Origin of the sequence: Nocardia sp. NPDC006630 (assembly GCF_040611495.1) — a bacterium.
In the GTDB taxonomy this organism is placed as follows: domain Bacteria; phylum Actinomycetota; class Actinomycetes; order Mycobacteriales; family Mycobacteriaceae; genus Nocardia.
In genome coordinates this window covers 1-45,336 of the sequence record NZ_JBEXOK010000022.1, presented here as the reverse complement: position 1 = coordinate 45,336, position 45,336 = coordinate 1, and the positions used below count along the sequence as shown (strand labels likewise).

45 protein-coding genes, 1 rRNA gene and 1 pseudogene are annotated in these 45,336 nt (G+C 67.0%); 18 read left to right on the top strand and 29 right to left on the bottom strand.

Annotation, left to right across the window (positions count from 1 at the left end; all coding sequences use genetic code 11):
* Positions 1-264 (bottom strand): hypothetical protein (locus ABZX86_RS39485; protein WP_355131462.1); only part of this gene is annotated, 264 nt, incomplete at its 3' end.
* 140 nt (positions 265-404) lie between these two features.
* Positions 405-992: a nuclear transport factor 2 family protein gene (locus tag ABZX86_RS39480; RefSeq protein WP_355131460.1), complete on the bottom strand. Its 588-nt coding sequence runs from the start codon at positions 990-992 to the stop codon at positions 405-407.
* Positions 993-1,024: 32 nt separating this feature from the next.
* Here ABZX86_RS39480 and ABZX86_RS39475 point away from each other — a divergent pair, with 32 nt between their 5' ends.
* Positions 1,025-1,834, top strand: a complete 810-nt coding sequence (locus ABZX86_RS39475) for a LysR substrate-binding domain-containing protein (RefSeq protein ID WP_355131458.1) — start codon at positions 1,025-1,027, stop codon at positions 1,832-1,834.
* Here the strand turns inward: ABZX86_RS39475 and ABZX86_RS39470 are convergent.
* The 3 genes from ABZX86_RS39470 to ABZX86_RS39460 are packed head-to-tail and all read right to left on the bottom strand — an operon-like array spanning position 1,831 to position 3,957.
* The gene (locus ABZX86_RS39470; protein ID WP_355131456.1) at positions 1,831-2,439 is read right to left on the bottom strand and encodes an NAD(P)H-binding protein; all 609 of its coding nucleotides are present in this window, start codon (positions 2,437-2,439) and stop codon (positions 1,831-1,833) included. The genes ABZX86_RS39475 and ABZX86_RS39470 overlap by 4 nt on opposite strands.
* 10 nt (positions 2,440-2,449) lie before the next feature.
* Positions 2,450-3,469, bottom strand: a complete 1,020-nt coding sequence (locus ABZX86_RS39465) for an NAD(P)-dependent alcohol dehydrogenase (protein ID WP_355131454.1) — start codon at positions 3,467-3,469, stop codon at positions 2,450-2,452.
* Positions 3,470-3,516: 47 nt separating this feature from the next.
* Positions 3,517-3,957 (bottom strand): hypothetical protein, encoded by a 441-nt coding sequence (locus ABZX86_RS39460; RefSeq protein WP_355131452.1) that lies wholly within the window; start codon positions 3,955-3,957, stop codon positions 3,517-3,519.
* 122 nt (positions 3,958-4,079) lie between these two features.
* On the opposite strand from ABZX86_RS39460, the gene ABZX86_RS39455 reads away from it, so the two are divergent.
* The 3 genes from ABZX86_RS39455 (at position 4,080) to ABZX86_RS39445 (ending at position 7,087) form a co-directional block, all read left to right on the top strand.
* Entirely contained in the window at positions 4,080-4,880 is an 801-nt protein-coding gene (locus ABZX86_RS39455) for a helix-turn-helix transcriptional regulator (RefSeq protein WP_355131450.1), read from the top strand.
* A 126-nt stretch (positions 4,881-5,006) separates the two neighbouring features.
* Entirely contained in the window at positions 5,007-5,669 is a 663-nt protein-coding gene (locus tag ABZX86_RS39450; RefSeq protein WP_355131448.1) for a PadR family transcriptional regulator, read from the top strand.
* Between the two features lie 200 nt (positions 5,670-5,869).
* A complete protein-coding gene (locus ABZX86_RS39445; RefSeq protein ID WP_355131446.1) occupies positions 5,870-7,087 on the top strand; it encodes an FAD-dependent monooxygenase in 1,218 nt (405 codons plus the stop codon).
* A gap of 61 nt (positions 7,088-7,148) precedes the next feature.
* On the opposite strand, the gene ABZX86_RS39440 is transcribed toward ABZX86_RS39445, so the two are convergent.
* Both ABZX86_RS39440 and ABZX86_RS39435 read right to left on the bottom strand, forming a co-directional pair.
* Complete coding sequence (locus ABZX86_RS39440) at positions 7,149-9,179, bottom strand: MDR family MFS transporter (protein ID WP_355131444.1); 2,031 nt, start codon at positions 9,177-9,179, stop codon at positions 7,149-7,151.
* A gap of 59 nt (positions 9,180-9,238) precedes the next feature.
* Complete coding sequence (locus ABZX86_RS39435) at positions 9,239-9,928, bottom strand: TetR family transcriptional regulator (RefSeq protein WP_355131442.1); 690 nt, start codon at positions 9,926-9,928, stop codon at positions 9,239-9,241.
* Positions 9,929-10,016: 88 nt separating this feature from the next.
* On the opposite strand from ABZX86_RS39435, the gene ABZX86_RS39430 reads away from it, so the two are divergent.
* The 4 genes from ABZX86_RS39430 (at position 10,017) to ABZX86_RS39415 (ending at position 12,980) form a co-directional block, all read left to right on the top strand.
* A complete protein-coding gene (locus tag ABZX86_RS39430; RefSeq protein ID WP_355131440.1) occupies positions 10,017-11,003 on the top strand; it encodes a sigma-70 family RNA polymerase sigma factor in 987 nt (328 codons plus the stop codon).
* A 143-nt stretch (positions 11,004-11,146) separates the two neighbouring features.
* Positions 11,147-12,022 carry an oxidoreductase gene (locus ABZX86_RS39425; RefSeq protein ID WP_355131438.1) on the top strand — a complete coding sequence of 292 codons (876 nt, stop codon included), beginning with the start codon at positions 11,147-11,149 and terminating at the stop codon, positions 12,020-12,022.
* Positions 12,023-12,081: 59 nt separating this feature from the next.
* Complete coding sequence (locus tag ABZX86_RS39420; RefSeq protein WP_355131436.1) at positions 12,082-12,576, top strand: transcriptional regulator; 495 nt, start codon at positions 12,082-12,084, stop codon at positions 12,574-12,576.
* Positions 12,573-12,980: a DUF3817 domain-containing protein gene (locus tag ABZX86_RS39415; RefSeq protein WP_297623555.1), complete on the top strand. Its 408-nt coding sequence runs from the start codon at positions 12,573-12,575 to the stop codon at positions 12,978-12,980. Before ABZX86_RS39420 ends, ABZX86_RS39415 begins: the two co-directional genes overlap by 4 nt.
* A 72-nt stretch (positions 12,981-13,052) precedes the next feature.
* On the opposite strand, the gene ABZX86_RS39410 is transcribed toward ABZX86_RS39415, so the two are convergent.
* From ABZX86_RS39410 to clpS, 10 genes are all read right to left on the bottom strand, one after another.
* Complete coding sequence (locus ABZX86_RS39410; RefSeq protein WP_355131434.1) at positions 13,053-13,661, bottom strand: non-canonical purine NTP pyrophosphatase; 609 nt, start codon at positions 13,659-13,661, stop codon at positions 13,053-13,055.
* Positions 13,661-14,434 carry a ribonuclease PH gene (gene rph, locus ABZX86_RS39405; RefSeq protein ID WP_355131432.1) on the bottom strand — a complete coding sequence of 258 codons (774 nt, stop codon included), beginning with the start codon at positions 14,432-14,434 and terminating at the stop codon, positions 13,661-13,663. Before rph ends, ABZX86_RS39410 begins: the two co-directional genes overlap by 1 nt.
* 18 nt (positions 14,435-14,452) lie before the next feature.
* Complete coding sequence (locus ABZX86_RS39400) at positions 14,453-15,217, bottom strand: cyclic nucleotide-degrading phosphodiesterase (RefSeq protein WP_355131471.1); 765 nt, start codon at positions 15,215-15,217, stop codon at positions 14,453-14,455.
* A 68-nt stretch (positions 15,218-15,285) separates the two neighbouring features.
* Positions 15,286-15,936 (bottom strand): rhomboid family intramembrane serine protease, encoded by a 651-nt coding sequence (locus ABZX86_RS39395; protein WP_355131469.1) that lies wholly within the window; start codon positions 15,934-15,936, stop codon positions 15,286-15,288.
* A gap of 300 nt (positions 15,937-16,236) precedes the next feature.
* A complete protein-coding gene (locus ABZX86_RS39390) occupies positions 16,237-17,199 on the bottom strand; it encodes a cysteine synthase (RefSeq protein ID WP_355131430.1) in 963 nt (320 codons plus the stop codon).
* 2 nt (positions 17,200-17,201) lie between these two features.
* Positions 17,202-17,480, bottom strand: coding sequence for a MoaD/ThiS family protein (locus ABZX86_RS39385; RefSeq protein ID WP_355131428.1), 279 nt, complete (start codon positions 17,478-17,480; stop codon positions 17,202-17,204).
* A gap of 33 nt (positions 17,481-17,513) precedes the next feature.
* Complete coding sequence (locus tag ABZX86_RS39380) at positions 17,514-17,924, bottom strand: M67 family metallopeptidase (RefSeq protein WP_355131467.1); 411 nt, start codon at positions 17,922-17,924, stop codon at positions 17,514-17,516.
* Between the two features lie 216 nt (positions 17,925-18,140).
* On the bottom strand, positions 18,141-19,202 hold the full coding sequence (locus ABZX86_RS39375; protein WP_355131426.1) for a P1 family peptidase: 1,062 nt from the start codon (positions 19,200-19,202) through the stop codon (positions 18,141-18,143).
* A 40-nt stretch (positions 19,203-19,242) separates the two neighbouring features.
* Positions 19,243-19,812, bottom strand: a complete 570-nt coding sequence (locus ABZX86_RS39370) for a DUF2017 domain-containing protein (RefSeq protein WP_355131424.1) — start codon at positions 19,810-19,812, stop codon at positions 19,243-19,245.
* Between the two features lie 22 nt (positions 19,813-19,834).
* Complete coding sequence (clpS, locus tag ABZX86_RS39365; protein ID WP_297623599.1) at positions 19,835-20,110, bottom strand: ATP-dependent Clp protease adapter ClpS; 276 nt, start codon at positions 20,108-20,110, stop codon at positions 19,835-19,837.
* A gap of 259 nt (positions 20,111-20,369) precedes the next feature.
* Between clpS and ABZX86_RS39360 the strand changes: the two genes are divergently transcribed.
* The 3 genes from ABZX86_RS39360 (at position 20,370) to ABZX86_RS39350 (ending at position 24,603) form a co-directional block, all read left to right on the top strand.
* Complete coding sequence (locus ABZX86_RS39360; protein ID WP_355131422.1) at positions 20,370-21,683, top strand: nicotinate phosphoribosyltransferase; 1,314 nt, start codon at positions 20,370-20,372, stop codon at positions 21,681-21,683.
* A gap of 85 nt (positions 21,684-21,768) precedes the next feature.
* A complete protein-coding gene (locus ABZX86_RS39355; RefSeq protein WP_355131420.1) occupies positions 21,769-22,338 on the top strand; it encodes a nicotinamidase in 570 nt (189 codons plus the stop codon).
* Positions 22,339-22,539: 201 nt separating this feature from the next.
* Complete coding sequence (locus ABZX86_RS39350; RefSeq protein WP_355131418.1) at positions 22,540-24,603, top strand: ATP-dependent DNA helicase; 2,064 nt, start codon at positions 22,540-22,542, stop codon at positions 24,601-24,603.
* A 163-nt stretch (positions 24,604-24,766) separates the two neighbouring features.
* On the opposite strand, the gene ABZX86_RS39345 is transcribed toward ABZX86_RS39350, so the two are convergent.
* The gene (locus tag ABZX86_RS39345; protein ID WP_355131416.1) at positions 24,767-25,306 is read right to left on the bottom strand and encodes a DoxX family protein; all 540 of its coding nucleotides are present in this window, start codon (positions 25,304-25,306) and stop codon (positions 24,767-24,769) included.
* Positions 25,307-25,439: 133 nt separating this feature from the next.
* A complete protein-coding gene (locus ABZX86_RS39340; protein ID WP_355131414.1) occupies positions 25,440-26,798 on the bottom strand; it encodes an NCS2 family permease in 1,359 nt (452 codons plus the stop codon).
* Positions 26,799-27,069: 271 nt separating this feature from the next.
* Between ABZX86_RS39340 and ABZX86_RS39335 the strand changes: the two genes are divergently transcribed.
* Positions 27,070-29,124 carry an AMP-binding protein gene (locus tag ABZX86_RS39335; protein WP_355131412.1) on the top strand — a complete coding sequence of 685 codons (2,055 nt, stop codon included), beginning with the start codon at positions 27,070-27,072 and terminating at the stop codon, positions 29,122-29,124.
* Here ABZX86_RS39335 and glgP read toward each other — a convergent pair.
* The gene (glgP, locus tag ABZX86_RS39330) at positions 29,121-31,688 is read right to left on the bottom strand and encodes an alpha-glucan family phosphorylase (RefSeq protein ID WP_355131410.1); all 2,568 of its coding nucleotides are present in this window, start codon (positions 31,686-31,688) and stop codon (positions 29,121-29,123) included. The genes ABZX86_RS39335 and glgP overlap by 4 nt on opposite strands.
* A 452-nt stretch (positions 31,689-32,140) precedes the next feature.
* Here glgP and ABZX86_RS39325 point away from each other — a divergent pair, with 452 nt between their 5' ends.
* From ABZX86_RS39325 to glgB, 3 genes and pseudogenes are all read left to right on the top strand, one after another.
* Positions 32,141-32,791: a hotdog domain-containing protein gene (locus ABZX86_RS39325; protein WP_355131408.1), complete on the top strand. Its 651-nt coding sequence runs from the start codon at positions 32,141-32,143 to the stop codon at positions 32,789-32,791.
* A 46-nt stretch (positions 32,792-32,837) separates the two neighbouring features.
* Positions 32,838-34,838, top strand: coding sequence for an alpha-1,4-glucan--maltose-1-phosphate maltosyltransferase (locus ABZX86_RS39320; RefSeq protein ID WP_355131406.1), 2,001 nt, complete (start codon positions 32,838-32,840; stop codon positions 34,836-34,838).
* Positions 34,838-36,973 (top strand): annotated as a pseudogene (gene glgB / locus ABZX86_RS39315) (1,4-alpha-glucan branching protein GlgB); the annotation flags it as partial. The gene ABZX86_RS39320 and the pseudogene glgB, both read left to right, overlap by 1 nt.
* Before the next feature lie 24 nt (positions 36,974-36,997).
* Here glgB and ABZX86_RS39310 read toward each other — a convergent pair.
* A complete protein-coding gene (locus ABZX86_RS39310; RefSeq protein WP_355131404.1) occupies positions 36,998-37,618 on the bottom strand; it encodes a TIGR03086 family metal-binding protein in 621 nt (206 codons plus the stop codon).
* Positions 37,619-37,791: 173 nt separating this feature from the next.
* Between ABZX86_RS39310 and ABZX86_RS39305 the strand changes: the two genes are divergently transcribed.
* Positions 37,792-38,016: a hypothetical protein gene (locus tag ABZX86_RS39305; protein WP_355131402.1), complete on the top strand. Its 225-nt coding sequence runs from the start codon at positions 37,792-37,794 to the stop codon at positions 38,014-38,016.
* Positions 38,017-38,127: 111 nt separating this feature from the next.
* Here the strand turns inward: ABZX86_RS39305 and ABZX86_RS39300 are convergent, their stop codons facing one another.
* The 3 genes from ABZX86_RS39300 to ABZX86_RS39290 form a co-directional block, all read right to left on the bottom strand.
* Entirely contained in the window at positions 38,128-38,976 is an 849-nt protein-coding gene (locus ABZX86_RS39300; protein WP_355131464.1) for a tetratricopeptide repeat protein, read from the bottom strand.
* A gap of 55 nt (positions 38,977-39,031) precedes the next feature.
* Positions 39,032-39,391 (bottom strand): DUF3817 domain-containing protein, encoded by a 360-nt coding sequence (locus ABZX86_RS39295; RefSeq protein WP_327144026.1) that lies wholly within the window; start codon positions 39,389-39,391, stop codon positions 39,032-39,034.
* Positions 39,392-39,458: 67 nt separating this feature from the next.
* Positions 39,459-40,640, bottom strand: coding sequence for an acetyl-CoA C-acetyltransferase (locus tag ABZX86_RS39290; protein ID WP_355131400.1), 1,182 nt, complete (start codon positions 40,638-40,640; stop codon positions 39,459-39,461).
* Positions 40,641-40,753: 113 nt separating this feature from the next.
* Here ABZX86_RS39290 and mce point away from each other — a divergent pair, with 113 nt between their 5' ends.
* Entirely contained in the window at positions 40,754-41,224 is a 471-nt protein-coding gene (mce, locus tag ABZX86_RS39285) for a methylmalonyl-CoA epimerase (RefSeq protein ID WP_355131398.1), read from the top strand.
* Positions 41,225-41,310: 86 nt separating this feature from the next.
* A complete protein-coding gene (locus ABZX86_RS39280; RefSeq protein WP_355131396.1) occupies positions 41,311-42,282 on the top strand; it encodes a hypothetical protein in 972 nt (323 codons plus the stop codon).
* A 137-nt stretch (positions 42,283-42,419) separates the two neighbouring features.
* On the opposite strand, the gene ABZX86_RS39275 is transcribed toward ABZX86_RS39280, so the two are convergent.
* The 5 genes from ABZX86_RS39275 to rrf all read right to left on the bottom strand — a co-directional run.
* Complete coding sequence (locus tag ABZX86_RS39275) at positions 42,420-42,728, bottom strand: ATP/GTP-binding protein (protein ID WP_355131394.1); 309 nt, start codon at positions 42,726-42,728, stop codon at positions 42,420-42,422.
* 9 nt (positions 42,729-42,737) lie between these two features.
* Positions 42,738-43,418, bottom strand: a complete 681-nt coding sequence (gene nucS / locus ABZX86_RS39270; protein ID WP_327144021.1) for an endonuclease NucS — start codon at positions 43,416-43,418, stop codon at positions 42,738-42,740.
* A gap of 26 nt (positions 43,419-43,444) precedes the next feature.
* Entirely contained in the window at positions 43,445-44,173 is a 729-nt protein-coding gene (locus tag ABZX86_RS39265; RefSeq protein WP_355131392.1) for a rhomboid-like protein, read from the bottom strand.
* Between the two features lie 122 nt (positions 44,174-44,295).
* Positions 44,296-45,030, bottom strand: a complete 735-nt coding sequence (locus ABZX86_RS39260) for a rhomboid-like protein (protein ID WP_355131390.1) — start codon at positions 45,028-45,030, stop codon at positions 44,296-44,298.
* A gap of 220 nt (positions 45,031-45,250) precedes the next feature.
* Positions 45,251-45,336: ribosomal RNA gene (gene rrf, locus ABZX86_RS39255) — 5S ribosomal RNA — on the bottom strand; the annotation flags it as partial.

The window sequence follows — 45,336 nt, the reverse complement described above, 5'->3', positions numbered from 1 at the left end:
GGCCGGGGCAGCCGGGGGCGGCGGCCCCGCGCTCGCCGGGTGCTGTTTCGAGCTGGAGCCGGGGGTGGCCGGGGTGTCGGCGCCGTCGCCGCTACCGCCGAGCCCGGCGCGCAGACTGCCGCCGACCAGGAGGAATACCATGCCGAGCGACAGCACCAGCATCAATACCAGTGTGCGCGCGGACATCTCGCCGGTCTCCACCACTCCGGGTGTGCCGTCGTTGTCTGTCGCTGCGGGTCTCTCACGCACGGCGCCGAGCGCCACGGAAGCTCCTTCGATTACCGAGCAGGTGACCTGCTGATCCGAAAAGCTCGTCTTCCAGGACGCTACACAGATTTGCCAGGAACATTCATCGGCTACATGACACCGTAATATTGCAGCTCAGTATCTATTTCTTTCGATAGCTAAAAGATCTCTGTCGGATCGCCGGTGAACCACGCATTCTCGATGCGCACCCGGCTCATGAGCCACCGGCCGCCCTCGCGCACCAGTTCGACGTCGTATCGATTCTTCAGCAGGGCGAAGGTGCCGTGATCGGCGGTGAGCAGGTGCTGCGCCTCCACGAGTGCGGTGAGTCGCGCGGTATCGCCCTGGATCGCGATGCGGGTATTGGTCACCTGATGCGTGGTGTCGACGCGCCCGGCGAAGCCGCCGAGGATGGTGTCGACAATGAAGTCGCGGCCGGTCATGAGCGGGGCGACACCACCCCACTTCACGGCGGCCGGCTGGAAATCGAGTTCGGCGTCGGCGGTGAAGGACGAGGCGAACAGCTCTTTGTCCCGCAGGTCCTGTCCCAGCGCGAAGCGGTACAGGGCATCGCTGATCTCGGCGCGATCGCGCAGCTCCCGCACCATCGCGGCGGTATCGGCGGCCGGGGCGGACAGGGCGTGGGGCTCGGTGACGAACACGGTGACTCCTGAAGTTGTGCGGACCACTTCACCCTCCGCCCGCGCACCGGCCGCATCAATGTCGATATATGCAACGATCGTCAAGCACCACTTAACGATCCAGGCGGAGGCGGCACATGCTGGAGCGGTACGAAATCGAGGTCTTCCTCACCCTTGTGGAGGAATTGCACTTCGGCCGGACGGCCGAACGGCTGCGCATCTCGACCGCCCGGGTCAGCCAGACCGTCGCGAAACTCGAACGGCGGCTGGGTGTTCCACTCTTCGATCGCAGCAGCAGGCGGGTGACGGCCACACCGGCGGGCCGCGAGCTGTATGCGGAACTGCGCCCGGCGTGGGATCGCATCGGTGCGGCGGTACAGCACACCATCGATACCGGGCGAGGTCGCGGCGGGACGCTGGAGGTCGCTTTCGTGGACGCCGCCACGAGCCAATTGCTCAGCCGCGCAAAGGAATTGTTCCAGGAACAGCTACCCGACTGCGCCGTCCGGATTCGCGAAGCCCAACCCGCGCAGGTGCTTCCGTGGCTGCGGGCGGGCGATATCGATATCGCACTGGATATGGTCACGTCGGCCGAACCGGACATCACCGCCGGACCGGTACTGGTCTCGGAAGCTCAGATAGTCGCGGTGCCCGCGAATCATTCTTTGGCGCAACGCCGTTCGGTCACATTCGCAGACCTGGAACACACCACGGTACTGCGGGGCCCGGCCACCGCCACCGAACAACTCACGCTCGTCGGCGCGGGTCAGGGCGTACTGCCGATCGGCGCGCATGCCCGGCGCTATCACCCGCGCCCCGATGTGGCGTATCTGCCGCTGCGCGACGCCCCGCCGGTGCGGTGGGCACTGCACTGGCGGACCGCCGACAACAGCGTTCGCATTCGCGAATTCGTCCGTGCCGCAGCAGTTGCGGCGGAACCGGGCTAGGTGATCGGCAGGAACTCCGGACCCTCGGCATCGGTGAGTTCGTACAGTCCGGGAGCCAGATCGAGGGCGCGGGCGGTGCGGGCGGCGGCCTCGTCGAGGTGGATGCGGGGCGGCTCGGGCGGAGCGTCCGGGTAGTACGTGCCCGGGCCGTAGAACTGGCCGTAGCGCAGCACCACACCGCCGGCCCCACGCACCGACTTCTCCAGGAATTCCTTGGAGACCTGACCTTCGCCGGTCATCTCCCAGGCCACGCTCTGGGCGATGATCCGGGAGACCCCCGCCGCCTCCGCGGCGGCCAGCAGATTCGCGGTGCCCTCCCGGCGAATGCGGGCATTGGCCGCGCGGCCCTCGGCCAGTCGGGCCGGATCGTCGGGCAGATCGGTGAGCTGGTGCATGACCAACTCGGGGCCATATTCGGTGACGGCGGTGGTCAGGGCCGCCGCATCGAAGACATCGCATACCACCGGTTCCGCGCCGGCGGCGGCCAGCCGCTGCGCCTTCTCCGGAGAGCGGGTCATACCCGCCACATCGTGTCCCGCCGCAATGAGCAGCGGGACCAGCCGAGAGCCGAGGACGCCGCTGGCGCCCGCCAGAAATATCCGCATATTTCCGACATTAAGCGATCGTGATAACCACCTTGCCGAAAGGGTCGCCCTCGTTGAAGTACCGGTAGGCCTCGACCGCCTGCTCGAACGGGAAGACCCGGTCGATGACCGGCCGCATGCGGTGCTCGGCAATGGCGCGGTTCATGCCCTCGAAATCGGCGCGGCTGCCGACCGCGATGCGGCGCAGGGTCAGGTACTTACCGCCCAGCGGATCCCCCTGCTGCTGCCCCGCCGGGGCCGGGTACGCGCCGATGAGCGTGACATTCGCGTTGTAGCCCGCTGCCGCAAGGGATTTGGGCAGCGTGAGCTTGCCGACCGCCTCGACCACATGCTCCACACCGTCACCGCCGGTGAGGTCGTTCACCGCATGCTCCCAGTCCGGAGTCACCCTGCGGTCGATGACCTCGTCGGCGCCGAGCTTGCGCAACCGCTCCGCCTTGTCCGGCGAGGAGGTGATCGAAATGACCCGCGCGCCCAGCATTTTGGCGTGCTGCACCGCGAACAGACCCACGGGGCCGGTGCCGACCGTCAGCACGGTCTCCCCCGGTCCGGCCGGAACCGGCTTGCTCAGCGCCGCCCAGGCGACCAGTCCCGCGCAGGTGAGGGCCGCGGCCTCCTCATCGGTCAGGTGCTCGGGCACCTGCATGACCGAATCCTCCTCCAGCACCACATAGTTGGCGAGCCAGCCATTGTGGTTGGCGCCGTACTGCTGAGAGGTCAGCGCCTGGGTTTGCCGGCCGCCGTTCCAGGCGACGAAGTAGGTGCCCATGACCCGATCGCCGAGCGCGGCGCGAGTCACGCCGTCGCCCAGGGCGATCACCTCACCGACGCCGTCCACCAGCGGCACCGTATCGGGTGTGAAGGGCACCGGGTAGGTGCCGTCCATCAGCATGGTGTCGCGGCGATTGAGCGAGGTGGCCCGCACCCGCACCACGACCTGATGCGGTCCGGCCTCCGGGATCGACTGTGCGCGAGTGGTGAGTCCGTCGAGCCCGTGCAGTGGATCGAGGTGGTAGGCAATGGCATTCATGATGTTCTCCTGAAAACAGCCGTGGCGGTCGTAGCGAAGTTGTCTGTTTATGCGGGGCCGATGTACTGGTGGTCGGCGTGAATCCGGCCGTCCTCGTCCAGGGCGAGCACGTCGTAGCCCGCGCCGCCCACCGAGCCGTCGGCGGCGACCATGTCCCAGCCGATGCCGACCACACCCTCCGCCAGCCGCTGCGCCACCCCACGGCTGCGGAAGACGAATGTGCCGGAGCCGACGAACATTTCGTAGGCCCGGGTGATCCGCGCATCCAGTTCGCGGTGGCCGCGCACCGACATGTACGGGACCGGGAAGTTCAGGGCGGCAGCGGTTTCGCGAATGACCTGCGGCGGATCGACCAGCACGTGGGTGCCCTCGGTGGTCCACAGCTCCGCGATGCGCTTGACCCGGGCCTGCTGATCGGCTTCGTTCCAGACGGCGATGTACTGCTCGGTGAGGGTGGCCAGGCTGTTGTTGTCGACTCGATTGCTCATGCCACAGAGTCTGTTCGGCGGCGGCGAGCGGCGCGATTCCCTGCAGGGAATGATCATGCGGCCGCGCTTGTCATTCCCTGCAGGGAATCGCCCGCCGGCACCGGGGCGCACACAGTGGAGGAATGACGATCATGGCGGTGGCGACGACGGCGACCCCGTTCGCACAGCAGTTGCGGCACTGGCGCACCCGGCGGCGGATCAGCCAGCTGGATCTCGCGATCAGCGCGGAGACCAGTCAGCGCTATCTGAGCTTCCTGGAGCAGGGGCGCTCCCATCCGGGACGGACCATGGTGGTCCGGTTGGCGGAGTCGCTGGGACTGTCACTGCGCGAGCGCAACGGTCTGCTGCTGGCCGCCGGATACGCGCCTGCCTTCCCCGAATCCGCTTTGGACGCACCGGAACTCGGTGCGGTGCGGCATGCGCTGGACACCATCCTGCACGGGCATCTCCCCTATCCGGCCGTGGTGACCCGCCCGTTCGGCATTCTGGTGGCGGCCAATGCGGCCTTCGAGGTGCTCGCCGAGGGGGCGGCGCCGGAGCTGCTGCAGGCGCCCCTCAATGTGCTGCGCCTGGCCCTGCATCCCGACGGTCTGGCCCGGCGGGTGGTGAATCTGCCCGAATGGGGTCGTCATGTCACCGACAGCCTGCGCAATCGCGCGGCCCGCAGTCCGGATCCGGATCTCAGCGCGCTCATCTCCGAACTGGAGAGCTATCTGCCGCCGGTCGATCCGGGCCCGAATCACCTGGGCTTCGCGGTACCGCTGCGATTGCGCAGCGAGGCCGGTGAGCTGGGGCTGATCACCACCATCACCTCGTTCGCCACGGCCACCGACATCACCCTGGCCGAGCTGCATCTGGAGGCTTTCCTCCCGGCCGATCAGCCCACCTCCGACTATCTGCGGTCCCGCTTCGCGACCACCTGACGCCCTCTTCCCACACGCACCCCTCGCCGTATCCGCGGCAAGGGGTGCGTTTTCTTTGCGGCAAGTACTTGTAGACGAATACTCGTGGACGTATATTCGTAGACGAGTACAGAGGAGGTGGGCAGAATGGCTCGCAAGCGCAAGGTCGGGAATCTGATGGCACTGGCGGTGCTGTCGGTGCTCGCCATCCAGCCGATGCATCGCTATGAGATCGCCGGAAAGTTGCGGGAGTTCGGCAAGGACCACGATATGGGCGTCAAGTGGGGCTCGCTGTACACCGTGGTGGACAACCTCACCAAGCACGGTTTTCTCGAGATCACCGGCAGTGAACGCGACGGCGCCCGCCCCGAACGCACCATCTACCGGATCACCGATGCCGGTCGTGCCGAATTGGCCGACTGGACAAGGGAACTCATCTCCGATCCGGAACCCGAGCAGCGGCCGTTCATGGCCGGGCTGTCCGTGGTCTCGGTGCTCCCGCCCGATGATGTGATCGAACTGCTCACCGCGAGAATCGCCAAGCTGGAGGCTCGCTCCACCGCCGGCCGCACGCAGCTGGCCACTCTGAAAGGTGCAGTGCCGCACCTTTTCCTGGTCGAAGAAGACTATGAGCTGACCATGCTGGAGGCCGAGACCACCTGGGCGCGAGCCCTGCGCGATTCGCTCGTCGACGGCAGCTTCCCCGAGGTCGAACTGTGGCGGTCCTACCATCGCGACGGGCTCACACCCGCGGAAGCGGTCGAACAGGTGAAGGGGGGAATGCCCGGCGCGCAGCCGCCACCGGACTGAATACCGGACGACACAAGAACCGGGCCCCGGCGAAGGTGCTGCAACACCACCGCCGAGACCCGGGAATACCTTCCCGATCCGCGCCCGTGCAGGCGAACTCGTACCGAGTTTGGCAACTACAGGATAACTGGGTTCTCCGCACGCGCTCCGATTCGGGGTTATCTCACCCTGCTCTTTCGAAGTCTCAAGGGAGACAACCCATGTCTGAAACAAGCTCGGCTGTCCGTACCGCCCTCGTCATCGGCGGCGGCATCTCCGGACCCGTCACCGCGACCGCACTGCACAAGGCGGGCATCGAGGCCCGCGTCTTCGAGGCCTACCCCGGTCCCGCCTACGGCGTCGGTTCCAACCTCGCACTGGCCCCCAATGGGATGGCCGCCCTGGACATCATCGGCGCCGGGGATGCGATCCGCGCCGTCGCCGCACCGATCACCGCGCAATCGATGGCCGTCAACAACAAGCATCTGCGGCTGCCCGGCCTGTCCGGGGTGGAGCCGCTGCAACTGGTCGACCGGCCCGATCTGCACATCGCACTGCACGACGTCGCGGTCGCCGCGGGCGTGCAGTTCGAGTACAGCAAGCGCCTGATCGATGTCGAGGAGCATGCCGACGGCATTACCGCGCACTTCGCCGACGGCACCAGCGCCACGGGCGATGTGCTGATCGGCGCGGACGGCATCCGCTCCACCGTGCGCACGCTCATCGACCCGAATGCGCCGGACGCACAGTACCTTCGAATGCTGGGCTTCGGTGCGTACCTCGAGGGGGGCTCGCTCGACCTCGCGCCGGGGAATATGATCTTCGCCTTCGGCAAGCGGGCCTACTACCTCTACTGGACCATGCCCGACGGCCGCATCGCATGGGGCGCGAATCTGCCGCACGAGCAGTACCTTTCGCTGAGCGAGGCCCGCACCGTGTCCAATGAGGAATGGCTGCGCATCCTGCGCGAGGTGTACGCCGATGACATCCCCGGCGCCGAACTGGCCCGCAATACCAAGCCGGAGGATCTGGTCGTGGTCGGTGCGCTGCAGATCATGCCGCCGGTGCCGCACTGGTACCGCGGGCGCATGGTGCTCACCGGTGATGCCGTGCACGCACCGAGCAACACCTCCGGGCAGGGTGGTTCCATGGCCATCGAGAGCGCCATCGAGCTGGCGCGCTGCCTGCGCGATATCGATGATCCGACAGCGGCTTTCGCCACCTACGAGGCGCTGCGGCGGCCGCGGGTGGAGGGCGTCGCCAATCGGGTGAAGCGAATGAACCACACCAAGGCGGCGGGTCCGGTCACCCGCGCCGTCATGGGTGTGGTCATGCCGATGGCGCTCAAGCGCATGAACCCGGAGAAGACGATGGGCCATGAGCAGCGCTTCCGGATCGATTGGGAGGCGCCGGTGCAGCCGGTCCGCGTCCACGCCTGAGGATCTGAAACACAGTGCCCCGCTGCGGTTGTCCGCAGCGGGGCACTGGTCGTCCGGTGACTCAGCGAGTCGCGGTCTCCGGGCGGTCTGCCTCGTCGAGCAGTTTTGTGGCGATATTGTCGATGGCCTGATCCATCAGGGCGCGGTCCTTCGGATCGCTGAGATCCCAGTCGTCCAACTGACTTTCGATCCAGCGCTTCCAGGCGATCTGCACCCGGTCGATCTCCTGCACGCCGCGATCGGTGAGGGTCAGCACGTCACCGTCAACCTGCAGCAGGCCGTCCTGCTGCGCCTTGGCGTAGGTCGGTTCGATGATTTCCTCCGGCACCCAATGGGTTCGGGCAATCACACCGACGGTCGCCGAACCACGCAGGCGCTGGTACATGCGCACCTGACCGAGTGCCCACGCCTCGTCGCGGGTCAGCGAACTGCCCGCTGCCGCAAGGATTCCCGAATCCGGCACCGCATTGTCGCGCAGCTTGCGCAGCACCGGGGCGATGGCCCGCTCCAGCTGCACCACGCGATCTCCCGAATCCGGGACCGAGAAGCCCTCGCCCACATCGGAGGCGACGCCGCGGGAACTGTCGCGCAGCGGCACCTCCTTCAGGAACCACGCGATCGCGAAGCCGAGCAGTGCGACCGGCACCACCCAGCGGAAGACGTAGTCGATGGAGGTGGCGTACGCGTCGATGATCGGCACGGCCTGCGGCCGCGGCAGATCGCGCAGCGCCTGCGGATTCTGGGCGACCTCCGGCGGCACCTTCGCCTCCATCAGCGCGGCAGCGAGATTCGGGCCGATCTTGTTCGCGTACAGCGTGCCGAAGATGGTGGTGCCGAACGCACTGCCGATGGTGCGGAAGAAGGTCACCCCGGAGGTGGCGGTGCCCAGATCCGAGTAGGGCACGCTGTTCTGCACCGCGATGGTCAGCACCTGCATGGCCAGGCCGATGCCCAGACCCAGCACCAGCATGTACAGCGACTGCAACCAGAAACTCGTGCTCGCGTTCATGGTGGACATGAGGAACAGGCCGAGTGCCATGATCGCCGTGCCCGCGATGGGAAAGAGCTTGTAGCGCCCGGTCCGGCCGACAATGGTGCCGGAGATGATCGAGGTGGTGAACAGGCCGACCACCAGCGGCAGCGTCTGCAGTCCGGAGGCGGTCGCCGACACGCCCTTCACGTACTGCAGGAAGGCGGGCAGGTACGTCATCGCGCCGAGCATGGCGAAGCCGACGATGAAGCTCAGGATCGAGCAGACGGTGAAGACATTGCTGCGGAACAGCCGCATCGGCAGCATGGGCTCTTCGGCCCGCAGTTCCACCGCGACGAAGGCCGCGAGCGCGATCGCCGAGGCCGCGAACAGGCCGAGGATGGTGGCCGAGCCCCAGGCGTATTCCTGTCCGCCCCACTCCAATCCGAGGATCAGGCAGGTGACGCCGATCGAGATGAGGGCGATGCCGAGGTAGTCGACGATCGGCTTCACCGCATTGCGCACGACCGGAATCGTCCGTGCCGCAACAACAATCATGATGATGGCGATGGGCACGTTCACGTAGAAGCACCAGCGCCAGCTCAGGTGGTCGGTGAACAGGCCGCCCAGCGTCGGGCCGATCACCGTGGTCACACCGAAGACCGCGCCGAGCGCACCCTGGTACTGGCCGCGCTCGCGCAGCGGAATCACATCGGCGATCAGGGCCATCGAGGTGACCATGAGCCCGCCCGCGCCCAGGCCCTGCACCGCCCGGGCCGCGATCAGCAGGTCCATGCCGTGCGCCATGCCGGCGATGACCGAGCCGAGAATGAAGATGAAGCCGCTGAGCTGGAAGACCAGTTTGCGGCCGAAGAGGTCACCGAATTTTCCGGCCAGCGCGGTGGCGATCGCCTCGGCCACCAGATAAGCGGTGACCACCCACGCCATATGCCCCGCGCCGCCGAGGTCGGCGACGATGGTCGGCAGCGCCGTGGCGACGATGGTGGAATCGAGTGCCGCCATGAGCATCCCGAGCACCACGGTCGCGAAGATGATGTTGATTCGGGCCCGGCTCAAAGGCTGGGGCACGGAGGGGGCAACGGCCGCGCTGGCACCGGTCATCGGCTCAGTATGTGGCGCTCACCAGCGAGTACACAGCAACGACACGGCAAACAGGGCGATCAGTTTGCTCGGACCGCATAACCGCCGAGGGACGGCTCGAGCGTGTCGAAAGCGCCGCCGATGTAGTCGGTCAGGGCGGCCGCGATGACATCGTTGGCTTCGCCGTCCACGGTGCGGCGGACGGTCTCCTCGAAGAGGGCGCGGTGTACGCCGCCGAGCAGGGCCGCGGCGATATTCGGGGTGAAATCGCCTGCCGCGGCCCCGGTTTCCTCGGCCAGCGCCAGAGCGAGCAGCCGCTCGCGTTCCTCGTGGAATTCGCGCAGGCGCGCGACCAGGGCCGGGCTGCCGGTGATGAGCCGCGCGAAATCCGGCCCGGAGAACCCGATCAGCGCGGCCTGCGCGGCCACGGCGGCGAGATAGTCCCGGCGCAGTGCGGCCAGCGCCGATTCGGCCGGCCGCCGATCCCGGACCGTGCGCGCGAGACTCGCCACGAACTCATCGTGCACGTCCAGGACCAGGTCTTCCTTGCGCGGGAAGTAATTGGTCACGGTCATTTTGGCGACATCGGCGGCTGCGGCGATATCGGCGATGGTCACCGTGTCGAAGCCGTGCTCGAGGAACAGCAGGGTGGCGGTATTGGAGATGTTCTGCCTGGTCTGCAACTTCTTCCGCTCCCGAAGACCCAGCGGACGATTACCGGCTTCGGTGGTCTGCGCGCTCATGCCCATGAGCATAGCTGATTCCGTCACAAATTCATTGTTGACATATTTTTAGGTCGTACATATATTTGTCCCCGCCGTCGAGACCGGCGAGTACAAATGAAGGGGACTCCCCGCAATGACCCGCATCGCCATGGCAGCCAGCACCACCCGCCGGAAGGGAGCAACCTCCATGACGCTCACCGTCAGCGACGACGCCATCAAGGACTACCTGCGCCAAATCGGCGGTACCCCCCTACTGACCGGCACGCACGAGTTCGAGCTCGGCGAGCGCATTGCGGCCGGAGTGGCCGCCCGGCAGCGCCTCGACGAGTCGGACGGCGCGGCAATCGAATTCACCGCCGCGCAGCGGCGTGCGCTGCAGCGCACGGTGGCGGACGGACTGCGGGCCAAGGACCATATGGTGCGCGCCAATCTGCGCCTGGTCGTCTCCATCGCCAAGCGCTACCCCACCCCGACCGGCATGTCACTGCTGGATCTGGTGCAGGAGGGCACGCTGGGGCTGATGCGCGCGGTGGACAAGTTCGATCATCGCCGCGGACTGAAACTTTCGACCTATGCCACCTGGTGGATCCGGCAATCCATCGGGCGGGCACTGACCGATCAGGGCCGCACCATCCGGCTACCGGCGCATGTGGCCGATGTGATGAACCGGGTCATCCGCACCGAGCGGACGCTCTCGCAGCGAATGGGCCGGGATATCAGCACCGAGGAACTGGCCGAGGAACTCGATATGTCCGTGCTGCAGGTCCGGGAGGTGCTCAGCCATGCGCGCGAACCGATTTCGCTGCACACCCCGATCGGCGACAGCGACAATGCCGAGCTGGGCGCGCTCATTGCCGACAATGGCCCGGACCCGTCGGTGACCGTCACCGACGGCGCGCTGCGCGGGCAGCTGGGGGTGGCGCTGTCCGGGCTGCCCGAGCGGGAGGCGCAGGTGATCGCGCTGCGCTACGGTCTGGACGGTTGCGAACCGCGGACACTGGAGGAGGTCGGCCGGATCTTCGGGGTGTCCCGGGAGCGGATTCGGCAGATCGAGGCCAAGGCCATGCAGAAGCTGCGCCAACCGGCGCGCACGCTGGCGCTCGAGGGGATGCTGGGCTGAGCCGGGGTACTGCTGAGCCGGAACCAGGGCGTGGCGGGTCGAGTCGGTCTACCGTCTGAACTTACTCTGGAGTAAGGTCAGGGGAATTTCATCGACGCGTGCACCGACGCACGCCGAACGCCGAACCCGTGAGGTCAACAGCCATGGCATGGAAGCCCAGCGAAATCTCGGATCAGTCCGGGCGCACCTTCGTCATCACCGGCGCCAATGGCGGGATCGGCGAGCAGACCACCAAGGTGCTCGCGAGCAAGGGCGCGACCGTCATCATGGCCTGCCGCAATGCCGCCAAGGCGCAGCAGGTGGCCGACCGCATCGAAGGTGATGTGAAGGTCGCGGCGCTGGATCTCGCCAGCCTCGCCTCCATTCGCGAATTCGCGGACAGCACAGGCGAATTCGATGTGCTCATCAATAACGCCGGCCTGATGAACGTGCCGTTCTCGCGCACCGAGGACGGGTTCGAAACCCAGTGGGGCGTCAACCATCTCGGCCACTACGCGCTGACCGGGCTGCTGCTGGACAAGATTCACGACCGGGTCGTCTCCATCGCCTCCATCGCGCACCGGCAGACCCCGAAGCTGTGGGTCGACGACCTCAATTACGAGCACCGGCGCTATCAGCGCAATCTCGCCTACGCGCAGTCCAAGCTGTCGAACCTGATGTTCGGACGGGAACTGCAGCGGCGACTGACCGCGGCCGACTCGCCCAAGCGGTCCTACACCGTGCACCCGGGCGTCTCGGCCACCGATCTGTTCGCCCGCACCGAAACCCCACTGGACAAGATCTCCAAGCCCTTCGTCCGGCTCATCGGCCAATCCCCCCAGCACGCCGCGTACTCCTCACTGTTCGCCGCGACCGTCCCCGACGCCGACCCCACCGTCTACTGGGGCCCCGCCCGCCTGGGCGGCACCAAGGGCCCGGTCGAAGCGGCCCCCTCCAGCAAGCTGTCCCAGAACCAGGACCTCTGGCGCCGACTGTGGGAAGAGTCCGAGCGACTGACCGGAGTCACCTACAAGTTCTGAGTGGGAATGCGACGGACCTCCTACTACGGCTTGCGTAGTAGCGAGGTACCGTGGAGGTCGTGTCCGCTCCCCACCGCCGCCCGGCTCTGATCATCTTCGTGATCGTGGCGTTCGTGGCGTGCCTGGGTTTGGGGTGGTGGCAGTGGGGGCGCTTCGAATCCGGTAGTGGCACGGGGCAGAACCTGGGCTATGCGCTGCAGTGGCCGCTTTTCGCGGGGTTCGTGGTGTGGGCGTACTTCCGGTTCGTGCGACTCGAGCAGGAGGCCCGGGAGGACAGTGCGCCGGAGGCTGCGGCCGATTCCGCACCGGCGCCCGGCGATTCCGCTGCGGGCACTGCCGAAACCGTTGTCACGCCACGCGCCAGAAAGCCGAAACCGGTTGTGGCGCGCGAGATTCCGGCCGGATTGCTGCCGGAGCGACCGAAGTCGGCGACCAATGACGATCCCCAGGTCGCCGAATACAACAAATACCTGGCCGAACTGCATGCCGGCGACCTCGATCAGCAGATCACGGACGCCGGGCTGCGCAACCATCCCGAAAGGAGCGCCGGGTGACCGCGCGCGACAACTCCGAGGCCCCCGTCGCGACCGGTGAAACCACCCTCGCGCCCCGCCCGCTCGGCGCAGCCGCGCCCGAGAAGATCCGCGGCGCGCTCCTGCGCTACCGCACGCTGGCCTGGATCACCGGTATCTGGCTGCTGGTGCTCACCGGTGAGGTCATCTACAAGTACCTGATCCTGGCCGACAGCCACACCGCACCGCACTGGCTATTCTATGTCGGTCAGATCCACGGCATCTTCTACATGCTGTACCTGGTCTTCACCATCGACCTGGGCATCAAGGCGCGCTGGAAACCGGTCACCACGGCGCTGACCTGCCTGGCCGGCACGATTCCGTTCCTGTCCTTCGTGTTCGAGCACATGCGGACCAAGGAAGTGAAGGCCGCCTTCGGGCTCTGAAGCCGCGATGCGCTGAATCACCGAAACGCAAATGCGCTCCCCTCCGCGGAGGGGAGCGCATTTTTGCTGAAATCAGTTGTCCGCCAAGGCCTGCAGCGCCGGAAGCAGCTGCCGCAGGGCGCGGCCGCGGTGCGAGGCGGCGTCCTTCTGGGCCGGGGTGAGCTGGGCCGCGGAGACCGTGCCGCCCTCGGGAACGAACAGCGGGTCATAACCGAAACCGCCGTCGCCCACCGGCTTTCGGGCGATGACGCCGGGCCATTCGCCGCGCACGACCTCTTCCACACCGTCGGCGACGAGCGCACAGGCGGAGACGAACCCGCCGCCGCGCCGCTCGTCGGGGACATCGCCGAGCTGGGCCAGCAGCAGCGTGTTGTTGGCCTCGTCATTGCCGTGCGTACCGGACCAGCGGGCCGACAGCACCCCGGGCATACCGTTGAGCGCATCCACCGCGATACCGGAATCATCTGCGACACAGGGCATTCCGGTGGCGGCGAAGCCGTCCCGCGCCTTGGCGAGCGCGTTCTCCTCGAAGGTCGCACCGGTTTCGGGAGCCTCGTCGTACGGCGGCACATCGTTCAGGCCGACGATCTCGATGCCCGCGATACCGGCCTCGTCGAGAATGCGGCGCAATTCGTTCAGCTTCTTGGCATTACGGCTGGCGACCAGCACCCGGCGCGACATCAGGACTTCTTCTTCGCCTCGGACGGCTCGGGGAGCACGCCCGGATACGGCAGCGCGAGCGCTTCCTTCTGCACCACGAACAGCTGCTCACACCCGGCGAGCGCGGAATCGAGCAGCTTGTCGAGGGTCGAGCGCGGGAAGGTGGCGCCCTCGCCGGTGCCCTGGATCTCGACCAGGGTGCCGGTATCGGTGGCCACCACATTCATATCGACCTCGGCGCGCGAATCCTCCTCGTACGGCAGGTCCAGGCGCACCCGGCCGTCGACCACGCCGACGCTCACGGCGGCGATACCGCAGGAGATGGGCTGCGGGTCGTTCAGCTTGCCGGCGGCGGCCAGGTAGGTGACAGCGTCCGAGAGCGCCACGTACGCGCCGGTGATGGCGGCGGTACGGGTCCCGCCGTCGGCCTGCAGCACATCGCAGTCGAGGGCGATGGTGTTCTCACCGATGGCGGCCAGATCGATGCAGGCGCGCAGCGAACGGCCGATCAGCCGGGAGATCTCCTGGGTGCGACCGCCGACCCGGCCCTTGACCGACTCGCGGCCGGAACGGGTGTGGGTGGCGGCGGGCAGCATGGCGTATTCGGCCGTGAGCCAGCCCAATCCGGAATCGCGACGCCACGGCGGCACCCCATCGGTGACGCTCGCGGTGCACATGACCCGCGTTCCACCGAATTCCACCAGCACCGAACCCGCCGGATGCGAGGTGAAGCCCCGGGTGATCTTTACCTCGCGGAGTTCGTCATCCGCCCTGCCATCGGCTCGTGTAGACACGAGCCACAGCCTAGACGGTCAGATTTCGAAGACTTCGCCGGGAGAAACCGCGTGTACCGGGCCGCTGAAGACCGCCTTCGCCTCGGCGATGACGTCCTCGCGGGAGGTCCACGGCGGAATATGGGTAAGCAGCAGTTCACCGACACCGGCCTCGGCGGCGACAATGCCCGCCTCATGGCCCGAAAGGTGAATGCCGGGGGGACGATTCGCCGGGTCGTGGGTCCAGGAGGCCTCGGCGAGCAGCACATCCGCGCCGCGCGCCAGCTCTACGACCTCCGGGCACAGTGCCGTATCGCCGGTATAGACGAAGGTGCGGTCGGGAGCGGTCTTGATGCGCAGACCGTAGGACTCCGGCGGATGGAACATGCGGCGGGCCTCGATCGTATGGCCGTTGCCGAAAGGAATCGGCGCATCGACCGTCCACTGCCGCATATCGATCACATCGGACCAGTCGTCGGTATCGCCGCCGATCTCCGCGGACGCATTGCCGATACGCAGCGACGTGTCGGAAGGGCCGTAGACGATGGCCTTCCCCGTCGGCGGGTTCGGGTGGTAGCGCCGCCACACCAGCAGGCCCGGCAAATCCAGGCAGTGGTCGGCATGCAGATGGGTCAGGAAGATGTCGACTTCACCGGGATCGAGGTAACGCTGCAGCGCACCCAATACGCCCGGGCCGAAATCGATCACGGTGGGAGTCATATCCGGGCCGGTGAGCAAGTATCCCGATGCCGGGGAATCCGGGCCGGACACGCTGCCCGAGCACCCGATCACGGTGAGGCGCATTCCCCCATGCTGCCACGCTGCTGTCTCACTCAAGGAGGGATCCCCCAAATCGCCGGCCGGGTCCACCGTCACCCCGACGACGCGATACGGCCGGCGTTAGCCCCGCGACGATGACGACGTTCATCCGATGAGAGTACCCATCCGGCAACCAGTCCACCCACCGCCCCGAAAAGATGTCCTTGCCAAGAGATTCCGGGGTCTCCGGGCAGCACACCCCACAGAATCGAGCCGTACAGCAACCCCACTACCAGGCCGATGGCGATCTGCACCACATTGCGCGCGAAGACGCCGCGCGAAATCAAATATGTGAGCCAGCCGAATACCAGGACCGAGGCGCCGATGTGGACCGTGTTCGACGGCCCGATCAACCAGGTGCCGCCTTCGCCGATCACCCAGACGATGGCGGTCGCAGCCAGCCCCCGGCCGATACCGGTGAGCAGGGTCAGCAGACCCAGCACCAGCACCGGGACGGTATTGCCGATCAGATGTTCCCAATTGGCATGCAGCACAGGGCCGAAGACAATGCCCTCGAGCCCGTCCGCCGTGCGCGGCTTGACCCCGGCCTGATCGAATTCCTGCCCGGTGGCGGCGTCCACACCTTCGATTCCGTACAGCAGTGCGGTGAATCCGAGCGTGATCGCAATAGCCCGCTGCCACAGCAGCTTCAACCCACCGGCCGAACGCGGCTCCGACCCCGGATCGGTCAACTGCTTCTGCATCCGCCCGATCCGCTCCGGATCGAACGACGCTCCGACACCACCGGTCATCGCCAGTACCTCCTAGACCACCCTCTGCCCCGAGCGTACCGGCGACACCAGCCCCCCGCCCCGCCCCGACAGCCGCTCCCGCCCACCGACCGGCAGAGCACTTCACCGAGAGGGCTCTCACGGTGGCGACACGCTGTATACGCCCACTATGAGAGCCCTCTCGATGACTGCATCGTGAGTGGGGCCAGGCGCGACGTCGGGGGCGGAGGGGTACGCCGTGAGTGGGGAGCCCGGGTCGGGTGCGGCAGGGGGTCAGGCCCAGAGTTGGCCGTCGAGGCGGTCTTCGGCTTCTTCGAGGGTGCCGTCGTAGGCGCCGGTGGAGAGGTATTTCCAGCCGCCGTCGGCGACTATGAAGGCGATGTCGGCGGATGTGCCTGCCTTCTGGACCTTTTTCGCTACGCCGAGGGCCGCGTGCAGGATGGCGCCGGTGGAGATGCCGGCGAAAATGCCTTCTTCCAGGACCAATTCGCGGGTGCGGCGGACGGCGTCGTACGGGCCCACCGAGAAGCGGGAGGTCAGGACGGATTCGTCGTACAGCTCGGGAATGAAGCCCTCGTCGATATTGCGCAGGCCGTAGACCAGTTCGCCGTAGCGGGGTTCGGCGGCGACGATATCGATGCCGGGGACCTTTTCGCGCAGGAAGCGGCCGGTGCCCATCAGGGTGCCGGTGGTGCCCAGGCCCGCGACGAAGTGTGTGATCTCCGGCAGGTCGGCGAGGATTTCCGGGCCGGTGGTCTCGTAGTGGGCGAGTGCGTTGGCCGGATTGCCGTACTGGTAGAGCATCACCCAGTCCGGGTTCTCCGCGGCGATCTGCTTGGCCAGCGCGACAGCCTGATTGGAGCCGCCGGCGGCGGGCGAGTCGATGATGCGGGCGCCGAACATGGTCAGCAGCTGGCGGCGCTCGATCGAGGTGTTCTCCGGCATGACGCAGACCAGGTGATAGCCCTTGAGCTTGGCGGCCATGGCCAGGGAGATGCCGGTATTGCCACTGGTCGGTTCCAGGATGGTGCAGCCCGGGGTCAGCAGCCCGTCGGCCTCGGCCTGCTCGATCATCCGCAGGGCCGGGCGGTCCTTGATCGACCCGGTGGGGTTGCGGTCCTCGAGTTTGGCCCACAACCGCACATGGTTGTCGCCGTCCCATTGCGGGGACAGGTTGCGCAACCCGACCAGCGGGGTATTGCCGAGCGTCGCGATCAGCGACTCGTAGCGGGCCACGGTTAGCGCGCGCCGCCGGCGACCGCCGGGAGGATGGTGACGGTGCCGCCCTCGGGGACCTCGGCCTCCAAGCCACCGGCGAAACGCACATCCTCGTCATCGACGTAGATGTTCACGTAGCGGTTGAGCTTGCCGTCCTTGAGGAGTCGGTCCTTGAGGCCGGTGTGGTTCGCGTCGAGGTTGTCGATGAGGGCCGCGAGAGTCGCGCCTTCGGCCTGCACCCGCTTCTCACCTCCGGTGAGGGTGCGCATGATGGTCGGGATGGAGACGGTGACCGGCATTGTGGGCTCCTTGCTGTATCCGGCGGAAAGTGTTCAGGCGGTGGTGATCTCGACCGGCTCCTCGGTGACGACGCCGTCGAGGATGCGGTAGCTGCGCAGCTCGTGCTGCTCGGGATCGCGGGTGGAGATCAGCACGTAGTGGGCGTTCGGCTCGGACGCGTAGGAGATATCGGTGCGGCTCGGGTACGCCTCGGTCGCGGTGTGCGAGTGGTAGATGACCACGGCTTCCTCGTCGGCATCGTCCATGGCGCGCCAGACTTTCAGCTGTTCACCGGAATCGAAGCGGTAGAAGGTGGGCGAGCGCTCGGCATTGACCATGGGCACGAAGCGCTCGGGGCGGTCGGAGCCCTCGGGACCGGCGATGACGCCGCACGCCTCGTCGGGGTGATCGGCGCGCGCGTGCGCGACCATTGCCTCCACGAGCTCGGCCCTGATCACCAGCACTGTCGAATCCTTCCGCTCACCACCCGACGGACGCCTGCCCGCGGGCAGGCGAATCGCTGTCGTCAACCAGTCAGAATATTCGGCTATTCCCGGCGGCCCGGGTCACACCCCCCGAAGCTCCGGCCGCTCCCCCGTGTGGCATGCCCCCGACAGGATCGGCGAGCGGAACCCTGCTTGCCGCAGCTGAGGTCGCCGGCCGCACTGCGGTGCCCGGCTCTACGCGCCGAAGAGGTCTGTGTAGGAAGGAATTCCGGCGACCGAGGTCGCGGAGAGGATGGCGTCGACTATGGCGCGCTCCACGCAGACGGCGGCAGCGGTACACAGCTGATCGAGGATGAGCAGGTCGGCGGGAAAGGCCGGCGGCAGCGGGAAGCCGGGGCCGGGCGCGGCGGTGCCGGTGGCCAGCGCGAAGAGCGTGTCACCGTCGAGCGGCGAATGCGCGGGACGAATGGCGCGGGCCAGGCCGTCGTGCGCGGTGGTGGCCATTCGGCGGCAGGCCGAGGGGTCCAGCGCCGCATCGGTGGCGACCACGCCGATGGTGGTATTGAGCACGGTGCCCTTCACCGGGAGTGCGTTCGCGGCGGCCAGGCGGTCGGCGGCGACGGGCCGCAGGCCGAAGTGCTCGGGGCCGTCCGTGCCTGTGCCCCAGGGCAATCCGGTGCGCGGATCGAAAACCGAGCCGACCGGATTGGCGACGATCAGCGCGCCCACCGTGATGCCTGCGGCCGGCCCGTCGGTGAAGCGCACACTCGCGGTACCCACCCCGCCCTTGAGGGATCCGGCCCGCGCACCCGCGCCCGCGCCGACCGAGCCGCGCGCGAATTCCGTGTTCGCGGCGTCCGCCGCCAGGAATCCGAAATCGGCGCCGGGCCGAATATGCCAGTCCCCCACCGGAAGATCGAAGATCACCGCGCCCGGCACGATGGGCACCACACGCGAGGGGTCGGCGGGATCCATCGGAATGCCTTCGCCGTGCTCCTCCAGCCAGCGCATGACGCCGTCGGCCGCGGCCAGGCCGTAGGCGCTGCCGCCGGTGAGCAGCACGGCATTCACCTGGCGCACGGTATTACCGGGGTCGAGCAGATCGGTTTCCCGGGTGCCCGGTCCGCCGCCGCGCACATCCACCGAGGCGGTGGCCCCGCCCGGCACGCGCAGCACGGTGCAGCCGGTGGCCGCGCCGGATCCGAGGGTCGCGTCCGGGTCGATCGAGTGCTGGTGCCCGACCAGCACGCCCGGCACATCGGTGATCGAATTCTGTGGTCCCGCAGCACTGTTCACGGACTTCACCTCCGAGCCGACGGTGTCCCGAGCCGGACGGCTAGGGCATGAGCGCTTGCAGCAGCGAGTCCTGCATCCAGGTCAGCCAGTGGTAGACGTCGAGGCTGGGGGCGCGCGGATCGTCCTGGTCCAGATGTTCGGGCGTGTCGGCGTCGATATCGAGCGCGGTGCCCAGCGCGAGGCGGACGTCATTGAGCGCATTGAGCCAGCAGTCGGCCTGCTCGGGGGTGAGGATGATCTTGCCGCCCTGCGGCGGGAGGGTCTCCAGGATGACCAGCCCGGCGGCGACCTTGGTTTCGATGATGTCCGGTTCGTGCAGGCTGCGCAGCGCGGAATTGAGACCGGCGCGCTCGGCATCGGGCGAACCCGGTTCACTGCGATGGAAGTCGGGCAGCAGCCGGGCCAATCGGGGATCGTCCGGCGGGGTGGTGTTGCCCAGCTGTAACCCGGTGAGGGCGGCCAGTTCGTCCTCGGGGGCCGAACGGGCTCGGTCGGTCAGCAGCCCGGTCACCGCGCCCACCAGCGAGCGCAGTACCTCCGCCTCGTGGGCGTCCATTTCCGAACGGAGTTTCAACCCGCTCAGGGAGTTCTTCCTGCTCCACTTCCGCACCGGGCTACCGTAGCTGCCCGGGTCACTGGTCACGCTGCATGGTCGCCCATAGTCCGGCGGCGTGCAGACGCTGCACGTCGTGCTCCATCTTGTCGCGCGAGCCCGAGGAGACGGCGGCCTTGCCCTCATTGTGGACCTGGAGCATGAGTTCGTTTGCCTTGCCTTTGCTGTAGCCGAACAGCTTCTGGAAGATGTACGCCACGTAGTGCATGAGGTTGACCGGATCGTCCCACACGACGGTGACCCAGGGCCGATCCTCGGCTTCCAGAATTTCGGTGTATTCGACGGCCTCGGGCATTGCCTGCGAGGCTCCGGCAATCACGTGCGGCGCCGCCACAGGCACCGGTGCCGCCGACACTGTCCTGTTCGCGCCTGCCGGACCGGCGGCAATCCGGACAGCGTCTTCTGTGCACAGACCCATAACGTCCAGGGTACGACTCGAGTGCAGAGAAACAACAGCCCACACGACACGCCCAGCGCAGACGTCAGCTCGGCCGACGTGTCGGAGAACGGGCGGCAACGGGATGACCGGTCGGTCTGTGCCTACAGTGGTGGTCGTGACGATCGCCGACGGCAGTACCAGCACCGCGTTGCTGACCGACCAGTATGAGCTGACCATGCTCGCCGCGGCACTGGCCGACGGCTCCGCGCACCGGCGCTGCACCTTCGAGGTATTCGCACGGCGGCTGCCGCACGGCCGCCGGTACGGGGTGGTCGCGGGCACCGGGCGCCTGCTGGCGGCGCTGGCCGAATTCCGTTTCGGCGAGCCGGAACTCGCGATCGTGGCGAAATTCCTGGACCCGGCCGCGGTGGACTGGCTGCGCGATTACCGCTTCAGCGGCGATATCGACGGCTACCGCGAGGGCGAACTCTACTTTCCGGGCTCCCCCATTCTCACCGTGCGCGGCACCTTCGCCGAATGTGTGCTGCTGGAGACGCTGGCCCTGTCGATCTACAACCACGACAGCGCCATCGCCGCGGCCGCCGCCCGCATGGTGAGCGCCGCCGGTGGCCGCCGCATGATCGAAATGGGTTCGCGCCGAACGCATGAGCTGGCCGCCCCGGCCGCCTCGCGGGCGGCGTACCTGGCCGGACTCGACGCCACCTCCAATCTGGAGGCGGTGCGCAGCTTCGGCGTCCCGGGGTCGGGCACCAGTGCGCACGCATTCACCCTGCTGCACAGCGGATCCGACGGTGAGCACGAGGCCGAGGCCTTCCGCAGCCAGATCGCGACGCTGGGTATCGGCACCACGCTGCTGGTGGACACCTTCGATATCGCGCGCGGCGTGAACACCGCCATCGAGGTCGCGGGACCCGAATTGGGCGGCGTCCGAATCGATTCCGGTGATCTGGGCGTGATGGCGCGTCAGGTGCGCGAGCAGTTGGACGCACTCGGCGCGGTGCGCACCAAGATCGTGGTGTCCGGGGATCTGGACGAATACGCCATCGCCGCGCTGCGCGCCGAACCGGTGGACGTGTACGGCGTCGGGACCGCGCTGGTCACCGGATCCGGTGCGCCCACCGCGGGCATGGTCTACAAACTGGTCGAGGTCGACGGCGTTCCGGTGGCGAAACGCAGCTCGCACAAGGAATCTCGCGGCGGTACCAAGCGAGCGGTGCGGCTGGTGCGGCGCACCGGGACGCTGGTCGAGGAAATCGTGTACCCGGATTCCGGGCAGCGGCCCGAACCCAATGGGTACGAGGTCCGCGATCTGCAGACGCCGCTGGTCCGCAAGGGCGAGGTGGTCCCGGACTTGCCGAGCTTGCAGGACAGCCGCGAACTGGTGGCGCGGGGGCTGATCAGCCTGCCGTGGGAGGGCCTGAAGCTCTCGGCCGGGGAACCGGCGATTCCGACGACGTTTCTCACATAGCCGCCCGGTCCCCTCACATAGCCGCGCGGTCCCGGGGCGCGGCACAATGCACGAGGTAAGGAACCGTTCCCCCCGGGAGGTCGCTATGAGCCGAGCACTGATCGTCGTGGATGTACAGAACGATTTCTGCGAGGGCGGGTCGCTGGCCGTCGCGGGCGGGGCAGCGGTCGCCGAGCGGATTACCGAATACCTCGGCGTCTCCGACTACACCGCGGTGGTGGCCACCCGGGACTTCCACATCGATCCGGGCGCGCACTTCTCCGAACAGCCCGATTACGTCGACTCCTGGCCGCCGCACTGCCGGGTCGGCACGCCCGGCGCGGATTTCCACCCGGCGCTCGACACCGCTCCCGTCGAGGAGATCTTCTCCAAGGGCGCGTACACCGCGGCCTACTCCGGCTTCGAGGGCACCGCCTCCGACGGCTCGACCACCCTCGCGGACTGGCTCCGCGACCGTTCCATCGACGCCGTCGACGTCTGCGGCATAGCCACCGACCACTGCGTCCGCGCCACCGCCCTCGATGCCCGCGCCGAGGGCTTCACCACCCGAGTCCTCCTCGGCCTCACCGCCCCCGTCTCCCCCGCCACCCTGCAAACCGCCCTCGACAAACTCCGCGCCTCGGGCGTCGAACTCGCGGGAACAGTCGAAAGTTGATCTCTCCGCTCACGTAGATCCTGGCCACAACCATGACGGGGTGGACCTCTCCGGTGCGTCACACTGCCGAATGTTGTGCCCTGCGGGGTGACAGGGGCCTCGCCGGTGACAGGGGCCTCGGCAGTGTGATGGGCCCCGATGGAGCACACCGCGCCGACGGTTGCTCGCGGGTTGTCGGCCGGGAGCAGTAACCTGGCCGTCGTGCCTGAACTTCCTCCCGTCCCGAAGCTATTGGCCACCGCTGTCCAGGCGCTGGGGGGTAAGGAGCGCAAGGGGCAGCAGACTATGGCCGCGGCGGTGGCGCATGCCATTGATACCGGGGAGCATCTGGCGGTGCAGGCGGGGACCGGGACGGGGAAGTCGCTGGCGTATCTGGTGCCGAGTTTGCGGCATGCGGTGCGGACGGGGCGGACCGTTGTGGTGTCGACGGCGACCATTGCGTTGCAGCGGCAGCTGGTGGATCGGGATCTGCCGCGGTTGAGTGGAGCGCTGGCGGAGCAGCTGGGGCGGGTGGCGCAGTTCGCGATTCTCAAGGGGCGCAATAACTATCTGTGCTTGAACAAGATCAATAGTGCGATTCCGGACGAGCCCGGTGAGGCGGAGCTGTTCGACGCGTTCGCCATCTCGCGACTGGGGCGCGAGGTGCAGCGGCTGCACGAGTGGGTGTCCGATACCGAGACCGGGGATCGGGACGAGCTCACGCCGGGCGTGAGTGATCGGGCCTGGCGGCAGGTGAGCGTGAGTTCGCGTGAGTGCCTGGGTAAGTCGCGGTGCCAGTTCGGGCAGGACTGCTTTGCCGAGAAGGCGCGCGCGGAATCGGGTGCGGCCGATGTGATCGTCACCAATCACGCACTGCTGGCCATCGATGCCATCAGCGGCATCCAGGTGCTGCCCGAACACGATGTGGTGGTGATCGACGAGGCGCACGAACTGGTCGACCGGGTCACCGGGGTGGCCACGGCGGAGCTGTCCACAGGATCGATCAGCGCGGCCGCCAAACGCTGCAACAAACTCATCGACGAGCAGGAGGTGGATCGCCTCGAGGGTGCGGCCGAGGCCTGGCACACCCTCCTGGACGAGCTCAACCCCGGCCGCTGGGACCGCATGCCCGACGGCGCGGCTTCGGTGCTGGCGCTCATTCGCGATGCCGCCTGGAATGCCCGTACCGCGCTCGCGCCTACGGGTTCCACCAATCCACAGGCCGATCCCGAATCCGCGGCCGCCCGCAACCAAGCCCTCGCCGCCATCGAGGAGATCCACGACGCGGCGGTGCGCGTGCTCACCACCTACGAGGAGCCGGACCCGTCCGCGCATCGCGATGTCATCTGGCTGGCCAGCGATGAGGTGCGCGGCGTCCCGCGCCGCACCCTGCACATGGCCCCGCTGTCGGTGGGCGGCCTGCTGCGCAGCCGCCTGTTCGGTACCGCCACAGTCGTTCTGACCTCGGCCACACTGCAGATCGGCGGCTCCTTCGACAATCTGGCCGTCACCTGGGGCCTGCCGCCCAAGTCCGCGGCCAAGGTGGATCCGGCGCTGGCCAGCGGTGCCGAGGCCCCGTCCGATGCCGCTGCGCTGCACTGGAATTCGGTCGACGTGGGCTCCCCCTTCGACCATGCCAAATCCGGAATCCTGTACGTGGCAAAGCATCTTCCCGCACCGGGCCGCGACGGTCTGCCTACCGCGTACCTGGACGAGATCGAGCGCCTCATCACCGCGGCCGGCGGCCGCACCCTCGGCCTGTTCTCCTCCATGCGAGCGGCCAAGGCCGCCACCGAGATTCTGCGCGAGCGCCTCGATACCCCGGTGCTGTGCCAGGGCGACGACGCCACCGGCGCACTGGTCAAGAAGTTCGCCGAGGACCCGGAAACCTCACTCTTCGGCACCCTTTCGCTGTGGCAGGGCGTGGACGTGCCTGGCCCGTCGCTGAGTCTGGTTATCCTGGACCGGATTCCGTTCCCGCGCCCGGACGATCCGCTGCTGGTGGCGCGGCAGCGCGCGGTGGAATCGCGGGGCGGCAACGGTTTTCTGTCGATCGCGGCCAATCATGCGGCATTGCTACTGGCGCAGGGCACCGGCCGCCTGCTGCGCAGTGTGGACGATCGCGGCGTAATCGCTATTCTGGATTCACGTCTCGCGACCGCCCGCTACGGCGGATATCTTCGAGCGTCGTTGCCGCCGTATTGGGAAACGTCCGATCCGCAAGTGGTGACAAAGGCTTTGGAGCGACTTACCAAATCTCCTGAGCTAAACAAAACACCCGTGTGAAAACGATCACACGAGTGGTCTGTACTTCCGAATAGAAGTAAATTGGCCTGCGATACCCCGGTGTACCCCCAATTCCCACATCGGAAGTATCGGTGTCCCCGCGCCAAGCCCTGCACGCGGCGCGGGGACCATAAACTTCTTATTACAGTGCGTACTTCGGGATTTACTTCGCGATCAGCGTGATGAGCGCGGCCACCACACCCAGCAGCACCGCACCCGCGGCCCAGGTGAATCCCTTACGCGCCCAAGGCCGCTCGGCATCCAGCGCGAACCGCCCCGGCCCCGCGAAGGCCAGCGCCACCGCCGCGACCGCGTAGAGCAGCGCCGACTCGTAGGCCGCGAACCCGCCGTGCCACGTCGCATTGATCGCATTCAGCATGGTGCCCAGCACAATTGCGGCCGCCAGCGGCGTCAGCAGGCCCAGTGCCAGCAGCGCGCCGCCGGTCACCTCGCTCAGGCCCGCGAGCGTGGCGAAGAATTTGCCCGGGTCGTAACCCATGCCCTCGAAGGCTCCGGCGGTCGCATCCAGGCCGTAGCCGTTGAACCACCCGAACAGTTTCTGGGTGCCGTGCACCACGAGCAGCGCACCGAAGCCCACCCGCGCCACCAGCAGGCCGATATCGGAGGCACTGGCGTCCAGGCTCTTCCGGGTGGCCACACCGGAAGTGCGTGTACCGGCGGCGTTTTCGTCGACAGTCGTCATTGCTTTCCCATTCCTCATCGGTCTACCTGCGGTCGTCTACAAACGGACCGTGGTCCGCATAGCTGCACAGTGGAACTCAACCGGGCCGTGCGGCAGGCTATTCCGCTGCCGGGAAGGAAACGTGTGACCTGGACTACTTCGCGAGGAACCAGAAGTAGGAGACGAACACGACCATCAGCACCCACATCACCGGATGCACTTCGCGCCCGCGGCGCTTGGCGACCATGACGATCGGATAGAAGAGCAGACCCATGGCGATGCCGTTCGCGATGGAGTAGGTCAGCGGCATCATGATCACGGTGATGAAGGCCGGGACCGCGTATTCCAAACGGCTCCAGTCGATATCGCCGAGGGCGCGGGACATGAGCACGCCGACCACGATGAGCGCCGGGGCAGTTACCGCGGGCACATCCGCGACCACCGCGAAGAGCGGGAAGAAGAACATGGCCAGCAGGAACCAGCCGGCCGTGGAGACCGCGGTCAGACCGGTGCGCCCGCCCGCCGAAACACCGGCTGTGGATTCGACGTACGCGGTGGTGGTGGAGGTGCCGATGATCGCGCCCGCCGCGGTGCCGACCGAATCGGCCGCAAGGGCCTGTCCGGCGCGCTCGAGCTTGCCCTCCTCGGTGAGCAGCCCCGCCTGATGGGCCACTCCGATCAAAGTGCCGGAGGCATCGAAGAAGTCGACGAACAGCATGGTGAGCACCACAATGATCATCTGCCCGGTGAACGCATCGGGCAGATGAATAATGGCCTGGCCGAAGGTCTTGTCGAGTCCGTGCGGCAGCTCGGCCACCGAATTCGGCAGCTCCACCAGTCCGGTGACAATGCCCAGGATCGTGGTCGAGAGGATGCCGTACAGCACCGCACCGTGCCAGCCCAGCACCAGGAACACGACCGTCACCAGCAGGCCGAACAGCGCCAGCAGCGTGGTGCCCTTGTGGAAGTTGCCCAGGTGCACCAGAGTCGCGTCACTGGCGACCACGATGCCCGCGTTCTTCAGCCCGAGGAATGCCACGAACATGCCGATGCCGGCGCCGACCGCGAGTTTCATCTGCATGGGGATGGCGTCGATGATCTTCTCGCGCACCTTGGTGATGGCCAGGACGAAGAAGATGATGCCGGAGAGCAAGGTGCCCGAAAGCGCTTCCTGCCACGGGATTCCCATATTGAGGATGACCGTGTACGCGAAGAAGGCATTGAGCCCCATACCGGGCGCGAGCGCCACCGGATACTTGGCCCAGATGCCCATCACCAGCGTGCCGACCACCGCCGCCACGGCGGTCGCGGTGAATACCGCCTGCGTCGGCATGCCCTTGGCGCCCAGCACGCCGTGGTCGCCCAGAATCGCCGGATTGACGGCCAGTACATAGGACATGGCGAGGAACGTGATCGTTCCGGCCATGAGCTCGCGCTTGACGGTCGACCCGTGATTGCTGATGCCGAAGTACTCGTCGACGCGCCCCTTGGTGCGCGTGAGGACGGTGCTCATGGGTGTGGTGTCTCCAGTCGGCCAGGAGGTCAGAAGGGTGCCCCGAGGACCGTACTTGTCCTGTTCGCCGGAACTTTACTCGGCCCGGCGAATCGTGAGCAATCGCACCTGCCTCATGCTTGTTTTTCCAGCACTACCAGCGCAATTGCTGGGCAAATAAACTTATTACCCACCGGTATTTCGAAAACCTTGCGGATTTACTGTCTCAGACGTTACAAATACGTCATCCGGGGGCGGACGGCAAGTACCGGCAGATGAGAATTGCAAACGTGTGGTTACCGATGTCATCGATGTGATCGCGGAGTTCGCGATCAGTCGCAAAGCGATCTGGGATGTGCTCGTCGAGCCACAGTCCTACCCCCGGCTCTTCCGCGGTATCGGCGCGTGCGAACAACGTGATGCCGCCGACCGGAACCCCACCCTGACGCTGCGGGTGGGCGGCGCCGGAATCGACATCCGCACCCTGCTGGTGCAGGTGCGCATCGGCCGCGAATACGAGAACCTCGAACTGCACTGCCCGGACTCCGGCAGCTTCGCCGCGGTGCGCCTGCGCGAGGCCGGCCCGAACACGCGGATCTCGGTCACGTATTTCAAAGCCGCACTGGTACATCCGCTGGTGGCGCAGCTGCCCAACTCCGCGGCCGCGGCCTGGACGCAGGCGGGGCTCAAACGGGTCGCCGATCTGGTGGCGGGCGCGCCGACCGCGACGATCATCAATGGCGAAGACTCCCCCATGAAGCTGCAGGCGAGCGTCGCCCGGCAGATGGTCGCCTCCGGCGTGGTGCGCACCTATCGCCCCGATGTAGGTCTGAAACAGCTTGGCAGCCTGGCCAAATGGGGGTTCAGCCTGGCCGGCGGGTATGCGGCCGCGGCCGCGCACTCACCGCAGCGGGCGGCCGTCATCGACGACCGCTACTCCACCACCTTCGACCAATTGCACTCGCGCAGTAACGCATTGGCCGGGGCCATGACCATGCTCGGGTTCGGCAACCGGGCCTCGATCGGACTGCTCTGCCGCAATCACACCGGCATGGTCGAATGCATGGTGGCGGCCGGTAAGGCGGGCACGGACGCGGTGCTGCTCAATACCGGTCTGCCCGCACGGCAGATCGAGGAGATCGTGCAGCGTCACGGACTGTCGGCGCTGTTCGTGGACAGCGAATTCGAGGATCTGGTGCGGTATCTGCCGGCCGATCTACCGCGCTTCAGCACCGGCGAGCGACCGCCGGAACCCGGGCGCACCACCATCGAGGATCTCATCGCCATGCGTGAGATCGCCGCGAAGAAACCGTCGCGGCCGGGACATCTGATCGTGCTCACCTCCGGGACCAGCGGCACGCCCAAGGGCGCGCGGCGCCCGCATCCCAAGGGTTTCGGGACGGTGGCGGCGCTGCTGTCGCGAATCCCGTTCGGCGTCAACGAGACCCTGATGATTCCCTCGCCGCTGTTCCACACCTGGGGGCTGGCGGCGCTGCAGATCTCCACCGCGATTCGCGCGACCATCGTGCTCAATGATCGATTCGACGCCGAGGACTGTCTGCGGCGGATCGCCGAGCACAGGGTGACCGCGTTGATCGTGGTGCCCGTGATGGTGAACCGCATTCTCGATCTGCCCGAGCACGTGCGGGCGCGCTACGACCTGTCCAGCCTGAAGATCGTGGCCAGCTGCGGTGCGCCGCTGGCCGGGGCGACCGTCCTGCAGTTCCTGGACACCTTCGGCGACATCCTCTACAACGTGTACGGATCCACCGAGGTGTCCTGGGCCAGCATTGCCGATCCGGCGGATCTGCGCCTCTCGCCCACCACCGCCGGCCGTCCGCCGCTGGGCACCAAAATCGCTGTGCTGGGCCAGGATCGGCGCATTCTGCCGGTCGGGGCCACCGGGCGGGTCTTCGTCGGCAATCACATGCTGTTCGACGGGTACACCGATGCCACCCCGCCGGAGGAATCGAACGGCATGCTCGACACCGGGGATATCGGCTACCTCGACGCCTCCGGGAAGCTGTTCCTGGCGGGCCGGGACGACGAGATGATCATCTCCGGCGGCGAGAACGTCTTCCCGCGTTCGGTCGAAGAGGCGCTCTCACACCTGCCGCAGGTGAGCGAGGTCGCCGTGGTCGGTGTGCCCGATCGCGAATTCGGCCAGCGCCTGGCGGCTTTCGTGGTCAAGCGGCCCGGATCCGGACTGGACTCGGAGATGATCCGCAATTACATCCGGCACCGGGTGAGCCGGTTCTCCGTGCCCCGCGATGTGACCTTCCTGGACGCACTGCCCCGCAATGCCACCGGCAAGATCCTGAAACGCACACTGGGACAGGCGACCTAGGGACTGGGCGTGGCCACCAGGCCGAACTCCGCCTCCGAGGCCAGCAGCGGATGACTGGGCAGGATGCGGATGGTGTAGCCGACCGCGCCGGAGAGCGGAACGGGGACCTCGACGGTGAAAAGTTCTGTGCCGGAATCCGTTCCGGCGTAGGTCATGGGAATGTTGTGGATATCGGTCAGATCGTCGGTCGGTGAGACCCGGCCCAGGACCGCCTGAACGGTGACGTCCGACGGGGTCAGCCCGCCCAGATCGATGCGGGCGCGCAGCGCGAGATTCGCGCCGATGACCGGGATATCCGGCAGACCCGAGCTGTCCACCTGCACGACTCTGACTGCCGGCCAGGCGGATTCGACGCGACGGCGATATTCGGCGAGTTCCCGGGCGCCCTTGAAATCGTCCTGCGCCACCGCCGCGTACGCCGCCGCGGCGGGTGCGTAGTAGCCGACGGCGTAGTCGCGAACCATGCGGGAGGCCAATACCTGGGGGCCGAGGGTCTGCAGGGTGTGGCGGACCATCTCCATCCAGCGCACGGGCAGATCATCGTGATCGCGGTCGTAGAAGCGCGGCAGCACAGCACGTTCCAGCAGTTCGTACAGTGCCGAGGCTTCCAGATCGTCGCGGCGGTGATCGTCGCGCACACCGTCGGCGGTGGGAATGGCCCAGCCGTTCTCACCGTCGTACATCTCGTCCCACCAGCCGTCGCGGATGGAGAGATTGAGGCCGCCGTTGAGGGCCGACTTCATGCCGGACGTACCGCAGGCCTCGAGCGGCCGCAGCGGATTGTTCAGCCACACATCGCAACCCCAGTAGAGGTAGCGGGCCATGGACATGTCGTAGTTGGGCAGGAAGACGATGCGATGGCGCACCTCCGGATCGTCGGCGAAGCGCACCACCTGCTGGATGAGCGCCTTGCCGCCGTCGTCGGCCGGATGGGATTTGCCCGCGACCACCAGCTGCACCGGGCGCTCCGGATCCAGCAGCAGCGCACGCAGTCTTTCCGGATCGCGCAGCATGAGGGTGAGCCGCTTGTAGGTGGGCACGCGGCGCGCGAAGCCGACGGTCAGCACCTTCGGATCGAAAACCTGGTCTATCCAGCCGAGTTCGGCCGGGGCCGCACCGCGCTCCAGCCAGGAGGCGTGCACACGGCGGCGCACCTCGGCGACCAGGATGCCGCGCAGATCGTTTCGGGTGGACCACAGTTCGCGCAGATCCACATCGCTGAGCCGCTCCCAGCCGCGCGCCTCCTCCACCAGCTCGTCGCCGATGAGCTCGCGGCCCTTGTCGATCCATTCGCGGGCGGCCCAGGTGGGGGCGTGCACACCGTTGGTCACCGAGCCGATCGGCACTTCCGAGGTGTCGAAGCCGGGCCACAGCGGCGCGAACATGGCGCGGCTGACCTCACCGTGCAGTTTCGATACGCCGTTGGCGCGCTGGGCGAGTCGCAGGCCCAGGTGCGCCATATTGAACACCGACGGATCGGCCTCGCGGCCCATGGCGAGAATGCGATCCACCGAAACACCCGGCAGCACAGGGGATTCCCGTTCACCGTGGGCGCCGCCGAAGTAGCGGCGCACCAGGGCGCTCGCGAAGCGGTCGATGCCCGCCGGGACCGGGGTGTGCGTGGTGAAGACGGTCCCCGCGCGCACCGCGGTCAGTGCGGCATCGAAATCCATTCCGGCGGCCATGAATTCGCGGATCCGCTCGACGCCGAGGAAGCCCGCGTGACCCTCGTTCATATGGAACACGTCAGGATCGGGGAGGCCGTGTGCGCGGGTATAGGCGCGCACCGCCCGCACACCGCCGATACCGGCGAGAATCTCCTGTTTGATGCGGTGGTCCTGGTCCCCGCCGTACAGCCGGTCGGTGACCGCGCGCAGCTCCGGATCGTTCTCGGCGATATCGGAATCCAAGAGCAGCAGCGGAATCCGGCCCACCTGCGCGATCCAGACCCGTGCCCGCAGCACCCGGCCCTCGGGCATGGCCACGTGCAGCAGCACCGGCACCCCGCCGTCGGTGAGCAGCCGCAGCGGCAGTCCCTGCGGATCGAGTGCCGGATAGTGCTCGGCCTGCCAGCCGTCGGCGGTCAGCGACTGCCGGAAATAGCCGGAGCGATACAGCAATCCGACACCGATGAGCGGCAGCCCGAGATCGGAGGCGGCCTTGAGATGGTCGCCCGCCAGAATCCCGAGCCCGCCAGAATAATTCGGCAGCACCTCGGTGACACCGAACTCCATGGAGAAGTACGCGATCCCCTTCGGCCCCTGCTCCTGCCGCTGGAACCAGCGCGGGCGGGCCAGATAGTCACGCAGATCAGCCGCGGCGGCATCAACCCGCCGGGTGTACGCCTCATCCCCCGCCAGCTCGTCCAGCCGCTCGGCCGGCACCTCCCCCAGCATCCGCACCGGATCCCGCCCGACCTCGACCCACAGCGCATGGTCCAGCTCCGCGAACACATCCTGGGTCGCCGCATCCCAGGACCAGCGCAAATTTGTCGCCAGCTCGGTCAGAGCCGACAACCGCTCGGGCAGATGAGCGCGGACGGTGAAACGACGCAGTGCCTTCACCCACAAAACCCTACTGGGTCTGATTTGCCGCCGCTGCGCTCCGGCAGGTTGTCGCGCCGGCACCCCGACATCCCGGCAACCGCACCCCGCCATCCCCGGTAGCCCACCTCGTCCTTCCCCCAGCCCCACCCCGTCGTCGCGCGCAGCCCCACACCGTCCTCCCAGGCAGCCTCGCCCTGTCATCCCTCCCAGGCAGCCTCGCCCTGTCGCCCCTTCCAGGCGGGCTCACCCTGTCATCCCTTCCAGGCAGGCTCGCCCTGTCATCCCTTCCAGGCAGGCTCGCCCTGTCATCCCGGCATGCTTTTGGCCGGGATCCACCGCTACCCACTGAACAGCCTCCAATGTGTATCCCGGCCAAAAGCGCGCCGGGATGACGGAGCTCGACACACCGGAGTGTGCGTTATACACAGCCCCGGCCGGAGCATCCGGGCGGCAACCGTTAACGTGCTTGTATGAGCGAGCAGCAGGTCGAGGCACTTCCCTCCCAGGAGCATCACGAGGGTGGGTTCCGGCCGATCGCGGAACTTGGCCGCGACAACACCAAGGGTGGGCCGCACTACGGCGAGTTCATCGAGCAGGTGCGCGGGCTGATGGACCGGGTGCGGCTGGCCGATCCGACCGATGAGATCGCGCTCGCGGCGATCGCGGAGCTGAAGGATCTCAATCAGCGGCTCGACGCGGTCATGGGCGATGAGTGGTCGGCGCCCAGCTGGCACCGCACCGACCTGCCCTCGCGCGGCAACATCACGCTGCCCCCGTATCTGGTGGACGAGGTCAGCCGCGACGGCGTGCACGCGCGAATCACCTTCCGTACCTTCCATCTCGGTGGCAATGGCGCGGCCCACGGCGGGCATGTGGCGCTCGGCTTCGACGATCTGCTGGGTATGACCGCGGCCGTGAACACCCGTGCGGTCACCCGCACCGCCTTCCTGCACGTCGACTACCGCTCCATCACGCCGCTGAACACCGAGCTGCAGTGGCACGGCTGGGTGGAGCGTGTGGAGGGCCGCAAGGTCTTCGTCCGCGCCACCCTGCACGACGGTGAGCGGCTCTGCGCCGAGGCGCACGGCCTGTTCCTCATGCTGAAGCCGGGCCAGCAGTAGCCGGTCGCGACGTCGAGGCGGGGCCGCACCCGGTAAGTTCGAACGGGTGACCGGCCGCATCGCCATCGATGACACCGCCCCCGCGATACCCGGCGGCCGGCCGGCGAAGGCCGTCGTCGGTGAGGTGTTCCCGGTCCGGGCCGTGGTGTGGCGCGAAGGGCACGACGCCGTGGCGGCCACCCTCGTGGTGCGAGCGCCGGGATCGAGCCGACCCCAGCGCATTCGCATGGCGCCCGAATATCAGCCCGATGTGTTCAATGCCACCTTCACGCCGGGCAAGCCCGGACGGTGGACCTACCGCATCGAGGGCTGGAGTGATCCGCTGGCGAGCTGGCGGGCCGCGGTGGAGGCGAAACTCGCGGTCGGGCAGAGCGCGATCGATCTGGCCAATGATCTGGAAATCGGTGCGCGACTGCTGGATCGGGCCGCGCAGCAGGTTCCCCGCAAGCAGTGGGAGACGCTGCGCGCCGCGGCCGCCGCACTGCGCAGTGACGCGCAATTGCCGACCCGGGTCGCGCCCGCCTTCAGCGGTGAGGTGAGCGAGATCCTGCGCGAAACCCCACTGCGCGAACTGATTACGCAGGGGCCGCAGTACGCCGTGCAGGTGGACCGGCAGCGGTCGCTGTACGGCGCCTGGTACGAATTCTTTCCGCGTTCGACCGGCGGCTGGGATGCCGCGGGCAAGCCCGTGCACGGCACCTTCGCCACCGCCGCCGAGGATCTGCCGCGCATCGCCGCCATGGGATTCGATGTGGTGTACCTGCCGCCGATCCATCCGATCGGCAGGGTGAATCGCAAGGGGCCCAACAACTCTCTGACCGCCGGCCCCGAGGATGTGGGCTCGCCGTGGGCCATCGGTTCCGTCGAAGGCGGGCACGATGCCATTCATCCGGCGCTCGGCACAACGGCGGACTTCACCGAATTCGTCGAGGCCGCACGGGAATTGGACCTGGAGGTGGCAATCGATCTGGCGCTGCAGTGCGCGCCCGACCATCCCTGGGTGGCCGCACATCCGGAATGGTTCACCACCTTGCCGGACGGCACCATCGCCTTCGCCGAGAACCCGCCCAAGAAGTACCAGGACATCTATCCGGTCAACTTCGACAATGATCCGGACGGGCTGTACGCCGAGGTGCTGCGAGTGGTGCGGCACTGGATCGGGTTGGGCGTCACCATATTCCGTGTCGACAACCCGCACACCAAGCCCGCCGACTTCTGGGAGTGGCTGATCGCGCAGGTGCACCGGAAGCATCCGGACATCATCTTCCTGTCCGAGGCGTTCACCCGGCCCGCGCGGCTGTACGGCCTGGCCCGCCGTGGCTTCACGCAGTCCTACACCTACTTCACCTGGCGCACGCACAAGCACGAGATCGCCGAGTTCGGCCTGGAATTGGCGGCCAAGGCCGATGAGGCCCGGCCCAATCTGTTCGTGAATACGCCGGACATCCTGCACGAGAGCCTGCAGCACGGCGGGCCCGGCATGTTCGCCATTCGCGCCGTACTGGCGGCGACGCTCGGCCCGACCTGGGGCGTGTACTCCGGATTCGAGCTCTACGAACATCAGGCCGTGCAGCCCGGCAGCGAGGAGTACCTGAACTCCGAGAAGTACGAGCTGCGCCCGCGGCACTTCACCGCGGCCGCGGCGCGCGGAGAATCGCTGGAGCCGTTGATCACCCGGCTCAACGAGATCCGGCGCGCGCATCCGGCGCTGCAGCAGCTGCGCTGCATCCACTTCCACCACACCGACAGCGAATCACTGCTGGCCTTCTCGAAATTCGACCCCACCACCGGTGATGCGGTGCTGATCGTGGTGAACCTCAACCCCTTCGGCCCCGAACAGGGTCACGTCTCGCTGGATCTGCCCGCCATCGGCCGCGAATGGCATGAGCAGCCGGTGGTGTTCGACGAGATCAGCGGCGAGGAATACCACTGGGGCCGAAGCAATTACGTGCGGCTGGACCCCGCGCGGGCGGTCGCGCACATTCTGGTGCTGCCGCCGGTGCCCTCCGCCGCGCGCGCGGGACTCTCCTATCGAAGATCCTTCTGATGCACCGGCGCGATCTGCTGCTGCTCGCCGCGGGCACGCACCCCGATCCGCACACGGTGCTGGGCGCGCACCCGCATCCGGACGGCACCATCCTCCGGGTGCTGCGCCCGCATGCCGAGACGGTGCTCGCGCGCATCGGCGAGCTCGATCAGCCCCTGGAACATATCGGGCACGGGGTTTTCGAAGGCGTGGCGCCGCTGCACGAGCTCTGGGACTACCGGATCGTCACCTCGTATCCGGGCGGGCGCACCGTCATCGATGCCGACGGCTACCGATTCCTGCCCACGCTCGGGGAACTCGATCTGCACCTGCTCGGGGAGGGCCGCCACGAGCGACTGTGGGACGTCCTCGGTGCGCATCTGCGGCGCTATCCGACCCTCGACGGGGAGGTGACCGGCACCTCGTTCGCGGTGTGGGCGCCGAATGCCCGGGGCGTGGCCGTCATCGGCGATTTCGACGGGTGGAGCGGCAATACCGCGCCCATGCGCCGGCTCGGCGGGTCCGGGGTGTGGGAGGTGTTCCTGCCGGGCATCGGCGCGGGGAGCAAGTACAAGTACCGGGTGCACGGATCGGACGGGCGCACCGTGGATCACGCCGATCCCTTCGCCTTCGCGACCGAATTACCGCCTGCCACCGCATCTGTCGTGACCGAGAGCCACTACGACTGGGGCGACGAGCAGTGGCTGCGCGCCCGCGACACCGATGATCCGACCCGCAAGCCCATGAGCATCTACGAGGTGCACCTGGGTTCCTGGCGGCCCGGACTCGGCTATCGCGAACTGGCGCAGCAGCTCGCCGAATATGTTGCGGCCCAGGGGTTCACGCATATCGAGCTGCTGCCGATCGCCGAACACCCCTTCGGCGGGTCCTGGGGTTATCAGGTCACCTCGTATTACGCGCCCACCGCGCGGTTCGGCACTCCCGACGACTTCCGCTGGTTCACCGATCATCTGCACCGCAAGGGCGTCGGCGTCCTGCTCGACTGGGTGCCCGCGCACTTCCCGCGGGACGAATGGGCGCTCGCGCGTTTCGACGGCACCGCCCTCTACGAGCACGCCGACCCGCGCCGCGGCGAGCAACTCGACTGGGGCACCTACGTTTTCGACTTCGGTCGGCACGAGGTCCGGAACTTCCTGGTCGCCAATGCCCGGTACTGGATCGAGGAATTCCATATCGACGGGCTGCGGGTCGACGCCGTGGCCTCCATGCTCTACCTCGACTACTCGCGCCCCGACTGGGAGCCGAATATCCACGGCGGCCGCGAGAATCTGGAGGCGGTGGCATTCCTGCAGGAAATGAATGCCACTGTGCACAAACATCATCCGGGCGTGGTCACCATTGCCGAGGAGTCCACCACCTGGCCGGGCGTCACCCGCCCCACCGAGGTCGGCGGACTCGGCTTCACCATGAAATGGAATATGGGGTGGATGCACGACACCCTCGGCTATCTGCAGCACGATCCGGTGCACCGCACCTGGCACCACAATGAGATCACCTTCTCGCTCACCTACGCCTGGAGCGAGAACTATGTGCTGCCCATCAGCCATGACGAGGTCGTGCACGGCAAGGGCACGCTGTGGACGCGCATGCCCGGCGACGACTTCACCAAGGCCAGCGGGGTGCGGGCGCTGCTGTCCTATATGTGGGCGCATCCGGGTAAGCAGCTGCTGTTCATGGGACAGGAATTCGGGCAGTTCCGCGAATGGAACCACGATCGCGGGCTGGACTGGCACGAGCTGGAAAACCCACTGCACCAAGGCATTCACACACTGGTCCGCGATCTCAACACGCTCTATCGCGCGACGCCGGCACTGTGGAGCCAGGACACCTCGCCCGGCGGCTACTCCTGGCTCGACGCCGACGACCGCGACAATAATGTGCTGTCGTTCCTGCGCTACGGCGCGGACGGGGCGATGCTGGCCTGCGTCTACAACTTCTCCGGCGCCGAACACCGCGACTACCGCGTCGGGCTGCCCGCCACCGGACAGTGGCTGGAGGTGCTCAATACCGATGCGATCGCGTACGGAGGCAATGGAATAGGCAATCTGGGCGCGGTCGCCGCGACCGCCGAACCATGGCACGGCCGCCCGGCCTCCGCGCTGGTCACGCTGCCCCCGAGCAGCGCGCTGTGGCTGGTCCCCGCGGACAAGCCCGCCGAATCAGTTCGGCCAGTGCGGCGAGCGGCCCAGGAGCGCGAGCACCTGATCGAGCCCTGAGCCCTCGAACGGCACGATCGGGGCGAACGGCGAATTCGGCGCGAGGCGGATATCCCCGTCCGGAACCCCTTGCGCCACTACGAGAGCCGCCGCCAGCACGTCCTCGTCGAACTCGACCGGCACATCCAGCGCACGGGCGACATCCCAGGAGTGCACGACGTAGTCGACGAAGTGGAAGCTGATCGACAGCGGCGCGGGCAGTACAGTGCCGTCCCGCACCTCCGGGAGTGGAAAGCCCTGCTCCAGCACCCCGTCGGCGGCGAAAGCGCCCAGCACCCGCTCCCCCGCGGCACGATATTCGGCGATCGGATCATCACCCAGGGGCTGCGGCTTCCACAGCGCGATATCGTCCTCGCCGCGCGCTGCGGCAGCGAAGCCGTAATGCTGAACGATCATGTGCTCCAGCAAGTCCCGCAGCGCCCAGCCGGCGCAGGGGGTCGGAGCGTCCAGGTCCGCGGCCGTCAGCCGGGACACCACGTCAATGCTGGTGCGCACCGCGCGTGCGTTGAGGGACACGAGTTCGGGCCCCGATGCGAGAAGTTCGGTGTACGTTGGTGAGATCATACGCACGAGCTTACTAATTTTATATCGGTTCCGCCAGGTGCGTTCGTTACAGATATTCGGGCCCCCAATGCTTCGGCCCCGAACACTTCCGTCTGCCGAAAGTTGTTGCGCTGTAGTCGACTCGAGGGGCGGCCGCATCGCATACATATCTCTGTGAATAGGAATGGATCTGCATGAAGAAGCTCGGTATCGCCCTGTTCGTCAGCGCCGCCGTCGCCGGTGTCATCGGCGCCGGAGCGGGTCTGGCCACCGCTGACGACCACGTCTCCGCGCAGCCCGTCGTCGCGGTCGGCGAGCCGGATCCGTCCGGCACCGGCACCGGCTCGTCCTCGGCCCTCACCGATCTGGTGAAGCTGCTGACCAGCGGTAGCGCGGGCACCACCGCCCCCGCGAAGTAGCGCACCGGCTCCCCGCACCCCGACTGCGGGGAGCCCGCGCTCTTCGAAAACGACTGCGCCCCTTCCGCATTGCGGAAGGGGCGCAGTTGCCGGTGGATTCGTGCGGTGATCTCAGTACAGCGCGGCGGCCAGCTTGCGGCGCGCGGCCATCACGATCGGCTCGGCCGGATCGAAGAGTTCGAAAAGCTCCAGCAGATGGGTGCGGACCCGGGTGCGGTCATCGCCCGCGGTGCGCTTGACCTGGCCGATGAGGCGGTCGAACGCGGCCTGCGGCTCCTGATTGAACATTTCCAGATCGGCGGCCGCGAGGGCGGCGTCCAGATCGCTCGGATCGGCATCCGCCTTGGCAATGCCCGCCGGATCGAGATTCTGAACCCGGGAGATGAACTGGACCTGGCGCAGCGCGGCCTTGGCCTCGCCATTGGCCGGCTCGGCATTGAGAATCGCCTTGTACGCGGCCTCGGCGGTATCGAAATCGCCACGCTCCAACGCCTCTTCGGCCGCCACGAAACGCGGATCCTCGGGCGCCTCGGGCTCGCCTTCGCCCTCGCCGACACCTGGGAGCTTGCCGCGCACCGCGTCCAGGACCGCCGCCAGCCACTGCCGGACCTGCGCCTCGGGCTGATTACCGGTGAAATCGGCGAGCGGCTGACCGGCCGCGACCGCGATCACCGTAGGAATTCCCTGCACGCCGAAGGCCTGCGCGATACGCATATTCGCCTCGGCCTCGATGGTGGCCAGCTCCCAGTCGTCGGACTCGCCGACCAACTGCTCCAGCAGGCTCACCAATTCGATACTGCCCGGGCTGCGCTGCGAATACAGCGCCACCACCACCGGAACCTCGGTGGAGCGGCGCAGCACCTTGGCCTCGAAATCGGCCTCGGAGACAGCATGGCCGCCTGCGGGCGCGTCGGTCACCGGCGGCTGCTTCAGGCTGGACAGGTCCACCGCGCCGGACATTGCGGCAGCGGCGGCAGAGGGGCGTCGTGCGGGTCGAGTCACGACATCCAGTCTGTCACGAACGGGCCGCGGCAGGTGCCGCAGCCTCACTCAATTCGCCGAGTTGACCGGTGCGGATGGCCCACCGCTCGAAGAAGTAGCTGGAGAACGGAACCACCGCGGACAGCAGCGCCAGACCCGTGGTCTTGCCCGCCCACTCGAACTCACGCGAGGCGAGCAGGCAGTGAATGGCGTACAGGATGAACACGATGCCGTGCAGCATGCCGAAAACCATCACGGGCCAGGTGATCGGCTCCGGCAGGCGCTTCAGGACCGAACCGGTCAGCAGCAGGACCCAGGTGAAGGCTTCCAGAATGCCGAGGAATCGAACCCGCTTCGCGAGGGTGCTCAGATCGAAGATATCCACGGCACCCATTGTGCAGGATGACTACGACCGCCCGTAGTGGAGATGGGTCACACACCCTCCGGGCGGCCGTCGGGGCTCAGGGCACGCGGATGATGAGGGCGTCGCCCTGGCCGCCGCCGCCGCAGAGGGCGGCTGCGCCGACGCCGCCGCCGCGGCGCTTCAGTTCGAGGGCCAGGTGCAGGACGATGCGGGCGCCGGACATGCCGAGGGGGTGGCCGATGGCGATGGCGCCGCCATTGACATTGACCTTCTCCGGGTCCAGGCCGAGTTTGCGGGTGGAGGCGACGCCGACGGCGGCGAAGGCCTCGTTGATTTCGACGAGGTCCAGGTCGGTCGGCGAAATGCCTTCGCGCGCACAGGCCTTCGCGATGGCGTTGGCGGGCTGGTCCTGCAGGGTGGAGTCGGGGCCGGCGACCACGCCGGCGGCGCCGATCTCGGCGATCCAGGACAGACCCAGCGACTCGGCCTTCTCCTTGCTCATCACGACCACCGCGGCCGCACCGTCGGAGATGGGCGAGGCGGAACCGGCGGTGATGGTGCCGTCCTTGCGGAAGGCCGGGCGCAGTTTGCTCAGCGATTCCACGGTGGTGTCGGCGCGAATGCCCTCATCGGCGGCGAACTGGATCGGATCGCCCTTGCGCTGCGGGATGGCGACCGCCACCACCTCGTCGTCGAAGAGGCCGTTCTTCCATGCGGCGGCGGCACGCTGATGCGAAGCGGCCGCGAAGGCGTCCTGCTCTGCCCGGGTGACGGTTTCGGTGTCGTTCTGCTGCTCGGTGAGCAGGCCCATGGCCTGATCGGTGAAAACGTCGTGCAGGCCGTCATAGGCCATGTGGTCGCGCAGGGTGACGTCGCCGTATTTGAAGCCCTCGCGGCTCTTCTCCAGCATGTGCGGCGCGCGGGTCATGGATTCCTGGCCGCCGGCCACCACGATCTCGTACTCACCGGCGCGAATCAGCTGATCCGCCAGGGCAATCGCGTTGATGCCGGACAGGCACACCTTGTTGACGGTGAGCGCCGGGACATCCATCGGAATTCCGGCGGCCGCGGCGGCCTGCCGGGCCGGGATCTGGCCCGCGCCCGCGGTCAGCACCTGGCCCATGATCACGTAATCGACCTGCTCAGGGGCGACCCCACCCTTCTCCAGGGCGGCCTTGATGGCGATGCCGCCGAGATCGGAGCCGCTGAAGTCCTTCAGCGAACCGAGCAGCTTCCCCATCGGGGTGCGCGCGCCGGAGACGATGACGGTGGTGGTCACGATGTGCCTCGCTTACGTCGGATGTCGTGGCTCCGCCAACCATCGGAGCCCTACTCAAAGGTAACCCGACCGACCCGGGCGGCCTTCCCCAGGTGCGCGCTACCGTTCGAGGTGTGAGTAGCACCGAGAACACCGAATTCCTCCCCGCCGAATACGTCACCGCCGTCGATCACGTCGGCATCGCGGTGCCGGATCTCGATACGGCTGTCGCCTGGTATCGGGACAATCTCGGGATGGTGGAGACACATCGCGAGATCAATGCCGCGCAGGGTGTGCACGAGGCGATGCTGTCCTACGCGGCCGCACCGGCGGGATCCGTTGCCCTGCAGTTGCTGGCACCGCTCAACGAGGACTCCACCATCGCCAAGTTCATCGACCGAAACGGTCCTGGCCTGCAGCAGCTCGCCTACCGAGTCACCGATATCGAGGCTGTCTCCACGTATCTGCGTTCACGGGGCTTGCGTTTGCTGTACGAGGCTCCGCGCCCTGGCACAGCCGATTCCCGCATCAACTTCATCCACCCGAAGGATGCTGGCGGTGTGCTGGTCGAACTCGTCGAACCGGCAGCGAAAACTACCCACTAGTACCGAGATCAGCGACCCTAAAGACGCTGTAACAACATTCGCGGTCGGGTCACCATCAGTGGTCGACAGGCTGTAGTTTGTGTGCCATGTCGTCCACTGAGCCCGATCGTAATCGCTTCGTTGCACTGCCCTTTACCGTCGTGCGGAAGGGCTATGACCGTGACGAGGTGCGTAACTACTTCGACCGTTTCGACGCCGAGCTAAGGGTCACCGCAACCGACCGCGATGCCGCCGCTGCTCAGGCCCGCAACCTGGCGGCCCAGCTGGAGGACGCCCGCGACGAGATCGACGAGCTCCGTAAGGAGGTCGACCGCCTCTCCGTGCCGCCGACCACCGCGGAAGGCATGTCGGACCGTATCTCTCGCATGCTGCGCCTGGCTTCCGACGAGGCTTCCGAGGTGCGCGCGCAGGCCCAGGCCGAGGCCGCCGAGATGATCTCCATCGCCGAGCAGCAGGCGACCGAGATGCGCGGTAAGTACGAATCGCTCCTCTCCGAGACCAAGGAGAAGCGCGAGGCGCTCGAGATCGAGTTCGAGCAGACCCTCGCCAACGCCCGCTCCGAAGCCAACAAGATCGTCGAGGCCGCCAACGCCGAAGCCGATCGCCTCACCAAGGAGTCCGAGGCCAAGCGCAAGGCCGCGCAGCAGGACTTCGAGGTCACCATGGCCGAGCGCCGCACCAAGCTCACCCGCGCCATGGAGGAGCTGGAGGCCACCTCGCGCGCCGAGGCCGCCCAGCGCATCAAGGACGCCACGGACGAGGCCAACCGCCTCATCTCCTCGGCGACCAACACCGCCGATCGGAAGATCGCGCACGCCAAGGAACTTGCCGAGGAGATGCGCGTCCTGCGTGGTCGTGTCCTCGCGCAGCTGCTCGGTATTCGCGGCCAGCTCGACTCCGTCCCGGCCATGCTCGCCGCCGTCAACCGCGAAAGCGAACTCCTCGACGGCGCCCCCGAGCAGCGCTCGCTGAACAAGGGCAGCCGCAAGGCCATCTCCGACTCCCGTGAAGACGACGTCGTCGACGAAGAGCGCGAGAACGCCGACATCTCCGGCTAATACCCATACCGGGCGACACCCGTAAACCCGAAGGCCGCTCCCGACTGGGGGCGGCCTTCCTAATGCCCTCATCGGCCCGCACACCGCCGGAAACGTTGTCCGCGTACCGAATCCGGGTCCGGACCGCTCTCCGGCCGTCAGGACCAGCGGCGGGTGATGCCCCGGGTGTGGCGGCCCTTCCAGCAGCCGGTGTGCCAGTGCCGGCGGTCGTCCTCGCCGCCGTAGGCGGGCCACGCGACGATATGGGCTACGCCGGGCGGGATTTCGTGGTCGCAGCCCGGGCAGCGGTAGGTCTTGGTGGCCCGATTGCCGGGGATGGTGCGGACCACATAGGTTTCGTCGCCGGCGGGACCGTCCTCGGTGCGGCCGAAGACATCACCCAGCGGACGCCGGTCCCCGTGGGACCGCGCCTGGGAATCCTTGGGGCGGGGTTTCCGGCGGGGCATGCTTCAACCCTAGAACAGCCGGAATTCGTCGCTCTCGGTGCCGCGTAGCGCGTTGTAGTCCAGTGTCAGACACCGGATCCCACGGTCGTTGGCGAGCGTCTTGGCTTGCGGCTTGATCTGCTGGGCCGCGAAGACGCCGGCGACCGGGGCGAGCAGCGGATCGCGGTTCAGCAGTTCCAGATACCGGGTCAACTGCTCGACGCCGTCGATATCACCGCGGCGCTTGATCTCCACCGCGACCGTCGAACCGTCGGCATCGCGGCAGAGGATGTCCACCGGGCCGATCGCGGTCATGTACTCGCGGCGGATGAGCGAGTATCCGGCGCCGAGGGTGTGGATGTGCTCGGCCAGCAACTCCTGCAGATGCGCTTCGACACCGTCCTTGATGAGGCCCGGATCCACGCCGAGCTCATGCTTGGAATCGAGCTCGATATCCTCGACGGTGATGCGCAGCTCTTCGCCGGCCTTATTGGTCACCACCCAAAGCTGCTGCGCCGCATCCGTTTCCGAGACGCGCTCCTCCATCCAGCAGGGCGGGCTCATCCAGTTCAGCGGTTTGTAGGAACCGCCGTCGGAGTGCACCAGCACCGAGCCGTCCGCCTTCATCAGGAGCAGGCGGCGAGCCATCGGGAGGTGGGCGGTCAGACGGCCAACGTAATCGACCTGGCATCGAGCAATCACAAGGCGCACCCAAGCACTCTAGGGGACGCCCCGGGTCACGCCGACATGAAGGTGCCCGCAAGCAAACCCGCGCAGGACAGCAGGACCAGGTCCAGCGCCGTCGGCCGGTGCCGCATCGACACACCGCGATTGATCATTACCACACCGATCGCCAGACCGATGCAGTACGACACCAGATGGCCGACATTCGTGAAGGTCTCGCCACCGACCACGCCTTCCACCGCGATCGCCAGCCACACCGTGGCCCACACGACCTGGAACTTCTCCGGGACAAGCGCGACCAGCGAGCCGAACAGCGCCATGGCGCCGTAGCTGATGCCGACATCCTCCGCGAAACCGACGCTCGCCGGCAGCCAGTGCTGTGAGACCGCGACCCAAAGACCAACGGCCACCACCAAAGTCGCGCCGATATGGCCGGTCAGGAAGATGCGCACGGTATGGAGTGCGCCCAGGCGCAATTCCACCAATGCCAGCAGGCAGGCGAACAGCGGGACGCTCGTCAACGCCGAATCCGTATCGCCTATGACGAAGGCGCTGGAGAACAGCGTTCCCACATGGCCGTTCAGCAGATTGTGCAGATTGGTACTGGACTGTGCGATCACCCGCTCGGCATCGGACTCGTTGTCCGCGGCCAGCACCATGGTGATGACAACAAGCAGAAAGACATATCCGACAGTCACCGGCAGCCAGCGGCGCCGACGCAGAACACTGATCACCGGGGTGAACCCGGCCGATGCTCGTCCGGCCATAAAAATCTCGACCATGAGCATCTCCCTCAATCCGAAACCGCGGCTTACGCTCCGCGGCTCCCATCTTCGGGGCTAATGGTCCCAGCGCTGTGTTCTGGTTTCGTTAAATCGCTGTGAGCTGCAGCGAACAGTAGAGATCAACCGACAAGCACGACATAGCCGAGCACCGAGGCAGCGACGAGCAAACCCGCCTCCCACCCGTGCAGGCGGCGCAGCTCGGATCGGCCCGAGCGCACCAGCCAGTACCCGGCCGCCAGACCGATCGACACCGCCACCAGGTGACCGACATTCGTGAAAGTCCGCCCCATGATGACGCCGGTCACCGCGACCATCAGCCAGACGATCGCCCACGTGGGCACCCAGCGCGCCGGCACCACGGCGATGAAGGATCCGATCAAGGCGATGGCGCCGTAACTGACACCGACATCCGCGACCTGCGTGATATCGAAGGGCAGCCAGTTCGCCGAGACCGCCACCCACAGCCCGGCGGCCACCAGCAGCGTCGCACCGATATGGCCGGCGAAGAAGATCCACAGCAGCCGGACCGCGCCGAAACGCTTCTCGGCGAGCACCAGCAGACAGATCAGTAGCGGGATGATGACCACCGCGGCATTCCAGCCGTCGCCGATCACCAGCGCACTGGACAGCAGCGTCCCGAACCGGCCGCGCCACAGATTGTGCAGATTCGTGCTGGCGTGCAGCACCACCCGGTTCTGCGTCGCCTCACTGAGTACGGAGAGCATGATCGTCACCGAAACCAGTACGGCCGCATAACTGTAAGTCACCGGTAGGAACAGGCGACGCCAGCGCGAACGCGGCAGCTCGACCGAATCGAGCGACAGCTCAGCGTCCGGAGCGGACATCACCACCATGCGTCTACCTTCCTTACGACTCCACTCCATGATCCACGGAACCACTCTGCGCTGCCTAGCAGTTGCTCGAGAAGATTCTGTGAACGGGACCGGATAAACGCCGAATGCCCCGAAACAGGCAGCCCAAACAGGCGGATACGACAAAACCCCCGCAGCGAATGCTGCAGGGGTACAACGAAAAAGACCCCCAGCCAGTGGCTGGGGGTCTTCTCGAATGATGTTCCGGCGGTGTCCTACTCTCCCACACCCTGTCGAGTGCAGTACCATCGGCGCAGGTGGCCTTAGCTTCCGGGTTCGGAATGGGAC

Excerpts from the sequence above, each read along its gene's own strand:
- ABZX86_RS39280 (WP_355131396.1), top strand. The coding sequence starts at position 41,311 with ATGTCGTCCACTGAGCCCGATCGTAATCGCTTCGTTGCACTGCCCTTT.
- ABZX86_RS39395 (WP_355131469.1), bottom strand. The coding sequence starts at position 15,936 with ATGCAGAAGCAGTTGACCGATCCGGGGTCGGAGCCGCGTTCGGCCGGT.
- ABZX86_RS39445 (WP_355131446.1), top strand. The coding sequence starts at position 5,870 with ATGTCTGAAACAAGCTCGGCTGTCCGTACCGCCCTCGTCATCGGCGGC.
- ABZX86_RS39295 (WP_327144026.1), bottom strand. The coding sequence starts at position 39,391 with ATGGGTGCCGTGGATATCTTCGATCTGAGCACCCTCGCGAAGCGGGTT.
- ABZX86_RS39385 (WP_355131428.1), bottom strand. The coding sequence starts at position 17,480 with ATGCCGGTCACCGTCTCCATCCCGACCATCATGCGCACCCTCACCGGA.
- clpS (WP_297623599.1), bottom strand. The coding sequence starts at position 20,110 with ATGCCCGAGGCCGTCGAATACACCGAAATTCTGGAAGCCGAGGATCGG.
- ABZX86_RS39425 (WP_355131438.1), top strand. The coding sequence starts at position 11,147 with ATGGCATGGAAGCCCAGCGAAATCTCGGATCAGTCCGGGCGCACCTTC.
- ABZX86_RS39355 (WP_355131420.1), top strand. The coding sequence starts at position 21,769 with ATGAGCCGAGCACTGATCGTCGTGGATGTACAGAACGATTTCTGCGAG.
- ABZX86_RS39470 (WP_355131456.1), bottom strand. The coding sequence starts at position 2,439 with ATGCGGATATTTCTGGCGGGCGCCAGCGGCGTCCTCGGCTCTCGGCTG.
- ABZX86_RS39475 (WP_355131458.1), top strand. The coding sequence starts at position 1,025 with ATGCTGGAGCGGTACGAAATCGAGGTCTTCCTCACCCTTGTGGAGGAA.
- ABZX86_RS39300 (WP_355131464.1), bottom strand. The coding sequence starts at position 38,976 with ATGTCCGGCGCGGTGGACCTGTCCAGCCTGAAGCAGCCGCCGGTGACC.
- ABZX86_RS39400 (WP_355131471.1), bottom strand. The coding sequence starts at position 15,217 with ATGCGCCTCACCGTGATCGGGTGCTCGGGCAGCGTGTCCGGCCCGGAT.
- ABZX86_RS39265 (WP_355131392.1), bottom strand. The coding sequence starts at position 44,173 with ATGGTCGAGATTTTTATGGCCGGACGAGCATCGGCCGGGTTCACCCCG.
- ABZX86_RS39440 (WP_355131444.1), bottom strand. The coding sequence starts at position 9,179 with ATGACCGGTGCCAGCGCGGCCGTTGCCCCCTCCGTGCCCCAGCCTTTG.
- ABZX86_RS39465 (WP_355131454.1), bottom strand. The coding sequence starts at position 3,469 with ATGAATGCCATTGCCTACCACCTCGATCCACTGCACGGGCTCGACGGA.
- ABZX86_RS39410 (WP_355131434.1), bottom strand. The coding sequence starts at position 13,661 with ATGTCGCGCCGGGTGCTGGTCGCCAGCCGTAATGCCAAGAAGCTGAAC.
- ABZX86_RS39305 (WP_355131402.1), top strand. The coding sequence starts at position 37,792 with ATGAAGAAGCTCGGTATCGCCCTGTTCGTCAGCGCCGCCGTCGCCGGT.
- ABZX86_RS39460 (WP_355131452.1), bottom strand. The coding sequence starts at position 3,957 with ATGAGCAATCGAGTCGACAACAACAGCCTGGCCACCCTCACCGAGCAG.
- ABZX86_RS39430 (WP_355131440.1), top strand. The coding sequence starts at position 10,017 with ATGACCCGCATCGCCATGGCAGCCAGCACCACCCGCCGGAAGGGAGCA.
- ABZX86_RS39260 (WP_355131390.1), bottom strand. The coding sequence starts at position 45,030 with ATGGTGGTGATGTCCGCTCCGGACGCTGAGCTGTCGCTCGATTCGGTC.
- ABZX86_RS39340 (WP_355131414.1), bottom strand. The coding sequence starts at position 26,798 with ATGAGCACCGTCCTCACGCGCACCAAGGGGCGCGTCGACGAGTACTTC.
- ABZX86_RS39275 (WP_355131394.1), bottom strand. The coding sequence starts at position 42,728 with ATGCCCCGCCGGAAACCCCGCCCCAAGGATTCCCAGGCGCGGTCCCAC.
- ABZX86_RS39325 (WP_355131408.1), top strand. The coding sequence starts at position 32,141 with ATGAGCGAGCAGCAGGTCGAGGCACTTCCCTCCCAGGAGCATCACGAG.
- ABZX86_RS39310 (WP_355131404.1), bottom strand. The coding sequence starts at position 37,618 with ATGATCTCACCAACGTACACCGAACTTCTCGCATCGGGGCCCGAACTC.
- ABZX86_RS39345 (WP_355131416.1), bottom strand. The coding sequence starts at position 25,306 with ATGACGACTGTCGACGAAAACGCCGCCGGTACACGCACTTCCGGTGTG.
- ABZX86_RS39455 (WP_355131450.1), top strand. The coding sequence starts at position 4,080 with ATGACGATCATGGCGGTGGCGACGACGGCGACCCCGTTCGCACAGCAG.
- ABZX86_RS39450 (WP_355131448.1), top strand. The coding sequence starts at position 5,007 with ATGGCTCGCAAGCGCAAGGTCGGGAATCTGATGGCACTGGCGGTGCTG.